Source organism: Streptomyces sp. NPDC020958 (assembly GCF_055562175.1).
Genome location: NZ_JBVHFU010000001.1, coordinates 749,422 through 804,304 on the forward strand (window position 1 = coordinate 749,422; position 54,883 = coordinate 804,304).

Here is a 54,883-nt window from a genome sequence, read left to right on the forward strand (position 1 = left end):
GCGGCGAACTGACCGGCCCCCGCCGGGCCGGCGGCTCACCGCGCCCACTGCGCCCCCGGTTCCCGAGTCCCTTAGCTCACATCGTGAACTAAGGGTTGGGGAAATATCGCTTTCTGGCCCCCTGAAGGAGTATGTTGCAGGTCGGGCAGGGTTCGTGAAGGGAGCGTAGCCACATGGCGGGGCGGAACGGGCGCACGGTGCGCGACCTCAGGCGGGCCAACCGCACGACCGTACTGCAGCGGCTCTACTTCGACGGACCCCTGAGCCGCTTCGAGCTCGGTCCGGCCACCGGCCTGAGCTCCGGCTCGGTGAGCAACGTGGTCGCCGACCTGGTCGCGGACGGCCTGGTGGAGGAGGCCGGCAGCGTCGACTCCGACGGCGGCCGCCCGCGCACCCTCCTGCGCGTCGCCCCGCACAGCGGCCACATGATCGGCGTGGACGTCGGCGAGACCCGGGTCCGCGTCGAGCTGTTCGACCTCACCCTCACCGAACTCGCCCGCGCCGAGCGCCCGTTGGAGCAGCAGGGCTACGACGTCGAGGTGATCGTCGGTCACATCCGGGACGGCATCGCCGAGGTCCTCGCCACCGAAGGCGCCCATCCCGAACTGCTGCTCGGTGTCGGCGTGGGCGTCCCGGGCATCGTGGAGCACACCGGCGACCGGGGCGCCGTCGTGCACGGCCAGACCATCGGCTGGGACGCCGTCCCGCTGGAGGAGCTGCTCCGCTCCGGCAGTCAACTCCCTGAATCGGTGCGGTACTTCATCGACAACGGTGCCAAGACCCTGGGCCAGGCGGAGATGTGGTTCGGGGCCGGGCGGGGCGCGGACAACGCGGTGGTGGTGCTGTTCGGCTCCGGTGTCGGCGCCTGTCTGGTCACCGCGGAGGTGGAGCACGGGCGGGCCGTGGAGTGGGGGCACCTGACGGTACGGGTGCGGGGCCGCCGCTGCCGTTGCGGCGCGCTCGGCTGCCTGGAGGCCTACGCCGGCGCGGAGTCGCTGCTGGCCCGCTGGCGCGAGGAGGGCGGCCGGCCCGCCGAGGCCCTCGACGAGGAGAGCGCGCTCACCGCCATGCTCGCCGCCGCCTATCCGCCCGCGGGCACCGAGCCCGACCCGGTCGCGCTCGCCGTCCTGGAGGAGACCGCCGAGTACCTGGGCGCCGGCCTCTCCGACCTGATCAACCTCTTCCAGCCCGAGCGCATCCTGATCGGCGGCTGGGCGGGCCTCCAGCTCGGCGCCCGCTTCCTGCCCGCCGTACGCCGTTACGCGACCAGGTACGCGCTGCGCCACCCGGCCGAGCAGGTCACCATCGACCTGGGCCGGCTCGGTCCGGACGCGGTCACCGTCGGCGCGGCGATCCTGCCCCTGGCCGATTTCTTCGGCCGCGGCGGCCGGCGCGCGCAACGGGCGGCCGAGGACCGGCTCCCGGCCTGGCGCGCGGCCCTGGAGGAGCGCACCCCCCGCTGAACCGAACTCCCTCGTTTCACCGGGGCCCTGCGAGGTACCCGCCGGGCCCCGGAACGACGTCGTGAGGGAGGTACGCCATGGGGGAGAAGCAGGGCAGGCCCGTCCCGCGGGACATGCAGGACCAGCAGGCCGGCACCGGCCAGGACCCGTGGGACGCGGCCGAGGGGCGCCGAACGGACGAGCGCAGCGAGGACACCGCCGTCCCCGAACCCGACGAGGCGGGGGCGGGCCCGCAGGGCGCACCGCGCTCGGGAACGGTGCATCCCGAGGCCCCGGTCCCCGACGAACCATCGGACTGACCGGGAGGCCAGAGCGGCACCTGACCGCACCCTGCGCACGCTCTGAGCGGGCTGAGCGGGACGGGCCCCCGCCCCACCGACCCCCGGCCCACCGCCACCGGCCCGACCGAGCGCCCCGCGCGCACGACCCGGCGGTCAGCCGACCTTGCGCCCCCGCATCGGTTCCGTCGCCGCCCCCGCGCCCTCGCGCATGCCCTCCAGGAACTCGTCGAGGACCTCGGTCGACGTACGGCTCGGCCGCCAGCCCAGTACCTCGTGGGCCCGGGTGCAGTCCATCAGGGGCAGCCGCAGCACCGCGTCGAAGAGGTGCGGGGAGGCGGGCAGCAGGTGCAGCCCCCAGGCCGCGGCGATCGCCGAGCGGGCCGCGGTGCGCGGCATCCGGACCGGACGCGCACCGAACCGCTCGGCCAGCACGCCCGCGTCCAGCGGCGGATCCGCGGCCAGGTTGAAGGCGCCCCGGACCTCGGTCGCCACGGCCAGCCGGTACGCCTCGGCCGCGTCGTCGGTGTGCAGCGCCTGCACCCGCAGGCCGGGCACGTCCGGCAGGAAGTGCAGCAGCTCGGGCCGGGCCAGCGGGCCGGGCAGCAGGCGGCCGCCGAAGATCCGGCGCTGTTCGCTCGCCGACTCCCGCTTGAACAGGAAGGCCGGCCGCATCCGCACCACCCGGATCTCCGGGTGGTCGCGTTCGAAGATGTCCAGGGTTCGTTCCAGGTAGGCCTTCTCCCGGCAGTAGGCGGCGTCCGGCCAGCCGTGCGTCGGCCAGGACTCGTCCACCGGCCGGTCCTTGGGGCCGGGCGCGTACGCACCGACCGAGGAGGCGTGCACCAGCACCGGCACGCCGGCCGCCGCGACCGCCTCGAACACCCGGATGCCGCCGAGCACGTTGGTGCGCCAGGTACGGGCCGGATCGCGCGTCGGCTGGAACGCCCAGGCGAGATGGACCACCGCGTCCGCGCCCGCGAACAGGTCGGCCAGTTGGGTCCGCCCGGCGCCGATGTCGGCCGTCGCCCACCGCGTCTTCGGCGGTGCCCAGTCCGGCGTCCGCCGGGCCAACCCCGTGATCGATCCGATGCCGGGATCCTCGGCCAGCGCCTTCACCACGCTCGTGCCGACGTTGCCGGTGGCCCCCGTGACAACGATCTCACGCCCCGCTGAGCTGGTCACTTTCGGCTCCTCTCGCCGACGGTGACTGGCCGGGTACCCGGGCGCCCGGCGGGCACACCACGCCCGCCGGGCGCCCGCCGCCTCAGGCGAACGCGTTCACGCCGGTCAGCTCCGCCGAGAGGTCCCACAGCCGGGCGGCCTGGTCCGGGTCGACGGCCCAGGGCTGCACCCCGGTCGACCCGCCCGCCACGGCGGGTTCGGCGATGTCGCAGTCCTCCAGGTACACCCCGCCCATGCCCTCCAGCTGCGGGGAGGTGGCCGCCCAGGTCTGGGTGGCCGCACCCTGCTCGGGCGTCTTGAACCCCTGCGGGTTCAGCACCGTGCCCTGCTCGTCGATCCAGCCGCGCTCGATCATCTCCTCGCGGGGGATGTGCCGCTGGAGCGGGGTCATGATGCCGCCGGGGTGCAGGGCGAAGGCCCGCACGCCGAAGTCCTGGCCGAGCCGGTCGAGGTGCACGGCGAACAGCACGTTCGCCGTCTTGGCCTGGCCGTACGCCTCCCACTTGTCGTAGCCGTGCTCCCACTGGACGTCGTCCCAGCGGATCCCGGAGAAGTGGTGGGCGCGCGAGGACACCGACACGACCCGGGCGCCGCCGGGCCCGAGGGCCGGCCAGAGCCGGTTGACGAGCGCGAAGTGCCCGAGGTGGTTGGTGGCGAACTGGGCCTCCCAGCCGGGCCCGACCCGGGTCTCGGGGCAGGCCATGATCCCGGCGTTGTCGATCATGAAGTCCACGGGCCGGCCGGAGGTCAGGAAGCGCTCGGCGAAGCCGCGCACGCTGTCCAGGTCACCGAGGTCCAGCTCGTCCACCTCGACCCGCTCCAGGCCGGCCAGTGCCTCGCGGGCGGCCGCGGCGCGCCTCGCGGGCACGACGACGTGGGCGCCCGCCTTGGTGAGGGCCTTGGTGGTCTCCAGGCCGAGCCCGGAGTAGCCGCCGGTGACGATCGCGAGCCGGCCGTGGAGGTCCAGGCCTGCGAGGACGTCGTCGGCGGTGCTCTGCGCGTCGAAGCCGGAACCGATCTTGTGCTGCGGAGTCGTAGTGCTCATGACCCCGACGCTACGAATTGGAGTGCGCTCGAAGTCAAGCGTCCGGGCCGGGGGCTGCTCCGAACGCCCGGTGAACCCGCGTCGGACAGGAAAAAGCCCCGGCCGCGACGGGGGATTCGCGGCCGGGGCGGCCAGGTGGTGGGCGCGGATGGCGGTCGCCTCTCGGCGAGACGCTCCACAGGGCTTCAGCCGGACGATCGTCCCTGTGGGCAGAAGGTGAGGCCCGGGGACACTGTCCCATCCGCACCCACGGCTGGTTCAACGGACAACCACCCCCGGGCTGTTCCGGGGCCCCGCGTGATCCGCGTCACCGATCGGAGAACGGGCTGTCCGCCAGGGAGGCGAGCAGGTCGGCGGGGTCGGCGTAGATCTCCTCCGCCCCGGCCGCCACCAGGTCCGAGCGGGGGATCCCGCCGCACAGCAGTCCCACGCACCGCACCCCCGCCTTGGTGCCCGCCTGCATGTCCCAGACGGTGTCCCCGACGAACACCGCCCGGTCGGCCGGGACCCCGGCCAGCTCCAGGGCGCGCTCCACGGGCTCCGGCGCGGGCTTGCCGCGCGCCACGTCCTCGGCGCTCGCGGTCGCGTCGATCGCGTCGTCGGCGTCGATCGCGCGGCGCAGCGCGGCCAGCTCGGGGCCGCTCGCCGAGGTGGCCAGCACGGTCTTCCAGCCGTCCCCGTGCAGCTGCCGCAGCAGCTCACCGGCGCCCGGCAGCGGCTTCAGCCGGTCGAAGAACTGCCCGTACAACGCCTTGTGGGCGGCGTCGAGGTCGTCGTCCTGACTGGTGTCGCGGTCGTCGCCCAGCAGCCGGGCGACGAGATCCCCGGAGCCGAGCCCGACACTGTGGTGCACGGCATGCATGGTCACGTCGTGGCCGGCCTGTCTGAAGGCCTCCCACCAGGTCGTCACATGGAGATGGTTGGTGTCGACGAGTGTCCCGTCGACGTCGAACACAGCCGCCCGGTCCATCGCGCGGTGCTCCTTCCTGTCGTACTGCCCCAGGGATTCCTGTACTGCCCCACGGACGCGGGTACCGCGTCAGGCGCCGGCCACGCGTGCCGGCAGGCGTCCCTCCCGGGTCCAGGCCAGCAGGTCGCCCACCGGCCAGGTGGTCACCACCCGGTCGGCGGGCACCCCGCACTCCTCGGCCCGGGCGCAACCGAGGATCTGCCAGTCCAGCTGGCCCGGGGCGTGGGCGTCGGTGTCGACGGAGAACAGCACCCCCGCCTCGACCGCGCGGCGCAGCAACCGCCGGGGCGGGTCGAGGCGTTCGGGGCGGCTGTTGATCTCCACGGCCGTACCGGACTCGGCGCAGGCGGCGAACACCTCGTCCGCGTCGAACTCAGACTCGGGCCGCCCTCGCCCGGTGACCAGCCGGCCCGTGCAGTGCCCGAGGACGTCGGCGTGCGGATCCCGCACGGCCCGCACCATGCGCCGGGTCATCGAGCGGGCGTCCATCCGCAGCTTGGAGTGGACCGAGACGACGACCAGGTCAAGCCGCTCCAGCAGCTCCGGCTCCTGGTCCAGCGAGCCGTCCTCCAGGATGTCGCACTCGATGCCGGTGAGCAGCCGGAACGGCGCCCAGTCCGCGTTCAGCTCCGCCACCACCGCCAGCTGCTCGCGCAGCCGCTCGGGGGACAGCCCGCGAGCCACCGTGAGCCGGGGTGAGTGGTCGGTGAGCACCGCCCACTCGTGGCCGAGCGCGGCGGCGGTGCGTCCCATCTCCTCGATCGGGCTGCCCCCGTCGGACCAGTCCGAGTGCAGATGGCAGTCGCCGCGCAGCAGCGCCCGCAACCCGGAACCGGGACCCGTCGGCGGCTCTCCCGCCTCTTCCTCAAGCTTGCGTAAATATCCGGGCAAATCTCCCGCCAGGGCCTCGCGCGCCACCTGGGCCGTCTTCGGGCCCACGCCCTTGAGCGTCTCCAGGGTCCCGCCCCGTGCCCGTTCGGCGACCTCCCCGGCGGGCAGCGTGGCCAGCACCCGGGCGGCGGTGCGGAAGGCGCGGACCCGGTACGTCGGGGCCAGCGCCCGTTCCAGCAGGAAGGCGATCCGTTCCAGCGCCTCGACGGGGTCCATGGCCACCTCCACCGCCAGCGTGACTCAGGCAGGTCACTTCCGCCCGGGGAGATCTACCCTCGATTGCATGACGGAGATAGCGAGCCCCTACATCTCCCAGCCGCGGATCCTGGTCCTCGGGGTCATGACCGGCAGGCCGGGGACCTTGCCCTTCCGCATCGTGGAGATCGACGGCGAGGTGGTCGCCGAGGCGAGGGACATCACCGAGGTGCTGTCGATCGCCGCGGCCCACGGCATCACGGTCCACGACCTGGACGACCCGGCCGTGGTCCGCTGGGTGGGCGGGGACAAGTTCACCTGGACACCCCGCCCGGCGCGCCCCTGAGGCACGGGCTCAGCCGAGCGTCCACTTCTGGTTGGCGCCGCCCGTGCAGGTCCAGATCTGCAGCCGGGTGCCGTTGGCCGAGGTGTTGCCGGTGACGTCCAGGCACTTGTTCGCCTGCGGATTCACGATGTCGTGGGCCGAGCTGACGGCCCATCTCTGGGCGGCGGTGCCGTTGCAGTCGTAGAGCTGGACCGGGGTGCCGTCCGCGGTGCCGCCGCTGGTCACGTCCAGGCACTTGCCGAGCGCGCGGATCGTGCCGTCCGAGCCCACGGTCCACTGCTGGGCGGCGGTGCCGTTGCAGTCGTAGAGCTGGACGGGGGTTCCGTCGGCGGAGTTCGCCCCGGCGACGTCCACGCACTTGCCGGCCAGGCCCCTGATCGCCACGCCGGTCGCCGTGTCACTGGTGGTCACCGACACCGAGTCCACCACCAGCTGGGCCGGGAAGGACGTGGAGCCGTCCGGGTCGCCCGGCCAGTAGCCGCCCACGGCGAGGTTCAGGATCAGGAAGAACGGCTTGTCGAAGACCCAGGTGTTGCCGCCCACGTCGGCCGGTGTGCGTGTCTCGTAGACGGTGCCGTCGACCGACCACTTGATCGAGTCGGGTGCCCAGTCGACCGCGAAGGTGTGGAAGCCGTCCGCGAAGGCCTGCCCGTTCGGGAGCGAGTAGGCCGCGCCTATGCCGTTCGAGCCCGAGTAGCCGGGGCCGTGGATGGTGCCGTGCACGGTCGAGGGCTCGAAACCGACGTTCTCCATCACGTCGATCTCGCCCGAGTTGGGCCAGCCGACCGAGCCGATGTCGTCGCCGAGCATCCAGAACGCGGGCCACATGCCCTGCCCGCGCGGGACCTTCATCCGGGCCTCGACGTGCCCGTAGCGGGCGGAGAACTTCCCGGAGGTGTTCAGCCGGGCCGAGGTGTACTGACAGGTGCCGTACCAGCACTGGTAGTTGGCGGGATTCTCCTTCCTGGCCGTGATGACCAGGTGGCCCTGGCCGTCGAGGGCGGCGTTGCGGGTGCCCGAGGTGTAGTACTCCCGTTCGTGGTTGTTGACGTTGTCGCCGGTCTCCGTCGTCCACTTCGAGGAGTCGACCGCCGAACCGGCGGGCCCGTCGAAGGTGTCGGAGAAGGTCACGGCGGCCGCGCCGGCGTCGGCGGAGGCGGACGCGGCCCGTGCGGGCCCGACGGCGACCGTCGCGACCAGTGCCGCGGACAGCGCGGCGAACAGACATCTGCGGAGCAGGCGTGGGGAGGCCACAGGTCGTCCTTCCGGGGTGGGGGGTGGAGGCGTCGCCTCTTGATTTAAGGAGTGAGATAAGTGGGCGTCAATACCTTGGTACAGACCGGTACCGGCGGCCGTGGCCGCCGGTACCGGTCGAGAGGGGATACCGTCACGCCTTGCGCTTGCGGGCGTGCACCGCGCGGCCGAGCAGCCGGCCGAGCAGCAGCCAACCCAGCAGTGCTCCGGTGGTGTTGAGGATGACGTCGTCCACGTCGAACGCCCGCCCGGTGACCAGCGCGCCCTGCGCCAGCTCCACCAGCAGCATCACGATCGCGGTGAGCAGCAGCACCCGCAGCACGCCCCGGGCGCCGGGCGCGAGCACCGGTACCAGGATCCCGAACGGGACACCCAGCAGGACGTTCCCGCCGATCTGCTTGACGGCGTCACGGAACGCGGGCTGGTCCAGGTAGAGCCTGAGGGTCGCCCCGGGGTGCAGATTGGTGTGGGCGATCGACACGGACGCCGGGGACGGATCCAGGGTCAGGTCGGCCAGGACGACCGCGAAGGCCACCATCGCGGCGAAGGCGACGGCCATCGCCAGCAGTCGCAGCGGGAGCGGGAGCGGACGACGTTCGGTGCCGGCCTTGCCGGCGGAACCCTTCTCGGCCGCGGCACCGGAGCCGCGCAGCCTGCCGATGAGGCCCTTCCTGCCGGATTGCGCCGGCTCGGCCGCGCGGCCCGGCGCGGCGGTGCCGCCGGCCGCGCCGGAGAAGCGCAGCCTGCCCCTGAGGCCCTTCCCCCCGGCATCCGCGGGCCCGGCGGACCCGGCCCCCTTCGGGGTGGCGGCCGGCTGGTCGCCTCGGCCGCCGACGACGCGTGCGGCCCTGCTGAACAGCCTCGTCCTCGTACCGGTGTCCCCGTTCCTCTTCGTCTCCTCGGTGGTGTTGCCCTTGGTGATGCGCAGGCGCGAGGCGGCGCTGGCCATTCAGTCCTCCACTCTCCCCAACCTTTCGGCGTGGTAGCCCAGTTACCCCCGAAACGCCGAGCGATGCCGGGACCGGCGCGGCGGCCGGAGCGGATTGCTGGTTTTCGGGTCCGCTCTCCGGGCACTCCGAGTGCGTTCCCGCGTGCCGCCGCTCCCTGCGACGGCCGCGGTGCTTGGATGCACGAGCGGCCGGTCGGAGGGCCGGCCCTCGCGGGCCTGCCGCCGTTCGGCACCGGCATCGGCAAGGCGGTCTCCGAGGAGGCGGTCGGCGGACCGCTCACGGTGCTGTTCGTGTGCGCGTCGGCGGTGACGGCGGGCGCGGTGCTGCGGGTCGCCGCCCGGGTCTTCCTCGGCCTCGGTTCCCGGCCGCCCAGGAGCGCGGCGTACGAGACCACCGGGACCGGCGAGGAGCCCGAGACGGACGGGGGACTGGACCGGATCCCGGCCACCATGGTCCTCGTCCCCGCCGTCCTCCTGGCCGGTGGCCTCGCCGTCGGTGTCGCCCCCGGCTTCCCCGGGGTGGTCTCCCGTGCCGTCGCCGCGGCCGGAACGGGCGGGACCCCGGCCGCCGTCCACTGGACGCCGGCCGGGGTCCCGCTGGGCTGTCTCTCCGCCCTCCTCGCCGTGGGCCTCGCCGCCGTCGCGATCGCCCGCCCCGGCCTGCTCACCGCCCCGGACCGGCTGCTGCCGCTGCGCCGGCCGCAGTCCGGGCACATCGGGGACTACGTGGCCTGGCTCCTCGTCGGCGCGGCCGCCCTCGGCGCGCCGGCCCTGCCGGGGGTGCTGGGCGGTTGAACCGACGGCACCGCAGACACGGTCACACCGTCCCGTAGGACACATGCACCTCCGTGAACCCGAGGGAGTGCAGCAGACCCTCCAGCATGCCGGTGGTGTTGGTCTCGGCCCGCTTGGTCAGCCCGCTGTCCTCGGCCGCCGCCGAGATGTGCTTCACCGCGAGCTTCTGCACCGCCTGTTCGCTGTTGGGGTTGTCCGAGAACAGGTCGCCGAGCCGGTCCAGCAGTCCGCGCTGCTTGGAGACGGCGTAGGAGTGGTCGGCGTCCAGGGCGGCCTTGCCGAGCTGCGCGTGCGGCAGCCGGATGGTGGCCTCGGTGCGGTCGCCGTTGACCGTCACGTCCTTCTGGCCGATCCTCCCGAGGTCGACGTAGGCGTCGACGGTGCCCGCACCGACGTACAGGGTGCGGGTGCCACGGATCGCGCTGGGCAGGTACTTCGCGTCCTTCTCCAGGTCCACGACGACCTGGAAGTTCCCGGAGGCTGCGTCGTAACGGCTCATGTCCTGGATGGACTTGAGGAGCGCCGGGCCCGTGTTGTCGCGGGTCTCCGTGCCGAACAGGTCCTTGATGCCCGGCAGTACCGCCAGTTTGATCCCGGCGAACAGCACCACGAGCACCAGCACGAACGCGGTGAGCACTTTCGCCCAGCCGGGCATGCGCCGGGGCCTGGCGCCGACGGGAGTCTCCTGCGTGGAGCTCGCCTTGCTCTCCTTGGTGGAACTCGCCATGTGACGGTCCTCCTTTCCAAGGACACGCTTGCCCGCCAAATGCCGTGCCAGACCGTGTTGTCGGCCGTTTGAGACAGCTGAGGCCGTACTGGTACACGCGTGATCGTGAAGTGACCGGCGGGCCTCACCGCATCCCGGCGCGCGCCGCGAGTTCGGCGATCCGGCGGGCGGAGGCGGAACCCGGGTCCGCCGTGACGAGGACGACCTCCTGGTCGTCCTCGGGTACCAGCAGGACGTCGCAGTTCAGGCGCAGCGGCCCCAGCTCCGGATGGTCCAGGGTCTTGGTGCGGTGGCCCGGCGCGTGCACCGGATGGGTCACCCAGATCTCCCGGAACTCCTCGCTGCCCGTGCGCAACTCATGCAGCAGAAGGGCGAGTTGCGGGTCGTCGGGGTACCGCTCGGCGGCCCGCCGCAGCCGGGCCACCACCACGTGGCCGAACTCCTCCGCGGTGGAGCTCACGGGCATCCGCCCCTGGCCGAGGAAGCGGCGCCGTGCGAGGTTGGTGGTGCCGTGTCCCAGATCCCCGCCGAGCAGCAGCTGGGCGAGGGGGTTCCAGGCCACCAGCCCGTAGGCCGCGTCGGTGACGATCGCCGCCGTGCCGGGCAGCCGCTCCAGCAGCCGGCCGACGTGCGGGCGCACCCGCCGTGCCGCCGTGGTGCCGGGCGGCGGCGCGGCCGCCCCGGCCAGCCGGAAGAGGTGGCTGCGCTCGGCGGGGGTCAGCCGCAGGGCCCCGGCCAGGGCGTCCAGGACGCGCGGCGAGGGGCGGGGCCCGCGGGCCTGTTCGAGGCGGGTGTAGTAGTCGACCGACATGTGGGCCAGACCGGCCACCTCCTCGCGCCGCAGCCCGGGGGTACGGCGCAGGACGGTCCCCGTCGGCAGCCCCACCGTCTGCGGGCGCAGCCCCGCCCGGCGCTCCCGCAGGAAGCGGGCCAGTTCCTGCCTCGCCATACCGCAGCCTCCCGGGTCCGCCTGGTACAGGTGGTCCCTGGCACGGCGGACACGGCCGGGGAACCGTGGCTGCCATGAACGATCGCACAGCACTCGTCACCGGTGCCAACAAGGGCATCGGCTTCCATGTGGCCCGGCTCCTCGTCGCCGAGGGTTTCGACGTCCTCGTCGGTTCCCGGGACGCCGGGCGCGGTGAGCGGGCCGTCACCGAGATCGGCGCCGGGGCCCGGCTGCTCGTCCTCGACGTCACCGATCCCGGCAGCGTGGAGCGCGCCGCCGCCGCTGTCGGGCACCTCGACGTCCTGGTCAACAACGCGGGCGTCCAGCCGGTGGTCGGGCCGCCCGGTGAGACCGGCGTCGCGGACTTCCGGCGCACCTACGAGACCAACGTCTTCGGCGTCGTCGCGGCCACCAACGCCTTTCTGCCCGCCCTGCGCCGCTCCGCCCACCCGCGCGTCGTGAACGTCTCCAGCGGCACGGCGTCCCTCACCTGGAGTACCCACCCCAATCCGCAGTTCGCCCACGGCAGCCCCAGGTCCGCCGCCTACCGCTCGTCCAAGACCGCCCTGAACGCGCTGACCGTGCTGTACGCGCAGGAACTGGCCGCGGACGGGATCCTGGTCAACGCCCTGGCCCCGGGAGCGCGGGCCACCGACCTGGTCCCCGGTCTCGCGGCCCGCGGCGGCGACGCGGCGGAGGGCGCCCGTGGGGCCGTACACCTGGCGCTGCTGCCCGACGACGGTCCCACCGGCGGGTTCTTCTCCTGGGACGGCTCACCCGTGCCGTGGTGACAGCGGCTCGGTCCGTAGCATGAGGCCGTAGCCCGTACCGGTCATGCGAGGAGCGGATCGTGCGAGACATAGCGGTCTTCAGCGGCAGCGCCCATCCCGAGCTGGCCGAGGAGGTCTGCGCGCACCTCGGGGTGCCGCTCAGTCCGACGAGGGTGAGCAGGTTCGCCAACGACTGTCTGGAGGTGCAGCTTCAGGCCAACTGCCGGGAGCGGGACGTCTTCCTGGTCCAGCCCCTGGTCCGGCCGGTGCAGGAGCACCTGGTGGAGCTGCTGCTGATGTGCGACGCCGCCCGGGGCGCCTCGGCCGGCCGGATCACCGTCGTCATGCCGCACTACTCCTACGCCCGCTCCGACAAGAAGGACGCCCCGCGCATCTCCCTCGGTGGCCGGCTGGTCGCCGACCTGATGGTGGCCGCGGGCGCGAGCCGGGTGCTCGCCATGACCCTGCACGCCCCTCAGGTCCACGGCTTCTTCCCGGTGCCGGTCGACCATCTGCACGCGTTGCGGGAACTGGCGGCGCACTTCAGGCGGTACGACCTCAGCCGCACCACCGTCGTCTCGCCCGACCTCGGCAACGCCAAGGAGGCCGCGGCCTTCGCCCGGTTGATCGGCGCCCAGGTGGCGGCCGGCGCCAAGCAGCGGTACGCCGACGACCGGGTCGTCATCAGCTCGGTCATCGGCGAGGTCGCGGACCGGGACGTCATCGTCCTCGACGACGAGATCGCCAAGGGCAGCACGGTCGTCGAACTCCTGGAGCGGCTCAGGGAGCTGGGTCCGCCGCGGTCGATCCGGATCGCCTGCACGCACGGGTTGTTCGCGGCGGGTGCCCTGAAGCGGCTGAGCGAGCAGCCCGACGTGCTGGAGATCGTCTGCACCAACACGGTGCCGGTGCCCGTCGAGGAGCACACCGGCAAGCTGCGGATCCTGTCCATCGCCCCGGCGCTGGCGGAGGCCGTACGCCGGATCCACAACGGTGAATCCGTGAGCGCCCTGTTCGAGGAGCCACGGAACCTCTAGGCCCTGCGCGCCCCGCAGGGGTGTTCACAGGGTGCCGGACGTGGCCCCGGGCCGTCCCAGGGCCGCGTCCAGTGTCGCCAGCGGAGGCAGCAGCTGCGACAGGCCCGTCACCTTCAGGACCCGCAGGGTCAGCGGGTGGGTGCACACCAGCCGCAGCCGGCCGCCGTGTTCGAGCACCCGGCTGCGTGCCCGGTACAGCAGCCGCAGTCCGGAGCAGTCGAAGAACTCGACGTACCGCAGGTCGATCACCACCCGGGAGCAGTCCCGGGCGGTCACCCGGTCCAGGTGCGGGGCGATCTCCGTCGCCGCGGCTATGTCGATCTCCCCGCGCAACTCCAGCACCGTGTGGCCGTGGTCCTCGTGCACGCGCAGGTGCCGGGTGAGCGGCACGGGAGCCCCCGGGGATTCCTGGCGCATGACGGCATCACCTCCCACCCCGGCCGGTCAATTCGGTTCCCCGCCCTGCAAGTTACCCTCGATGGAGGGAATTTCAGCATGTTCGATTGACATATGTCTGCTGCTTCGCCACGCCATTTTCTGTGGCGTGTGCGACAGTACGGGAACCGGCACGTGGGAGCGGTACCGCCCCCGGGGTCGCGGCGCCCGCGCTGCTCAGGACAGTGCCTGCCACGCCTTGCTCAGCGCCTGCCGGAACTGCTCCTCCTGGTGCGCGGTGAGCTCCCGGACCATCCGCTCCTCCAGCTCCCGCACCTGACCGGCGACCCCGGCGAGCAGCTCGCGCCCGGCGTCGGTGAGCAGGATCAGCAGCTCCCGCCGGTTGCGCGGGTTGCGCTCCCGGCGGACGAGCCCCCGGCCCTCCAGCGACCGTACGAGGTCGGCCATGGACTGGGCGGTCACGAACGAGTCGCGCGCCAGCTGGGCGGCCGAGAGGCCGTCATGGCGCTCCAGCACGGTCAGGGCCGTGTACTGCAGCGCCGTGACGCCCACGGGCCGCACCAGCTCGTCGAGGTGCGAGCGCACCACCAGCTCCACCTGTTTGACCATGTACAGCAGCGAGGGGCGAGTCTTTGTATCGACCATGCGTGCACCCTAGACCGTTGACAGGAATCCTGTCCGTAATCAGACTGCGGACCAACAGGAAACCTGTTTGTTGAAGGCTTGGCTATCTACGCTGGGAGTGGGCAATGGCGACCACCTTCGAGGCCGGACCCGGTCGGCTGTTCATCGGCGGACAGTGGCGGGAGGCCGCCGACGGGGCCCGGACGGACGTCACCGACCCGGCCACCGGCCAGGTGGTCACCACCGTCGCGGAGGCGGGCGCCGCCGACGTGGACGCCGCCGTCCGGGCCGCGCGGGAGGCCTTCGACGCGGGGGAGTGGCCGAGGCTCAGCGGCCGGGAGCGCGGCCGGGTGCTGCACCGGATCGCCGAGCTGATCCGGGAGAACGCCGCGGAGATCGCGGCCCTGGAGAGCCTGGACGTCGGCAAGCCGATCACCCTGGCCACGGCCGTCGACGTCACCAACGCGGCCAACGACTACGAGCACTTCGCCGCGCTCGCCCACACCCTGGACGGCGCCGTCCGCGACGTCCCGCTCAACGCCCTCGCCTACACCCGGCGCGAACCGGTCGGCGTGGTGGCCGCCATCACCCCCTTCAACTTCCCGCTGATCCTCGCCGGTTCCAAGATCGGCCCGGCCCTCGCCGCCGGCAACACGGTCGTCCACAAGCCCGCCGACGAGACCCCGCTCAGTGCCCTGTACATGGCCCGCCTGTTCAAGGAGGCAGGCGTCCCCGACGGGGTGGTCAACGTCGTCACCGGCGCCGGACCGGTCGCGGGCGAGGCCCTGCTGGGCCACCCGGGCGTCGACAAGGTCGCCTTCACCGGCTCCACCGCCATCGGCCGGCACGTGGCGGCCACGGCGGGCCACGCCCTCAAGCCGGTCACCGTGGAACTCGGCGGCAACGCCGCCCACCTGGTCTTCGAGGACGCCGATCTGGAGAAGGCCGTCGCCGCGGTGATCAAGGCCTTCGTCTTCAACACCGGCCAGTTCTGCATGGGCGGCCCTCGGCTCCTGGTCGCCCGTTCCGTCTACGCCACGCTGCTCGGGATCCTCGCCGAGGCCGTCCCCGGCGTCCCGGTCGGCGACCCGCGCGAGGCGGCCACCGTGGTCGGCCCGATGGCGGCGGAGAAGCACCTGCGCAAGGTCGAGGAGTACGTCGGGATCGCCCGCAAGGAGGGCGGCCGGATCGTCTGCGGCGGCGAACGCCTCGACCTGAACGGCGGCTTCTACTACCGGCCGACCGTCATCGCCGACCTGCCGAACGACTCCCGGGTGGTCCAGGACGAGATCTTCGGCCCCGTGCTCACCGTGCAGCCCTTCGACACCGAGGACGAGGCCGTCGCCCTCGCCAACTCCACTCCCTACGGCCTGGCCTCCGGCATCCAGACCGGCAACCTCGCCCGCGCCCACCGCGTCGCGGCCCGCCTCCAGGCCGGGATCGTCTGGGTCAACGACTGGGCGCTGCTCGACCCCGCCGTGCCCTTCGGCGGCGTCAAGGCGTCCGGCTTCGGCCGCGAGTACGGCCCCGAGGCCCTCGACGCCTACACCAAGGTCAAGTCCGTCGTCGTCTCGCTCGACTGAGCCCGGCACACCAGGAGATCACGCGATGTCCATCACCACCCGAGCAGCCGTGGTCGAGTCCGGCGGCGCGCCCTTCACCCTCACCGACGTCGAACTCGACGCGCCGGGCCCCCGCGAGGCGCTGGTGCGCATGGTGGCCACCGGTCTGTGCCACACCGACCTCTCGGTGGCGGGCGGCGGGCTGCCCTTCCCGCTCCCGGGCGTCCTCGGCCACGAGGGCGCCGGGGTCGTCGAGGCCGTGGGTCCCGCCGTCACCGGGGTCGCCCCGGGCGACCACGTCGTGCTGTCCTTCACCTCCTGCGGCGCCTGCCGCAACTGTCACGGCGGCCATCCCGCCTACTGCGCCGCCTGGCTGCCGCTCAACCTGATCGGCGGCCGGCGCCCCGACGGCAGCCACACCGTCAGCCGGGCGGGCGAGCCGCTCGGCGGCCACTTCTTCGGCCAGTCCTCCTTGGCCGAGCGGGCGCTGGTCGACGAGCGCAGCCTGGTCAAGGTGGCCGCGGACCTGCCGCTGGAGACGATCGCCCCGCTCGGCTGCGGGGTGCAGACCGGGGTCGGCGCCGTGTGGAACGTGCTGGAACCGGCCACCGGGAGCACCGTCGTCGTCCTGGGGGCCGGGGCGGTCGGCCTCTCGGCGGTCATGGCGGCCGCGCTCACCCCCGCCACCACGATCGTCGCCGTCGACCGGGTGCCCGAACGCCTCGAACTCGCCGCGGAACTGGGCGCCACCCACACCGTCGACGCGACCCGGCAGGACATCGTGGAGGCCGTCCGGCGGATCTCGCGCGGAGCGGGCGCCGACGGCGTCGTGGAGACCACCGGCAACGTCGGCGTACTGCGCCAGGGTGTGGACGCGCTCGCCGCCCGCGGCACCCTGGCCGTCGTCGGCGCCCCGCCGTTCGGCACCGAGGTCCCCCTGGACGTCAACGGGTTGCTGGCCGGCAAGCGGATCGTCGGCCTCACCCTCGGCGACAGCGAGACGCAGGCGTTCATCCCGGCGCTGGTCCGGCTGGTGGGGGAGGGGCGGCTGCCGCTCCACCGGCTGATCACCACCTACCCGTTCGCCGACATCGACCGGGCCGTACGGGACATGAGCACGGGCAAGGCGATCAAACCCGTGCTCACGTTCTGACCCGTCCGGTTCAGTCGGTCACGAGGACCAGCTTGCCCGTGGTACGGCCGGTGCCGCCCAGTTCGTGCGCCTTGGCGGCATCGGCCAGCGGGAAGGTGCCCGCGACGGTGGCCCGCAGCTTCCCCGACTCCACCAGCTCCGCGACCGCGTGCATACCGGCCCGGTCGGCGTCCACCAGCATCCGCACCGCGCGCACACCCAGCCGCCCGGCCTCCTCGAACAACTCCGGCGAGCCGACCGGAATGATCGACACCAGCGTGCCGCCGCGGCGCAGGACCCGCAGCGAGGCCGTCGCGGTGTCGCCGCCGAGCGTGTCCAGTACCACGTCCACGTCCCGGACCGCCTCCGTGACGTCCACGGACCGGTAGTCGACCGGTTCGTCCACCCCGATCTCCCGCAGGAAGTCGTGCTTGCCCGCGCTGGCCGTGCCGATCACGTACGCGCCGCGCGCCTTGGCGATCTGCACCGCCACGTGCCCGACGCCGCCGGCCGCCGCGTGGACCAGCACCCGCTGTCCGGGCCGCACGTCGGCATACTCCACCAGCGCCTGCCAGGCCGTCAGCGACACCAGGGGCAGCGCGCCCGCCTGCACGTGGTCGATCGCCTCCGGCTTCGGCACCAGGGCCCGGGCGGGCACGATCGCGTACTCGGCGTGCGTGCCGTGCCCGAAGGGGTAGGGCGCCATGCCGAAGACCTCGTCACCCGGCTCGAAGGCGGCGACGCCGACCCCGGTCTCCTCGACCGTGCCGGAGACGTCCCAGCCGAGGACGAAGGGCGGCTCGCCCAGGAAGGCGCCGAACTCCCGGTGCTTCCAGTCGGTGGGGTTGAGGCCGGCTGCCCGTACCCGGACCAGCACCTCGTTGGGGCGCGGCTTCGGCCGGGGCACCTCGACCACCTTCAGTACCTCGGGACCGCCGAGGACGTCCTGACTGACCGCACGCATCGTGTTCACATCGTTCATGGTCACCCAGCCTGCCGGGAGGCGCCCGCTCGGGAAATGGCACTAAGGTCAACCTTCGATGGGATCGTGCCAAGATCGTCTGCCGTCAGCGCCGGGCCTCAGCGGCTCATGTGCAGCGCGACCAGCAGCTGCCACACCTGGTCGGCCACCTCGGCCGGGGCGGCGTCCAGCAAGCCGTGCAGCCAGTCGGCCAGCACCCCGGCGAAAGTGGCGGCCACCGCCGAGGCCACCAGGGGGGCGTCCGCCGCTCCCGCCAGCTCCCGCTCGGCCAGGCTGCGCGCCCGTAGATCCCGGTGCAGCACCCGGCCCAGCGGGCCGCCGCCGCCCGGCGCGAGCAGTTCCCGGTACAGGGCCGCGTGCGGAACCAGACCGTCGAAGAAGTCCCGCAGGGCCGGCGGCGCGTGCACCGGGTCGGGCCGCCCGCGCCAGGCGTGCAGGGCGTCCACGGCCTCCCGTACGACATCCGCGCAGGCGTCGACAGCCAGCGCCTCCAGGCCGTCGTAGTGCACGTAGAACGTGGCCCGGCCCACTCCGGCGCGGCGGACCAGTGCGGCCACCCCCACCTCCGCCAGCGGCCGTTCGGCGCATTCCGCCAGGAGGGCCGCCCGCAGCCGCGCCCTGGTGCGGGCGGCGCGCGGGTCCCCGGGCGCCGGACGGGGCGCCGGCCCGGTCACCGGGCGGCGAGCACGGCGGCCAGGGCGAGTGCCCCGGGCAGTGCCTGGGCGAACAGGATCCGCCGACTGGCCGTGGCGGCGCCGTACACCCCCGCTACCACCACGCAGGACAGGAAGAACACCTGTGCCGCGAAGCCCGTCGGGTCGGCCGCGACCAGTCCCCACACCAGGCCGGCCGCGAGAAAGCCGTTGTAGAGCCCCTGGTTGGCCGCCATCGGCGCGGTCCGCCGGGCCAGTTCGGCGTCGAAGCCGTGGAAGCGCATCCCCGGGGTTCTCCGCCACAGGAACATCTCCATCACCAGGATGTACGCGTGCAGCGCGGCCACCAGCCCGACCAGCACGTTCGCCAGGACTTCCATGATCGGCGGATCCTCCTCCACTCTTGGACAGGTGTCCAGTATAGCTGGACAGGTGTCCAGCGGTGTTCGAGGTCACCGCCGGGCGGTCGGCGATGTACATGTCGACAAGTCCCTTGCCGGGATGGGCATTTGTTGATTTCGCGTCAACTGGCGGAGCGTGACGGAACCCTCACTTCATCTACTTGCCGAGGTTGATCCTTTGGGGTTCAAACCCGATAAGCTCCACTCCGTCACAGCGAGTTGACGCACCCCGCGGGGTTCCGTCCCGCCGTGCGTGCTCGTGAGTGCGGCCTTCGCACACTGCCCCTGTTCGCTGTTGTTCGATTGTGTTGCTTCGAAGGATGCAGATGGAACTCGCCACTCCGCCGCCGGCGGCGCGGGCCCCTGTCGCCTGGTACAGCTGGTGGTTGATGCCACTGGCCTTAGGGGGAGGGACGGTCGCCGCCACGTTCATGAGCTCCGAGCGAATAACCGCGGCCGTCGCAGGCGCCGCGGCCACCGCGGCCAGCTTCGTGTGTGTACGACTGCTGATCCGCTCGCAGCGCCAGCTGCGCAGCGCCGAGGGCTCGTTCCGCAGCTCGCAGGCCGAGCACTCCCAGCAGTGGCAGCAGCATGTCTCGGGTCTGGAACGGAAGTTCGCGGCCGAGCGCGCCACGCTGGAGAGCCGGCTGAACGAGCAGGCGTCCGCCTTCGAGGCCCAGCTCGGTGAGCGGACCGCCCAGTACGACGCCCAACTGGCCGACCAGGCCAGGGTCTACGAGGAACGGCTCACCGAACAGGTGAAGGCCGCCGAGGCGCAGCTCGCCGACCAGGCCGAGGCCTGGCAGGAGCAGGTCACCCACCAGCGCGGCGCGATCTCCCGGCTCGCCGACCAGCAGCTGCCCGAGGCGCTGAAGCGGCTGCGCGAGGGCGACGCCATCGACGACCTGCTGCCCGCGACCGACCAGTGCGCCAACGTCGACAAGGACCTCCAGGCCGACCTGCGCCGGATCCTGCGCACCTCCCTGATCAGCGTGGAGGAGGAGTTCAACCGCTCGACCTCCGCCGAACAGGCCGTGATCAGCATCGGCAACCGCATCCACGTCCTCACCAGCAAGCTGCGCGGCCGCCTGCACGAGATGCAGGGCGAACACGGCCGGCTGCCCGCCGTGGCCCGCGGACTCATGGAGCTCGACCAGGAACTCGGCCCCGCCGACTCGCTCGCCGCGAGCATCGGTGTGCTCGGCGGCTCGGACCGCCCGGGCCGGCAGTGGCAGGAGCCCCAGCGACTGCTCAGCGTGGTCCGCGGCGGCATCGGCCGGATCAAGGACTTCCACCGCGTGGAGGTCCGGCACCTGCCCGAACTCGGCGTCGACGGCGGTCTGGTGGACCACCTCACGCTGATCTTCTCCCACCTCCTGGACAACGCGGCCCGCTACTCGCCGCCCACCGAGCCGGTCGTCGTGTCCGGCAAGGAGGTGCCCAACGGCGTCGGCATCGAGATCCAGGACTCCGGCAAGGGCCTGAGCGAGGAGAAGAAGCGCGAGGCCGAGCACTCCCTGGCCGGCACCGCGGCCGGACCCGGTCTCGGCGGCATCTCCGAGGACGCCAACATCGGCCTGCGGGTCGTCGGCATCCTGGCCCGCCGCTACGGCATCCGGGTCACCTTCGCGGACTCGCCCTGGCTCGGCACCTCGGTGGTCGTCGTGGTCCCGCACAAGTACTTCAGCCCGCTGCCCGCGGCCTCCGCCGCCCCGGCCCCCGCGACGGCCGCCCCCGCCGCCGCGTCCCCGGTGCAGGCGCACGGCCCGGTCGCCGTCGAAACCGTCACCCAGCCGGAGTCCGGCGAGATCCAGGACACCACCCCGGGCGGCCTGCCCCGGCGGCGCAGCCGGCGCCGCGAGGAGGAGCAGCCGCAGGAGCGCACCGCCCGCACCCAGGGCGCCGCGTTCCCCGCGGTCCCGCCCGAGGAGTCCTTCGCGGGCCTGGCCGCCTTCGCCACCGCGGGCCGCGCGCCCGCGGCCGACGAAGCGGTCCCCAGCGAGGCCGAGTTGACCGGAGACGAAGACGACGTGGCACTCGTGACCCCGGACGGCGCCGATGACGCCGCCGACGGACGCGGGTCCGCCGAGCACCGCACTGAAGAGAGCGACTAGTCCACATGACGCAACAGGGAACCGACGTGAGCTGGGCGCTCCGTGATCTGGTGGAGAGCATCCCGGAGATCCGTTTCGCCCTCGTGGCCTCCAGCGACGGCAAGGCGATCACCTCCTTCGGCGCCGAGGACCCCGACGACGTGGACCGCTTCGCGGCGGTGGTGGCCGGGCTGCAGGCGCTCGCCCAGCCGGTCGCCGAGCAGTTCCCCAAGTACGCGGGGCAACTGCGGCTGGCGATGATCGAGGTCGACGGCGGTCACCTCTTCGTCGTACGGGCCGGTGTGGAGACGTATCTCGGGGTCCTCGCCCGCGAAGGGCTCGACCAGGGGCTGCTCGGGCATCAGATGAGGGACCTCTCCCGGCGGATGGGCGAGCTGCTCGGCACCTCTCCGCGCCTGGAGGAGCACTCTGGATGAGTGCTCCCCGCCGGCCAACGGACCCGTCCGGTCTAGAGCGTTATTACGTCCTCACCGGGGGACGCAGTGGACCGGGCGGGGCGGCGTCGAGTCTCGACGTGGCCACCCTCGTCGTCTCTCGCACCGCCCCCGTCCCGGGGATGCAGCACGAGTACGAGGAGATAGTCCGGCGCTGCCGTGATCCGCTGTCGGTGGCCGAACTCACCGCCCATCTCGGATTGCCCTTCAACATTCTCGCGGTGCTGTTGGCGGATCTGCTGGACGCAGGCCGTATTGAAGCCCGTGATCCCATTCCGGCGCACCACGCCGGACGCGGGCCTGACCTCGCGCTCCTTCAGGAGGTACTCAGTGGACTTGAAAGGCTTTGACCATCCCGGCGACCCCGGTGCCGGGGGGACCCGCTCGGTCAAGGTGATGATCGCCGGGGGGTTCGGCACCGGGAAGACCACCATGGTCCGCTCCGTCAGTGACATCAAGCCGCTCACCACCGAGGAGACCCTCACCCAGGCCACCGTCGGCGTCGACAACCTCATCGGCGTCGCGGACAAGGCGGAGACCACGGTCAGCCTCGACTTCGGCAAGATCAGCCTCAACGAGAGCCTGATGCTGTACCTGTTCGGCACCCCCGGACAGGAACGGTTCTGGTTCCTGTGGAACGGCCTGTTCAAGGGCGCGCTCGGAGCCGTGGTCCTGGTGGACACCCGGCGGCTGGCCTCCAGCTTCCGGGCGATCGAGGAGATGGAGCGGCAGAACGTGCCGTTCGTCATCGCCCTGAACGTCTTCCCGGACTGCAAGGAACACCCCATCGAGGAGATCCGGGACGCCCTGGACATCTCCCCGCACACCCCGATCGTGGCCTGCGACGCCCGGGACCGGGCCTCCAGCCGTGACGTACTGATCACCCTGATACGTCATCTGAAGGAACGCTCCGCCGTCGCACTGGAGCCCCGATGAACGACCAGAACCACGACCGTCCCGACGCCCCCCGCGGCTGCCCGGTCGCGCACGGTTCGGCCGAACTGACCCGGCTGTACGGGCCGGAGGCGGCGACCGACCCGCTGGGCATCTACGAGCGGTTGCGCAAGGAGCACGGCTCCGTCGCACCGGTGCTGCTGGAGGGCGACATCGGTGCCTGGCTGGTGCTGGGCTACCGGGACAGCCGGCGGGTCCTCGACAACCCCCGCCAGTTCGCCCGGGACGCGCGGATCTGGCGGGACTGGCGGGAGGGCCGGATCGCGGAGAACCATCCGCTGGTCCCGATGGTCGCCTGGCGCCCCGACTGCGTCTCCCAGGACGGAGAGGCGCACCGCCGCCTGCGCGGTGCCGTCAACGACGGACTGCAGGCCGCCGTCGGCCGCGGGATCAGGCGGCACGCCACGCACTTCGCCAACAAGCAGATCGACGCGTTCGCGCAGGACGGCCGCGCCGATCTGGTGACGGACTACGCCGGCTACCTGCCGATGCTGATCCTCACCCGCGTTCTCGGCCTCTCCGAGGCGGAGGGGCGCCGGCTGGTCGAGTCCAGCGCCATGGTGTTCCAGGGCGGCGAGGACGCGATCCTGCACGACGGCATCATCAGGGAGATCCTCGGCGACCTCGTCGAGCGCAAGCGGGCCGAGCCCGGCTCCGACTTCACCACCGGTCTGCTGGAGCACCCCGCGGCCCTCGACCACGACGAGGTCGTCAGCCATCTGCGCCTGGTGCTGGTGGCCGGGCACAGTACGACCAGCAACCTGCTGTCCCGGGTGCTGCAGCTGATCCTCACGGACGCCTCCCGGCTCTCCGGCCTGACCAGCGGCCAGCTGACCGTCTCCGCGCTGGTGGAGGAGGTCATGTGGAACTCCCCGCCGCTGTCCGTGCTGCCCGGCCGCTTCGCCGTCAGCGACGTCGAACTGGGCGGCCACCGCATCACCGAGGGCGACCTGCTCCTCCTCGGCCTCGCACCGGGCAACCTCGACCCCGAGGTCCGGCCCGACCCGGACGTCTCGGTCCAGGGCAACGGGTCGCACCTGGCGTTCAGCGCCGGTCCCCACGAGTGCCCGGGGCAGAGCATCGGGCTCTCCATCATCGAGATCGCGGTGGACGTGCTGCTGCACCGGCTGCCGGGGGTGCGGCTCGCCGTGCCGCCGGAGGAGCTCACCGAGACCGCGTCCACCTGGATGTCCCTGCTCGACAGCCTGCCGGTCGAGTTCCCGGTATAGGCCCGCCGGTACCGGCCCGCCGGTATGAGCCCGGTCGCCACGCTGCCCGGTCGGTCACCCGACCGGGCAGCGGCGTCTTCCCGACCCGGGACGAGGTGTCAGCCGTCGAGCCAGTCGCCCTGGACGCCCGAGGGACGGTATCCCGTGGCGTTCCAGAGGAAGTGCGGGTGGGCGCAGGCGAACATGTAGGCCAGCAGCGCGGTGTCCTCCCGCCCGGTCGCGGGGTCGTGCAGGGCGTGGAACCTCTCGGACCCGACCACGCCGGCGTCCTGCTGGATCTCACGGGCGCGGTCCGGGTTCGTCGCGGCGCTCGATGCCTCCACGGCGGCGACGTAGGTGCGGCGCAGGATCTCCCAGGTGCTGTCGGTGTCGCCGTACCAAGGGCCGTGCAGCGCCTCGAAGGCGTGCAGTTCGGCATCGAAGAGCGCCCACGTCCCGGGGTACTGGGCGCGGCAGCGCGCGGACAGCTCGGCGGTCCTGGGGCTCAGGGCCGGCACGGTGGGCCGCGGGGAGACGGTGAGCGTGGTGCCGTGGGTCAGCAGACCGCTGCACGAGTCGGGCTGCAGGTCGCACAGCGGGCATCCGTCCGCCGGCGGGAGGCCCTGGGTGATGCCGTCGAACCACAGGGCGTGGCGGCCCGTGAGCCCCATCCAGACGATGGTGGTGGTCATCAGCCAGGTGTTCCACATCGGGCGGTGCGCCTCGGGCATGCAGCCGTACTTGACGATGGCTATCGCGCAGGCGGCGTAGAGGGCCTTGGTGTGGGTGGGCATCTCGGCGAGCCAGAAGTTGCTGATCTCGCCGGTGAGGGCGTCGGCCCGGACGTCTGCCATGTCGTCGATGACGCGGCACAGCAGCAGGGAGGCGAGGTTCTCCTCCTGCCAGAGTTCGGCGTCGGGCGCGACGTGCCAGAACAGGCAGTCCAGCATCTGCAGGACCGAATAGGTGCTCTGGCCGAGCGGGTTGGTCTGGGGGAGCACCACGTTGCCCGCGTGGTGCTGTCGCAGCCAGTACTCGTCGACGGACCGCTTGTGGGCCGCGAAGAGTCCGGAGACCAGGGCCCGGGCGCTGTTGGTGCTGAAGTTCTCGGCGAGGCGGTCCTCGACGTGCTGGGTGAGGCGCGTGGTGTCGATGGTGTCGATCACGCGTTTGTACTCGTGGAAGACGAGGATGTCGTCCTCGAAGCGGTGGCGGTGGCCCAGGTCCTGTTCCAGGTCGTTCATCTGCCGCGTCCAGGACCAGCCACCGGTCAGGACACTGTCGAGTTCCCGACGGTAGGGCCAGTTCTTGACGGCGAGGGGGCGACCGGCGCTCTGCCGCCAGCGGTAGTCGGCCGGCGTGCGTGCCGGGGGCGTGGGCAGCCGGCGGCACAGGAGGCAGGCGCAGGCGGCGGTCTGCTCCTCCTCGCGCGGCGGGGTGAGCGCGCGGGTCCGCCAGGCCCCCTCCAGCATCAGGCAGGTCAGCCGGCAGAGTTCCGCATCGGTGGCGACCTGGGGGAAGGCCGCTTCGATCAGGCGCAGGCTGGTGTCGAGGTGCCGCAGCCTGGCGTAGCCCTCCTCGTCGGGCGGGAGGAAGGCGCGCTGCGCCAGGTGGAGGGCCCCGTCCACCCGCAGGGTGGTGCCGGGGTGCGGGGAGCCGAGCGCGTCCAGCCGCCGTCGGGCGGCGTTCTGGCACCTCCGGTACTGCTCCGTGCTCCCGTTGACGCCTCGCGCCAAGAGACCGGCCAGGATCTCCCCTGCCTGAGGGGGCTGGATCCCGGTGCTCGGCCGCGCCGGGGCCGAGCTGTCGGCGGACGCCTCGGGAACTGCACCTGCACCCTGGGAATGCACACCTGTCTCCTTCGAACTGTGGTCATGGCAACGGAATCGACCGACCGTGGTCGTCGGCCGGTCGATTCCGGGAAGCGAACGGGCGCGCCGGGCGCGCCGGGTGCACGGCCCGCCGCGTGGCAGGCCGAGGAAGTGGAGCGGGCCGCCCGGCCCTTCGGGGCCGCACCGCCTCGTGCCGGCCGGTCGCCGGACGCGGCGAACCGCTTCTCGTCGCAGCGCTGCCGCTACCGGACGGGCACCCGCGTCGCCGTCTCAGCCCAGGCGTGCGGACGCGTCAGGACGGCCGCCCGCGGCGGCTCCTCCGACGTGCTGCGCGTGTGCTCCGGCCGCTCGCTGACGGGGGTGGCGAAGGGCAGGTCGAAGGTGACGTCCTGGGGCATGTGTTTCCTTCCGGGCGACAGAGCGCAGAGTCCCCCCGTCCCTGCGGACGGGTGGCCTGCCGGCCACCCGTGCACTCGAACTGGCCTTCGTGGCTCGAAAGTTGAGCCGTGAAGCGCTACGAGGCTGCCCAGAGCGTAAATGATCTACGCGCGGCCCGGCCGTGATGTGTGTTACTGCTCACGCCTCCTGAGCCGAGTACACTCGCGCGCCCCCGACGTACGTGTGCGCGACGCGCGCGTCCGCGATGCCCTCCGGGGGGCCGGCGAACGGATCGCGATCCAGGACCACCAGGTCCGCCAGTGCCCCGGCCGCCACCCGGCCGGTGTCGTCGAGGTGGTTCACGTACGCCGATCCGGCCGTGTACGCCGTGAGCGCCGCCATGAGGCTCAGCCGCTGCTCCGGCAGGAACACCGGCGCGTCGCCGCCCGGTTCGACCCGGTTCACAGCCACATGGATGCCCTGGAGCGGGTCGGGGCTGCTCACCGGCCAGTCGCTGCCGGCCGCGAGGCGCGCCCCAGAGCGCAGCAGCGACCCGAAGGGGTACTGCCGCCCGGCCCGTTCGGCGCCCAGGAAGGGAATGGTCAGCTCGTCCAGCTGCGGTTCGTGCGCGGCCCACAGCGGCTGGATGTTGGCGGTGGCGCCGAGCTGGGCGAAGCGCGGTACGTCGGCGGGGTGCACGACCTGGAGGTGTGCCAGGTGGGGTCGCGTGTCGCGGGGGCCGTTGGCGGTCCGGGCCGCCTCGACGGCGTCCAGCGCGTCGCGTACCGCCCGGTCGCCCAGCGCATGGAAGTGGCACTGGAAGCCGAGCGCGTCCAACGGGGGGACGTGCGGCCATGACCGCACAGCCCGCACGCAGTGCCGAACAGCGCAAGCAGGACGGGCGATCCGATGCGTGGCGGCGGGTGGCCGGCGGCTGACTGAACGCCGTCATCGGGGACAGACGCACGGGGAGACCTTCCAGGGAGGAAGCATGGCACTGGTGACCGCGGCCGTCGTGGTGCTCGACTGCGCCGAACCCGAGAAACTCGCCCATTTCTACCGGCAGTTGCTGGAGGGCGAGGAGAGCGACGCGAACGCCAACCTCGTCGAGATCCGCGCCGCCGACGGTGTCCGGATCGCCTTCCGGCGTGACGTAAACGCCACCCCGCCCAGCTGGCCCCGCCCCGAGAACTCCCTCCAGGCCCATCTCGTGCTCCTGGTCGAGGACCTCGACGAGGCGGAGCGCCGGGTGGTCGGTCTCGGCGGACGGCCGATCGAGACGAAGGACGCTGCAGGGCCGTACGAGGAACGGGGCTACGCCGACCCGGCCGGACACTCCTTCACCCTGCGCCTGGTACCCACCGCGGCCCCCAAGCAGGGCTGAACCCGCGTCACGGCCGCCTTTTCCGGCCGTCGGCCGCACTCCGCCGGAGTGCCCGACGGCCGTCGCTCCGGCGTGACCTCCTCGCCGCGCACTGCTCCGGGCCGTGCCGTCCTCGGGGTTCTCAGGGGCGTCCGGGCGCCGGGATCTCCTCGGCCGCCGGTACCGGGCCGGGCGGTGTCCCGTCCCCGAAGGGCCGGCCGCCGAGTTCCTCCCGGTGATGGGGCGTCAGCCACCCGGCAGTGTCCGGGCCGAGGGGCACGATCCCGGTCGGGTTGATCCCGGTGTGGACCTGGTAGTAGTGCCGTTTGATGTGGTCGAAGTCGACGGTGTCACCGAATCCCGGTGTCTGGTAGAGGTCCCTGACGTACCCCCACAGCACCGGCTGCTCCGCCAGCTTCCAGCGGTTGCACTTGAAGTGGCCGTGGTAGACGGCGTCGAACCGCACCAGCGTGGTGAACAGCCGGATGTCGGCCTCCGTGATGGTGTCCCCGACCAGGTAGCGCTGCCCGGCCAGCCGACCGGCGAGCGCTTCGAGCCGCCGGAACACCCCGGTGCAGGCCGCCTCGTACTCCTCCTGGGTGTGCGCGAACCCGGCACGGTACACGCCGTTGTTGAGGTCCTCGTACACCTCCGCCATCACGGTGTCGATCTCGTCCCGGTGCCGCTGCGGGTAGAGGTCGGGTGCCCCGGGCCGGTGCAGCGCCGTCCACTCGGTGGCCAGGTCCAGGGTCAGCTGCTGGTAGTCGTTGGTGACCAGTCGCCCGCTCGGCACGTCGACGACGGCCGGCACGCTCACCCCGCCCGGGTATCCGGTCTCGCGGCGGTCGTAGGCCTCGCTGAGGTACCGGATGCCCAGCACCGGGTCACGGCCGTCCGGGTCGAGGGTGAAGCGCCAGCTGCGGTCGTCCTGGATCGGGTCGGCGACCGCGAGCGACAGGGCGTCCTCCAGACCGAGCAGCCGCCGCGCGACCAGTGCCCGGCTCGCCCAGGGGCAGGCGCGGCTCACCACCAGCCGGTAGCGCCCGGCCGCCACCGGCCAGCCGTCCCGCCCGTCCGCGGTGATCCGGTCCGAGAAGTGGCTGCGGGACCGGGAGAACGCCTTGTGCCCGAGTGCGCTGTTGCCGTCGTCGCTCATGTCTCCTCCTTGCCCCCGATGGTGCCCGATTACCGCCGCCCGCACGGTGTGATCAGCGCACGGCGGGGCAGTCGGCGGTCGTGAGTGGGACTTCATCGAAAGAAGAATCGAAAGACGATGCGAACCAGTCGACCTCCGACAGCAGGACCCGTCTGACGGTGTTCGTGGCGCTCGCGGCCAACCTGGTGATCGCGGCCGCCAAGGCCGTCGGCGGGGTCGTCGCCGGGTCGCCCGCACTGCTCTCCGAGGCCGCGCACTCGGTCGCCGACAGCTTCAACGAGGTGTTCCTGCTGGCCGCCCTGCGCCGCAGCCGCCGCCCCCCGGACGCCCGGCACCCCTTCGGCTACGGCAAGGAGCGGTTCTTCTGGTCCCTGCTCGCGGCCGTCGGAATCTTCGTGATGGGCGGCTGCTTCTCCGTCTTCCAGGGCGTCGAGGCGCTGCGCGACGGCGCGGACGAGACACTGAGCGGCTATGTGGCGGGCCTGATCATGCTCGGCGTGGCCCTGCTCGCGGAGGGCGCGTCCCTGGCGAGGGCGGTGCTCCAGGCCCGCCGGGAGAACCGCGGACTGCGCGACCCGGCGCTGCGCACGGTGGTCGCCGAGGACGGCACCGCGGTGGTCGGCGTCCTCCTCGCGATCGTCGGCATGGCCCTGCACATGGTCACCGGACAGGTCGTCTGGGAGGCGTCGGCCTCGCTGGCCATCGGCGTCCTGCTGGTGTACGTGGCCTACCGGCTCGGCGCCGAGGCCCGTACCCAGCTGATCGGGGAGGCCGCGGACCCGGAGCTGAGCGACAGGATCCGGGAGCAGCTGGCCGGGGAGCCGGAGATCGACACCGTGGAAGCCCTGTTCACCATGAAGCTGGGACTGGACTCGACACTCGTCGCGGCCCGGGTCGACCTGGTGCCGGGGCTGGACAGCGAACGGGTGGAGGAGGTCCTGGTGCGCATCAAGGGGTCCCTCGCGGGGGCGTTCGCCGAGACCGACCACATCTTCCTGGACGTCACCGACCGCTCCGCGCAGGAGGCACGGGAAAGCCCCGCCGCGACGGGGGAACGCGGCGGGGCCTGACATTCGGCTGCCCGGGCCCGAAACGGTTCATGCCTCCCGGAAACAGATTTTTCTAAATTCCGACGGTGCCCGGCCTGAAAGGAATCCCGGAACCGTCGGCTCCCCCTCCCGGCCCGCCGGCGGCTACCGCGGCTCCAGGACGAAGACCGGGATCTGCCGGTCCGTCTTCTTCTGGTAGTCCGCGTACGGCGGGTACGCGGCGACGGCGCGCTCCCACCACTCGGCCTTCTCCGCGCCGGTGACCTCACGGGCGGTCATGTCCTGCTTGACCGGCCCGTCCTGGAGCTCGACGTGCGGCTGGGACTTCACGTTGAAGTACCAGACGGGGTGCTTGGGAGCGCCGCCCTGCGAGGCGACCACCGCGTACTTCCCGTCGTGCTCCACCCGCATCAGGGGGGTCTTGCGGATCTTGCCGCTCTTCGCGCCCAGGGTGGTCAGCAGGATGACGGGCAGCCCGGTGTCCATCAGGGTGTTGCCCTCCGTCCCGCCCGAGCTCTCGTACAACTCGACCTGCTCCCGCACCCACGCGGTCGGGCTGGGCTCGTACTCGCCCTCAAGAGGCATGAGGTCCGTCCCCTCGTCTCTTCCGTCACTGACAGCATGATTCAACACCGGGAGTGCCCCGGTTTCATCCGCACGACACCGACCCGGGCGTGGCCGGCCTCAGCCGGACGCCAGCGCCACCCGCGCGGCGAGGCCCAGCATCACGCAGCTCGACAGGAGCGCCGTGACCAGCCGCCCCCGGTGCCCGGTCAGCGCCCGCCCGAGCAGGGCTCCGCCGCCCGCCAGCAACAGCTGCCAGCTCGCGGACGCGGCGAAGGCCGCGAGGACGAACACGGCCTGATCCAGCGCCGGTACGGCGGCGGCCGAACGGGTGCCGACCACCAGCGCCGCGAAGTAGATCACCGTGGTGGGGTTGAGCAGAGTGATCCCGAGGAGGCCGAGAAACGCCCGTCCGGGGCCGGGTACCGGCCGCTCGGTCCGGGTCGCCAGGTGCCGCCTTCGGTACTGGCTCACCGCGAGGGCCGCCCCGCGCGCCGCGAGGGCCACCAGGACCAGCGCCGAGAGCAGGCGCAGCGGCGTCAGCACCGGCAGCAGCGCGGCCGCGAGCGCAGCCCCGCCGACCGCGGCGAGCAGCGCGTACAGACCGTCCGCGCCGGCGACGCCGAGCGCGGCGCAGACGCCGGTCCGCAGGGACGTGCGGGCCGTGAGGGACACTAGATATGTGCCGACCGCGCCGACCGGGACGGCGATCCCGTACCCGGCGAGCAGGCCGGCGACGAGCGCGGCCGTCACGGGCGTGCGGGCTCGGGCCTCCAGGGGCGCTCCGGCTGCTGCCGACCCGGCACCGTACGGACGGTGGCGGTCAGCGGCATACGGGCGTCAGGAGTGGTCATGCGCAGATCCTGTGGTCCTCGCCGCCGTACCGGCAAGCGAATTTCGGCGCGGAACCGTCCCCCGACCGTACCTGGTTCGGCCAGATCGGCCGATTCACCGATCTGGCCGAACTTGCGGTCGACCCATAGGTGCCTGAAGCATCTAATGAAGATCGGCACGACGTACGACTTTCGTCTGCGAGGTCTTCCATGAACGAACTGACGGACCTGGGGGCGGCCACGCCCCCCGCGCCGGCCGCAGCCGTGGCCTGGCCGCAGGACCGCACGTGCCCCTACCACCCGCCGTCCGCCTACGACCCCCTGCGCGAGGAGCGGCCGCTCTCCCGCGCGACCCTGTTCGACGGCCGCCCCGTCTGGATGGTCACCGGACACGCCACGGCCCGCGCGCTGCTCTCCGACGCCCGGCTCTCCAGCGACCGCCGACGGCCCGCGTTCCCCATGCCGACGGAACGGGCCGCCGGGATCCGTGACCGCAGGATCGCCCTGCTGGGCACGGACGACCCCGAACACCAGACCAAGCGCCGGATGATGATCCCGGCCTTCACCGTCAAACGTGCCACCCGGATGCGCCCGTCCATCCAGCGGATCGTCGACGGACTGCTCGACACGATGATCGCCGCGGGGCCGCCCGCCGACCTGGTGAGCTCCTTCGCCCTGCCCGTGCCGTCCATGGTCATCTGCGACCTGCTCGGCGTGCCCTACGCCGACCACGAGTTCTTCGAGGCGCAGTCCAGGCGGCTGCTGCGCGGCCCGACGGCCGAGGACTCGATGGCGGCCCGCACCGAGCTGGAGGACTACCTGGGCACCCTGGTCGACGGCAGGGAGAAGGACACCCTCCCCGGCGACGGCCTCCTCGACGAACTCGTCCACGAGCGGCTCGCGAGCGGCGAGCTGGAGCGGGCCGAGCTCCTCTCGCTGGCCATGATCCTGCTGGTCGCCGGGCACGAGACCACCGCCAACATGATCTCGCTCGGTACCTTCACCCTGCTCCGGAACCCCGAGCGGCTGGCCGAACTGCGCGCCGACCCCACGCTGATGCCCGCCGCCGTCGAGGAACTGATGCGGATGCTGTCCATCACCGACGGCCTGCTCCGGGTCGCCCTGGAGGACATCGAGGTGGCCGGCACCACCATCCGCGAGGGCGACGGCGTGCTCTTCGCGACCTCGGTCATCAACCGCGACGAGTCCGTCTACGACGACCCCGACACCCTCGACTGGCACCGCCCGGCCCGGCACCACGTGGGCTTCGGCTTCGGCATCCACCAGTGCCTGGGCCAGAACCTCGCCCGCGCCGAGCTGGAGATCGCGCTCACCTCCCTGTGGGAGCGGCTGCCGGACCTGCGGCTCGCCGCACCCCCGGAGACGATCCCCTTCAAACCCGGCGACACGATCCAGGGGATGCTGGAACTCCCCGTGACCTGGTAGGAGGCTCCTGCCATGCACATCGAGATCGACAGAGACGTCTGTATCGGCGCCGGGCAGTGCGCCCTGACGGCCCCCAGCGTGTTCACCCAGGACGACGACGGCTTCAGCGCCCTGCTGCCCGGCATGGCCGACGGCGGCGGCGACCCACTCGTCAAGGAGGCGGCCCGCGCCTGCCCGGTCAACGCCATCACGGTCGAGGAGCCGACGGGCTAGGCACCGTCGGCGCGTCCAGTACCGCCAGTTCGAGGCCCCGGAGCCGGGCCGGGCCGGCGATCACCTCGTACGCCGTCACCCGGTCGCCCTCGACGGTCACCCGCAGGACGTGCGGCAGGTGGCCGCGCGGCCCGCGCGCAGCAGCTCAGCGGCCGCCGCTCGTGCCTCGGCGGCGGGCGCCGTGCTCCCGGTGATGCCGGCGGTCACCATCGCCCCCTCCGCCAGCAGGAACAGCGGCCCGGTGAGCGCGGCGTCCAGCCCCGCGTCGGCCACGAGTCCCGTGAGGTAGTCCCGGAACGCCTGTTTGTGGTCCCGGACCCGGGCCGCCACCCGTTCGGAGGTGGCACCCAGTTCGCCGTACGCGTTGATCCAGGCGCACCCCCGGAAGTCCGCCTCGCCGAACCAGGTCTCCAGCCAGTCGAACACGGCGAGCGGCCGCTCCCGCGCGTCGCCCTGCCGTTCGACGTGCGCGGAGAGCCGCTGCCGCCAGCGCACGTCGCGCCGCTCCAGATAGGCGACCACGAGCTCCTCCTTCGCGGGAAAGAGCTGGTAGAGCCGTTTGAGCGAGACCCCGGAGGCGCCGCGTACGTCGTCCATGCCGACGGACTGCACCCCGCGCCCGTAGAACAGCCGCTCGGCCGCGTCCAGAGCCTGCTCGCGGGCGACCGCGCTGTCCATGGCCATTGACGGACCACACCCTTCCTTGACGCGAGAACCAGCGTTCTCCTACGGTAGCAGCGACCCGGAGAACGAGCGTTCTCCGTCTGAGGAGGAAACCGTGGCCGACCGTCCGCCCCTGCCGCCGTTCACCCACGAGACCGCGACTCGGAAGGTGCAGGCCGCCGAGGACGCCTGGAACACCCGTGACCCCCAGCGGGTGGCGCTCGCCTACTCCGAGGACTCGGTCTGGCGCAACCGCGGCACCCTCGTCACCGGCCGCGCCGAGATCATCGGGTTCCTCACCGCCAAATGGGCCCGGGAACTCGACTACGCGCTCCGCAAGGACCTGTGGTCCTTCGACGGCGACCGCATCGCGGTCCGCTTCCAGTACGAGTGCCACGACGCGGCCGGCCAGTGGTGGCGGTCGTACGGGAACGAGCTCTGGGAGTTCGACGAGCACGGGCTGATGACCCGGCGCGAGGCGAGCATCAACGACGTCCGGATCGAGGAGCACGAGCGCCGGATCCACGGACCCCGTCCGGAGTCCGAGCGGGGCCGGACGTCTCCGTTGCGGTAGCCCCCGCATACAGTGCCCGGATGACCGATGAGCCCCGTGCGCCCTTCCTCTACCTCGTCGTGTGCGCGGCGGGGGTCGCCGCCGGCGTCGGCCGGCTGATCACGGCGGCCCTGGACCGCGGCTGGGAGGTCGGGGTGATCGCCACGCCGGTCGCCATGAACGGCTTCTTCGACACCGCCGAGGCCGAGGCGCGCACCGGCCGTCCGATCCGCTCGGCCTGGCGGCGGCCCGCCGACCCCCGCCCGTTCCCGCCGCCGGACGCCGTGGCCGTCGCCCCCGCCACCTTCAACACCGTCAACAAGTGGGCCGCCGGGCTCGCCGACACCCTCGCCGTCGGCACCCTGTGCGAGGCCCTCGGCCTGGACGTCCCGATCGCCGTGCTGCCGTGTGTGGCCGACGCGCTGGCCGCGCACCCCGCCTACCAGGAGAGTGTGGCGCGGCTGCGCGGGCTCGGGGTCCGCTTCGCCGACCCGTACGCCACAACGGCCGAAACCGACGGCGGACGCCCCGAGTTCGCCTGGGAGCGGGCGCTGGAGCTGCTGGAGCGCGGCTGACGGCGACCGGTTCCCGTCGGCGTGACAGGAGACCGGCCGGCCGGCCGACGTACGCTCGCTGTAGAACGTGATCTCGACGGTGGGAGTCAACGATGGAGTACGTGAAGCTCGGCCGCACCGGTCTGGACGTGTCCCGGATCTGCCTCGGCTGCATGACCTACGGCCTGCCCGACCGCGGCAACCACGAGTGGACCCTCGACGAGGAGGCGTCCCGCCCGCTCATCCGGCAGGCGCTGGAGGCGGGCATCAACTTCTTCGACACCGCCAACGTCTACTCCGACGGCACCAGTGAGGAGATCGTCGGCAGGGCGCTGCGCGACTTCGCCCGGCGTGACGAGATCGTGCTCGCCACCAAGGTGCACGGCCGGATGCGCCCCGGCCCCAACGGCGGCGGCCTGTCCCGCAAGGCGATCCTCACCGAGATCGACCACAGCCTCACCCGCCTCGGCACCGACTACGTGGACCTGTACCAGATCCACCGTTACGACCACGCCACGCCGATCGAGGAGACGATGGAGGCGCTGCACGACGTCGTCAAGGCGGGCAAGGCGCGTTACATCGGGGCGAGTTCGATGTACGCCTGGGAGTTCTCCAAGGCTCAGTACACGGCAGAGCGGAACGGCTGGACCCGGTTCGTCTCCATGCAGGACCACTACAACCTCCTCTACCGCGAGGAGGAGCGGGAGATGCTGCCGCTCTGCGCCGACCAGGGCGTGGGCGTGCTGCCGTGGAGCCCGCTGGCCCGCGGCCGCCTCACCCGGGACTGGGGCACGGTCACCGGCCGCAGCTCCACCGACGGCTTCGGCAGCACCCTCTACCAGGAGGGCGACCGCGCGATCGTCGAGGCGGTCACCCGCATCGCCGACGACCGCGGTGTCTCCCGCGCCCAGGTGGCCCTGTCCTGGCTCCTCCACCAGGACACGGTGACGGCCCCGATCGTCGGAGCGTCCAAGCCGAACCACCTCGACGACGCGGTGGCGGCGGTCGAACTCCGCCTCAGCGACAAGGAACTGGCGGAACTGGAGCGCCCCTACGGACCCCACCCGATCGCCGGCCACTGAGGGGCCGCCCCCGCGACCGCGTCACAACCGTGACGTCCCGCAGGGCCCCGCCCCCTCGCTCTCCAGCAGGGAGACCCGCTCCCCGCTCATGGTCAACGTCCGGTAGTACCCCCCGATCCGCTCCGCCGACCGTCCCACGTAGTGCCCGATGAACGACCGCCGGAACCGCTCGCCGGAGCGGTTCGGCTGGGAACCGTGCACCAGGCTCCCGTTGAAGAACAGGACGTCCCCCGGAGCCATGTCGACCGGCACCGCCGCGAGCCCCTCCGGCGGTGCCACGTACTCCCGGGCGAACGACAGTCGTTCGTCCGACTCCTCAGGGCAGAACAGGTCCATCCGGTGCGTGCCCGGCACCACCTCCAGGCCCCCGTTCTCCCGGTCGATCGCCTCACACGCGACCCAGGCGGCCACGCAGGTCCCCGGCTCCACCCGCAGATAGAAGTTGTCCTGGTGCAGGGCCTGCCCCCGGGCGCCCGGCGGCTTGAAGTAGAACATGCTCTGCGCGGCCAGCACCTCCTCCCCGAGCAGCCCCTCCAGGACCACTCGCAGCCGCGCGTCCAGCAGGAACCGCCGGGCGACCGGGCTGATCTCGTGCGGCTGCATCACCCGCGGATACCGGTGCAGCGGGTCCGCCGTCGGTCCCGGCTCGAAGTGCCCCGGCACGGGCCGCCCGGCCGCGTGCAGCGCCGCGAACTCCGCGCACAGCGCGTCGATTTCGTCCGCCCCGAACAGACCCCTCACGACGGCGAAGCCGTCCTCCTCGAACTGCCTCAGGATGGTGCTGTCGTTGCCCGTGACTGTCATGACCGTCCTCCTCGTTCGGCTGCCCCCGGGCTGTCACGCTAGGCGGACGAGCCGGGGGAGAGGATGCCCATGAACGCTGAGGACTTGCCCGGAACCGCTGTCCCGGCCCCGCCACCGGGCACGGTCGTCACCGGCCACTACCACCAGCAGACCGGTTACCGGATCAACCGGCCGCAGGGTGCGACCAGTTGGCTGCTCATCTGGACCACGGACGGCGCGGGCCTGATCCGGCAGGGAGCCGTCCGGACCCGGGCCCGCCCCGGCGGCCTGGTCGTCCTCGCGCCCGGCGGCCCGCACAGTTACACGGTCGCCCCCGACGTCGGCCGCTGGGGCTTCTGGTGGACCCACTGCCGGGCCCGCCCCGCCTGGGTCCAGTGGCTGGGCCCGTGCGCCCTCGGTGACGGCGTGTACGCCGTCACCGCCCCGGACGGCAGCCGCACCCGCGTCGAAGCGGCCTTCCAGCGCATGCTCACCGACTCCCGCTGGACCGGCACCGGCGCACCCCCCGAAGGCGGCGGGGCGGTCGCGCGTCCAGCGGGGGAGGACCGCGCCTTCGAGACGGGCGCGGCGGGGGTCGCCGTCGCCCACGGGAGTGCGGCGCGTGAGCTCGCTCTGTGTGCGCTCGAGGAGGTCGTCCTGCTCGCGGTGGCCGGGGCGCGCCGGGCGCCGAGCGGTCCGGACGACCGGGACGGGCGGGTGCGGTGCGCCGAGGAGCTGATCGCCGCCGACCCGGGTGCGCCGCACACCGTCGGCACCCTCGCCGCGCGGGTCGCGCTGTCACCGTCCCGGTTCGCGCACCTCTTCACCCAGCAGACCGGCACAACCCCGATGCGCGCGGTGCGCGAGGCGCGGCTGCGGCACGCCGCCCGCCTGCTGGAGAGCACCGACCTGACCGTCGAGCGGATCGCCGCCGCGTCCGGATTTCCCAGCCCGTTCCACTTCAACCGGGTTTTCCGCGAAAGCCACGGTGTCCCGCCCGGTGCCTACCGTTCCGGCGAACGTCCCTGAATCCATTGGTCATTGGTTCGTGAACGCCGGCGGACGGACGGATGAGGCAGGTCGGGACGTGTTCCAATGGTTGGAGTCATGGCCGCGGCGGTCGGCCGTGAATCCTCGGGGCAATTTCGGTGCCGATACGGCGGGAGGGCCCCGACTCGCTCATTGACGATTCGTCAATTCGGCGCGCCGTCAGGGCATTGCGCAAAACCCGGAGATCCCTTGTTCTGCCCTGCTGGCCTGTGCAAAGGTGTGCCGTGTCGGCATGCGGACCATTGTTTTCACCCTGCATGCGCGAGGCCGCTCCCGTTCGCCCCCCACGCTTCACAAGAGCTGCCGACGGCGGACATGCGAGCGCCGAACCCCCAACAGGCCCGTCCGGTCATGCTGTCGGCCGGGCCGTGTGCCGGTCGCATACCCGACGGTATGCACCGCATCCCGCGTTGCGTCTGGAAGGAATGCAGCCGTGAATGACGCAGGCCTGGGGAATTCCCCTTCCCCCGCCCGGCCGTTCGACGTCACCGACGAGCAGCTCAGCTCCGAGCTGAAGCAGTGGACCGGTACCGCGCCCGCCCTGCACCCCGTCGGGGAACTGCTCGACCGGCACTGGGAAGCGGCCTTCGCCTACGCCCGTCTGTGCACCGACGGGACGCGCGGCGCGGGGATGCTCACCACCGCCGCGTTCACCCGGCTCTTCGGCGAGTCCCTGCGCCAGGCCGGCCCCACCGCCGCCTGGCGACCCCAGCTGCTCGTGACGGTCCGCCGCATCGCCGCCGAATGGGACAACGACGGCCGCGGTGAACTCCTGCACCCCGAACTGCGCGCGGGCACCGGCGAGCGGGCCGCCGCCCGGCTGCTCCCGCCCGCGAACCGGCGGCTGCTCTCCCGTGCCTTCCAGCGCCTGACCCAGTCCTCGCGGGCCGTCCTGTGGCACACCGAGGTCGAGTCGGAACCGCTGTCGACGCCCGCCGCACTGCTGGGCCTCGACGAGCAGGACGCGCGGGTCGAACTGCGCCGGGCCCGTGAGCGACTGCGCGAGGAGTGCCTCCAGGTGCACCGCGAACTCGCCCACGAGGACGAGTGCCAGCGATACGTCCGGATGATCGACGTGACCTTCCGGCGCGGCGGGACGGACGTCGACCGGGACCTCCAGCAGCACCTGAACGGCTGCCGGCACTGCCGGTACACCGCCGACCAGCTCCATCGGTTCAACGGCGGCCTCGGCCTCGCCCTGGCGGAGGCCGTGCTCGGCTGGGGCGCCCGCGGTTACGTGGAGTCCCGGGCCGGCCTCGCCGGGGAGCCCGCCGAACCGGCGCCCGTACCCGAGGACGCCTTCGCGGGCGGCGAGGCCTTCGCCCCCGCGGCGGCCGCCGGCAAGGACCTGGTGGTGCACCCCGGCGCCACCCGGCGCGCCCAGCAGCGCGCCGCCCGCCGGGCGCGCCGCCGCAACCTCACGGTGGCCGTCGGCACCGTGAGCGGCCTGGTCGTCCTGCCTCTGGTGCTGTGGGCGGTGCTCGGCACCGGTGACGACTCCGGTACGGCCGCGCCCAGGCCCTCCGCCAGGCCCGGCAACGGCAGCTCCACCTCCGGCTCCTCCTGGGCCGGTGCCGGCCAGGCCACCCAGGGCACCCTGCGCGGCCGGCTGCACAACGTCGCCTCGGGCCTGTGCATCGCCGTGGTCGGCAAGAAGGCCGTCAAGGGCGCCGAGACCGAACTCGCCGCATGCTCGTCGGTCGCCAGCCAGCAGTGGACGTACGAGACCGACGGGCGGCTGCGCAACGGCGCCGACCCCGGCCTGTGCCTCGACTCGCACCTCGGCTACTCCGTGCGGCTCGCCCCGTGCTCGGCCGCCACCGGGTCCGGAGCCCGGAGCGTCCGCTACGACTTCACCCTGCAGGGCGCCCTGGTGCCGCGCTGGAACCAGGACCTGGCGCTCGCCCCGGCGGCCACCGACGGCGGCGGTTCCCTGGTCGTCAAGACCCGGGCGAACGCCGGCGCGCAGCGCTGGGTGATGGACACCTCGCAGCCCGACCTGCAGATGCAGATCGTCAACTGGGACGCCGAAACGAGCCCGACGCCGACGCCCGGCCCGACCGCGTCCCGGACCCCGACGGCCGAGGCCGCCGGGCCCGCCGCGCCGACCCCCGCCCCCTCGGCGTCATGGCCGACCGCACGGCCGGCACCGTCGGACACCACCGCCGGTGACAACCCGTGCGCGCAGTACCCGGGTCACTGCTACGGAGGCGGCCAGTACGGAGGCGGTCAGTACGGCGGCGGCTGGGGCTACGGAGGCGGTTACGGCGGTCGCCAGCACCGCTGAGGCGGCGGCCTCAGTGGTGGTGCGGCGGCGCGGGCGGCATCGTCGTCAGGTCCGGCGCACCCTCCGGCCACACCAGCAGCACCGGGCAGGGCGCGTGGTCGACGACGAATCGGGCCGCCCTGCCGAGGCTGTGCGGCCCGAGCCGGGACCGGTCGCCGTCCCGGGCGACGATCAGCAGACCGGCCCCCTCGGCGGCGGCCACCACCTCCCGCTCGACCCGTCCGGTCCGCTCCAGCCGGGTGCACGGCAGCCCCAGCCGTGCCTCGGCCGCGTCGAGCAGCTCCACCGCGGACTTGCCGCCGAGCTCCACCAGCCGCCGCTCCGGGTCAGGTCCCGAGCCCGCCCGGCCCAGCAGCCCCGAGAACGCGCCGTGCGCGAGCCCGGCCACCCCCGGCTCGGTCACATGCAGCAGCACCACCTCGGACGCCGCCCGCGCATGCTCGCGCGCCGCGTCCACACAGACCGGCCAGGTCCCCTCGACCAGCCAGACGATCACCCGCATCTCCATGGCCCTCCTGTCTAGGCACCGACCAGCTGGAGCGCCCCCCACAGTGCCACCACGGCCCCGCACAGCGCGGCCGGCACGGCGAGCAGCCCCAGCCGGGTGAACTCGCCGAGGTCCACGCCGTGGTCGTGCTGGTGCACGATCCTGCGCCACAACAGCGTCGCGAGCGACCCGGCGTAGGTGAGGTTCGGCCCGATGTTCACCCCGAGCAGTACGGCGAGCACCGCTCCGGGGCCGCCGGGCACGGCCAGCGGCAGCAGCACGAGCACCGCCGGCAGGTTGTTGATCAGGTTCGCCAGCACGGCGGCGAGCGCGGCGACGCCGAGCAGCGCGGGCAGTGAGCTCCCGCCCGGCAGGACGCGTCCGAGCGCGTCGGCGAGTCCGTTGTCGACGACCGCCCGCACCACGATCCCGAGCGCCAGCACGAACGCCAGGAACGCGGGCGACGCCGCCTTCACCACCGTCAGCGGGGTCGCCCGCCGCCGCACCAGCGCACGGCCGGCCAGCACCAGCGCACCCGCGCACGCGGCCCACGCCGGGTCGATGCCCAGCGCCGAGGCGAGCACGAACCCGGCGAGCGTGCAGCCGACCGTCACCAGCGCGAACACCGGCAGCCGGGGCGGCTCGCCGGTGTCCTTCGAACCCGGGGCCGCCGAGGACAGATCCCTGGCGAAGAACCTACGGAACACCAGGTACTCCGCGCCGATCGCCACCAGCCAGGGCAGCACCATCAGCGCCGCGAAGCGGGTGAAGCTCAGCCCGCTGGCCGCGAACGCCAGCAGGTTCGTCAGGTTGGACACGGGCAGCAGCAGCGAGGCGGTGTTCGACAGGTGTGTGCAGGCGTAGACGTGCGGTTTCGCCCGTACCCCGGACCGGGCCGCCGTCGCGAACACCACCGGTGTCAGCAGCACCACCGTCGCGTCCAGACTGAGGACGGCCGTGATCACCGACGCCAGCGTGAACACCGCCGTCAGGAGCCGCACCGGCCGCCCCGCCGACCAGCGGGCCATCCACGCCCCGCAGGCCTGGAACAGCCCCTCCACGTCGCAGAAGTGGGCGAGCACCAGGACGGCGGCGAGGAAACCGACGACCGGGCCCAGCTGCTCGGCCTCCGCCCGGGCATGGTCGAGGGAGATCGCCCCGGTGGCGATCACGATGCCCGCGGCGGGCACGGCGAGCACCGCCTCCGGCAGGCCGCGCGGCCGGATCACGGCCCACGCGAGCACGGCGGCGAGGAGGACGACGGACAGGGTTTCGGCGAGCGGGGTGTTCAGGGCGCGTTCCTCAGGACGTGATCAAGTGCGGCCCGCTCATGAAAGCAGACCGAGGTTACGAGGACCGGTTACCCGCCGCGCCCAGGAATTCGCCCCAGCCGCCCGTCGGCTCCTGCCCCGGGTTCAGCGTGCGCAGCTTGCGCAGCACCGCCGGGTCCTGCGCCTCCAGCCAGGCCACCAGCTGCTTGAAGGAGACGAACCGCACGTCGTCGTGGTCGGCCATCCGGCCGATGGCCTCCTCGACGGCGTCCATGTAGATGCCGCCGTTCCAGCGCTCGAAGTGGTTGCCGATGAAGAACGGCGCCCGGTTGGTGGAGTACGCCCGCTCGAACCCGGCGACGTAGCTGTCCCGGGCCTGGATGCGCCAGGCGTCGTACCGGGCCTTGTCGCCCAGCGGGTTGCCGGCGGACTGGTTGTACATCATGTTGTAGTCCATCGACAGGACCTGGAAGGAGTGTCCGGGGAAGGGTATGGACTGCAGGGGGAAGTCCCAGATGCGGTTGCCCTGCACCTTGCCGGGCCAGACCTGCAGGCCGCCGGGGGAGCTGGCGTCGTACTTCCAGCCGAGCGCGGCCGCGGTGGGCAGCAGATTGGCCTGACCCTCCAGGCACGGGGTACGGCCGCCGACCAGCTCCTTGCGGTAGTCGAAGGGCAGCGGCTCCAGGTCGGTGAAGCCGGTGTTCGTCTTCCACCTGGTGACGAAGTCCACGGCCTGGTCGATCTCGCTGCGCCACTCGGCGGGAGACCAGTTGCGCACGCCGTCCGGGCCGCAGAAGTGCCCGTTGAAGTGGGTGCCGATCTCGTGGCCCTCCAGCCAGGCGGCCCGCACCTGCTGGAGCGTGGCGTGGATGTGCCGGTCGGCGAGGTAGCCGATCGCGGAGGCGCCGACTGCGTGCCGCGGCGGGCGGTAGAGATCCTTCCGGGCCTCCGGCAGCGTGTAGATGCCGGAGAGGAAGAACGTCATCTTCGCGCCGTGGTCGGCGGCCACCTTGCGGAAGCGGGAGAACAGCTGGTTGCTGAGTTCGCCCGCGCCGTCCCAGGAGAACACCACGAACTGCGGCGGCTTGGCGCCGGCCGCGAGGCGGTCGGCCTTCGGCTGGTGGGGCTGGGCGCCGGTGTCGGCGGTGGAGCCGTCGCCGATCAGCTTCAGCGGCCTGGCCGGGGCGCTGCCGTTCGCACCGCCGTCCTTCACGCCCTCGGCCGAACCGCTGCCGCCCAGCGACCAGGTGCCGTTCGAGCACGCGGAGAGGGCTCCCAGGGCCCCCGCCGTCGCGCCCGCCGTCAGCACCCGCCTGCGAGAGATGCCGCTCATGTCCGCCCCGATTCCGTCGTGCCGGCCCCTCGTGGAGCCGCCTTCTGCGTGGTCGTCGGGTTCGATGGGCGGTCCGGCGGAAAAGATCGGAGGCGGCCGCGCGTGTTGCACGTCTGTGACAGTCGGGGGCCGGACATGGCGAACCCCGCCGCCCCCGGGGGGGAGGGGCGGCGGGGTCCGGTCAGGGGGTGGTCAGGCGCCGGTGCCGGCGCTGAACACGTTCAGGCGCACCGAGGAGGCGTTCCCGGACACCGGGACCGGGCCGCCCTTCCACGCCACCTTCAGGGAGTCCTTCTCGTCCGGCGGGGTGACGACCAGCGAGGCGGGGGTCGCCGTCCTGGCGCCGCTGATGTCCGGGCTGGAGAAGGTCAGCCCCGCCCAGGCGCTCCCGCCCGGCCTGAGCGTGACCGTCGTCGCGGTGACGCCGGGCTCGCGCTGCGGGTCGGGGCCGAGCTGGGCGCCGGACGCGTCCACGAAGGCGGCGCCGGGATAGCCGCGCACGGTGCAGGTCCGGGACGACGTGTTGGTGAGCACGATCGGGAAGTTCTCCTGACCGGCCCCGGGGTCGTTGCCGCCCACCGAGGCGGTCAGCTCGGACGTGTGGCAGCGGGTACCTGACGCGGTGGTGGTGCCGCCCTGCGACGCCCCGGTCGCCGGCCCGCCGGTCGCCGCGCCGGTGTTCCGCGAGGTCGGCGAGGCCTTGGTGCCGGCCGGTACGGAAGCGGTGCCCGAGCCGGCCGAACCGGCCGCGCTGCCGGTCGCGGGCGCGGCGGTGCCCGACACCGACTCCGGGGACCTGCCCTGGCCGCCGCTGCCGCAGGCGGTCAGCAGGCCCAGGGCGGCGGCCGTGCTCGCGAGCAGGGCCGCCCCGCGCCGCAAGGACTGGGACGTGTACGCCATCTGTCTCACCACTCCTGGATGTCATGAGCACGCGTACGGGACGTGCCCCGGGGCGCTCCGTGCGCCGTCCACCCCATCCGATGGGACCGGCGACGGAAAAGTTCGGGGGCACGCCGCGGATTCATCGGGTCAGGTGACCCGCAGCGAGCGGAGTATGCCGTCCGTGGTACTGCTGTCGGCGGCGCCCTTCTGCCGCACCTGCACGTACACCTGGGGCCGGGCGCCCCCGCCGGCCGGACCGAGGGCCGCCTCCTGGATCGAGCCGCCCGCGCCGGAGCAGTCGCTCCAGGTCCGCACCCGGCCCTTCCACGAGGTACCGGTGAAGGCACGGCTGCCCTCGTAGCGGCAGCCCGAATGGGTCAGCGCGGTCACCTTGGCGGCGACGTCCCCGTGCTCGCTCAGGCCGATGAAGACGCCGTTCACCGCGGTCGTCAGGTCCTGCCACGCGGACACGTCGTCGGCCACCTCCAGGCCCGGCTCGTGACCCGACGCCAGCCCCAGGGCCCCCGGGTTCCAGCCGGCGTCCCGCAGCTCGGCCGCCCACCCCGAGGGCACCTCGGCGACCACGCGCCCGGTCGAGTCGGCGACCCGCGTCTGGTCGCCCGCCGTCCCGCCGCGCTGCACCAGGGTGACCGCGACCGCCGTGCCGCCCGCCGCGAGGACCGCGGCCAGCGTGAGCGTGACCGCGTTGAGCCGCCGGCGGACCCCGTCCAGCCGCCTCGGCCGGCGGGCCGCCGAACGGTCCGCCAGCCGGTCCAGCTCGTCCGCGAAGGCGTGCGCGGTGGGCCAGCGCCGCTGCCGGTCCGGCTCCAGGGCCCGCATCAGCGCCCGCTGCACGTCCTCTCCGAGGTCCGGCCGCAGCCGGTCGGGCCGCACCACCCGGCCGGGCGCGCCCGGCACCGTCGCGGTCACCAGCTCGTAGCCCACCGCCCCCAGGGAGTAGATGTCGGCGCGGGCGTCGATGCCGGCGCCCGGCTGGGCCTGCTCCGGCGGCTGGTAGCCCGCCGAGCCGGCGGCCAGGGTGAGCCCCGACGCCTGCGCCAGGCTCTTCGCGAGCCCCAGGTCGGCCAGCAGCACCCGCCGGGTGCCGTCCGGCGCGGTGCGCAGCAGCACGTTCGTCGATTTGATGTCCCGGTGCACGATCCCCGCCTCGTGCAGGTCGGCCGCGCCGCGCGCCGCCAGCGCGGTCAGCCGCAGCGCGTCGGGCACCGGCAGCGGGCCGCCGGCGAGCAGCTCGGCGAGGGTGCCCGCGTCGGCGTACTCCATCACGAAGTACGGCCGTCCGTCGGGGAGTTCACCGATGTCGTAGACCTGCACCACCCGCTTGGAGTCGGCCCGGCGCAGCAGCCGCGCCTCGGACAGGAAACGGTCGTGGATGTCGAGACGGTGGGACCAGTTGTCCGCGAGGACCTTCACCGCGACCGGGGCGTCCAGCTGGTCGTCGTGGGCGAGCCAGACCGTCCCGAAGGCGCCGGTGCCCAGGCGCCGTTCGAGGCGATAGCGGCCGATCCGCTCCAGGGGTTGCATACGACTATCATGCCTGGCCTGAGATCGACTTCGAGGGGGACCTCCCGTGCCGGACGCCGCGCTGACCGAAGACCTCGCCCGGCGGGCCGCCGCCGGCGACCAGCGGGCCCTGAACCAGTTGCTGACCGAGGTCCGGCCCGACGTCGTACGGCGCTGCGGACGCTTCCTGCCGTGCCGTGAGGACGCCGAGGAAGCGGCCCAGGACGTGCTGCTGCAGATCTCCCGGAAGATCTCCACCTTCGAGGGTCGCAGCAGGTTCAGCACCTGGCTCTACACGGTCGTCGCCAACTGCTCCCGGCAGAAGTACCGGGACCTGAAGCGGCGGGCGGCGGAGGAACCGGCGGCCATCGAACCCGCCCAGTACGTCGACCCGCGCACCACCAGCGTGATCGCGGGATCCCGCATCGACCTGCTGGAGGCGCTGGACCGGCTGGAGCGGGAGCACCCGCAACTGGTCGCGCCGCTCGTCTACCGGGACATCTGCCAGCTGGACTACGCCGAGGTCGCGGAGCGGGTGGGCATTCCGCTGGGGACGCTGAAGTCGCGGCTGCACGAGGCACGCAAGCAGGTCCGGCCGTGGCTGAGCGCACCGTGACCTGACAGCAGTGAGGGGCCGCATCCGTGCGGCCCCTTTCCCTTTTCAACGTATAGCGCACCGGGGGGCTTGCGGCAAGGCCCCCCTCGTCCCGCAGAATCGCAGGCCGATACCAGGAACTGCGGTTTTCAGGGGGATACGCGACATGCGTGCGCTGTTGATGGGATACGGGTCGCGCGGGGACGTCGAGCCGTTGGCGGGACTGGGGGCGGCGCTGCGCTCCCTCGGCGCCGAGGTACGGGTGTGCGCGCCGCCGGACGAGGAGTTCGCGCAGCTGCTGGCCCGCGCGGGCGTGACGCACGTACCGTTCGGGCCGTCCGTGCGCGCCCTGGTGACCAGGCCGAACCCGTCGCCCGAGGACGCCTTCAAGCTCGCGCCCGAGCTGGTCGCCGCGCACTTCGACACGGTCGCCCCGGCGGCCGAGGGGTGTGACGCGCTGGTGGCGAGCGGGCTGATGCCGGCCGGTGCCCGGTCGGTGACGGAGAAGCTGGGCATCCGGTACGTGTTCGCCTGCCCGCACCCGTTCGGCATGCCGTCCTCGCACTTCCGGCCGGTCGGACGGCCGGGGCGTCCGGCCCCGCCGGACGCCGACCTGCGGACCCTGTGGAAGGTGGACGGCGAGAAGGTGAACGCGCTGTACGGCGAGGCGCTCAACACCCACCGGGCGGCGATCGGCCTGCCGCCCGTCGAGAACGTCCGCGACCACATCCTCACCGGCCGGGCGTGGCTGGCGGCCGACCCGGTGCTCGGTCCCTGGCAGGACCTCACGGACCTCGACCTCGTCCAGACCGGGGCGTGGGTGTTGCCCGACGAACGTCCGCTGCCCGAGGACCTGTCGGCGTTCCTGGCGGCCGGTGAGGCGCCGGTGTACGTCGGTTTCGGCAGCATGGCGCTGCGCGGCGCGCCGGACGCCGCGAAGGTGGCCGTCGAGGCGGTACGGGCCCAGGGGCGGCGGGTGCTCGTCGCGCACGGCTGGGCGGGGCTCGCCGCGGCCGACGACGGGGCCGACTGCTTCGTGATCGGCGAGGTCAACCACCAGGCGCTGTTCCGCCGGGTGGCGGCCGTCGTGCACCACGGCGGCGCGGGCACGACGACGACCGCGGCCCTGGCCGGGACGCCCCAGGTGGTCGTCCCGCAGATCGTCGACCAGCCGCACTGGGCCGCCCGGGTGGCCGAACTGGGCATCGGCGCGGCCCACGACGGCCCGACCCCGACCGTCGAGTCCCTCTCGACCGCCCTCGCGAAAGCCCTCGCCCCCGGGACGCGCACCCGCGCCGCCGAGGTGGCCCGCACGATGCGCACCGACGGGGCGACGGTGGCGGCGAGGCTGCTGCTGGACGGCGCCTGAACCCGTACGTGCCTGAACAGGGGGCCGCCGGGCCCCGAGCCCGGCGCGGCCCCCCTCCACCCCTTCACCCCCACGTGTTCGCCCCCGCCCACGCGTGACTCCCGCCGTGTCCCGGCGCCCCGTAAGGGGCGCGGGGAACTGCGCGAGCAACCCCCACGCACCCGCAGTCACGACCGGCCGCAACCATCCGTCGGCGGCCCCACCGGTCGTAACGCCTCCCACGGAGCTGATGCAGTGACCCCCCTGACCACCCGTGCCTTCGCCCTGCCCGAACGTCTCTCCGCCAAGGCCGACCCGGCACTGATCGCCGATGACGAGCGGCACTTCGCGGCCGTCGCCGACTCTCTCGCGCAGTCGATCGCGGAGCTGTCCGACCGCCTCGACGCCGAGCTCAGGGCGCCGGGCGGCACCGGGCGGGCCGCGATGGACCGGGACAACGAGGTCCACCGGCTGTCCGGACGGCTGCGCACCCTGCGCCGCTTCGGCCTCGACCTGTGCCTCGGGCACTTCGTCCGCGCCGACGACCCCGAGCCCGTCTACGTCGGCCGGCTCGGTCTCACCGACGGCGACGGCCGCCGGCTGCTGGTCGACTGGCGGTCCCCCGCGGCCGAACCGTTCTTCGCGGCCACCCACGCCGACCCGATGGGGCTGCGCAGCCGGCGCAGGTACCGGTGGACGGACGGCCGGATCAGCGACTACTGGGACGAGGTGTTCACCGCCGACGGACTCGAAGGGCATGCCGCGCTCGACGACCAGTCGGCCTTCGTGGCCAGCCTCGGCGCCGACCGGTCACCACGGATGCGCGACGTGCTCGCCACCATCCAGGCCGACCAGGACGCGATCATCCGCGCCGGCTCCCGGGGCGCCCTCGTCGTCGACGGTGGCCCGGGCACCGGCAAGACCGTCGTCGCCCTGCACCGCACCGCCCACCTCCTGTACGCCGACCCCCGCCTCGGACACCGGCGCGGCGGGGTGTTGTTCGTCGGCCCGCACCGGCCCTACCTCAACTACGTCTCCGACGTGCTGCCCAGCCTCGGCGAGGAGGGCGTGGCGACCTGCGTCCTGGCCGACCTCGTCGACGAGGGAGCCGGCGCGGTACCCGAGTCCGACCCCGAGGTGGCCCGGCTGAAGGCGTCCGCCGACATGGTGCGGGCGATCGAGACGGCCGTCCGCTTCTACGAGGAGCCGCCCGCCGAGGGGACGACGGTCAGCACCGACTGGGGCGACCTGCGGCTCACCGCCGACGACTGGGCCGACGCCTTTCGCGCCCCCGGGCCGGGCACCCCGCACAACGAGGCCCGCGACCAGATCTGGGACGAGCTGGCCGCCATCCTGCTGGACAGGTATGCCGGTGACGACGTCACGCCCGAGCAGTTCCGCGCGTCGATCCGGCAGGACGGCGAGCTGGTCGACACCCTGCACGGGGCGTGGCCCCTGCTGGAGCCGGCCGACCTGGTCGGGGACCTCTGGTCGGTGCCCGCCTACCTGCGGATGTGCGCCCCCTGGCTCGGCCCGGACGACGTGCGGAAGCTGCGGCGCGCCGACCCGCAGGCCTGGACGATGTCCGACCTGCCCCTCCTGGACGCGGCCCGGCAGCGGCTCGGCGACCCGCAGGCGGCCCGGCGCCGGCAGCGGCAGGAGGCCGTCCTCGCCGCACAGCGCGAGCGGATGGCGCAGGTCGTCGACAACCTGATCGGCGCCGCCGCCGACTCGGGTGCCGACGGTGACGACGGCGAGGGCCTGGTGCGGATGCTGCGCGGCGCGGACGCCAAGGTCAGCCTCGTCGACGAGTCCGAACTGCCCACCGCGGCCCCGGACCTGCTCGCCGGACCCTTCGCGCACATCGTCGTGGACGAGGCCCAGGAACTCACCGACGCCGAATGGCAGATGTTGCTGGTGCGTTGCCCGTCCCGCAGCTTCACCATCGTCGGGGACCGCGCCCAGGCCCGGCACGGCTTCACGGAGTCGTGGCGCGAACGCCTCGAACGGGTCGGGTTCGACCGGATCACCCTGACCTCCCTGAGCATCAACTACCGCACGCCCGAAGAGGTCATGACGGAGGCCGAGCCGGTCATCCGGGCCGTGCTGCCCGACGCCAACGTGCCGACCTCGATCCGCACCGGCGGCCTGCCCGTCGTCCACGGCGCCGTGTCGGACCTGGACACGATCGTCGCCACCTGGCTCGCCGCCCATGCCGAGGGCATCGCGTGTGTGATCGGCGCTCCCGACTTCACCGCCCGCGACCGGGTCCGCTCGCTGTCCCCGGCGCTGTCGAAGGGACTGGAGTTCGACCTGGTCGTGCTCGTGGACCCGGAGGAGTTCGGTGAGGGCGTCGAGGGCGCCGTGGACCGCTATGTGGCGATGACCAGGGCGACCCGGCAACTGGTGATCCTCACGAGCGGCGCCTAGGCGGCCCTAACCGCCGTCCTGGTCGAGCAGCGCCAGCTCGGCCCAGATCGTCTTGCCCTCGGCCGTGTGCCTGCTGCCCCAGCGCTGCGTCAGCTGCGCCACCAGCAGCAGGCCCCGGCCGCCCTCGTCCCAGGTCTTGGCCCGGCGCAGGTGCGGTGCCGTGGGGTTGGTGTCGGAGACCTCGCAGATCAGGGTGGTCAGGTCGTGGATCAGCCGCAGCCGGACGGGGTGGGCGCCGTAGCGGAGGGCGTTGGTGACCAGTTCGCTGACCACCAGTTCCACCGTGAAGGCGGCGGTGCTCAGGTTCCACATGTCCAGCTGCTCCCCGACCTCCTTGCGGATCCGCGCGAGCAGGGCGGGGTCGGCGGGGACGTCCCAGGTCGCCACCCGGGACGGCGGCAGGCTCTGGGTGCGCGCCAGCAGCAGGGCCACGTCGTCGGCCGCGCCGCCCGACGGCAGCAGGGCATGCAGGATCCGGTCGCAGGTCTCGTCCAGGGAGTCGCCGTGCGCCGCCAGCGCCTCGTGGAGCAGACGGCGACCGGTGTCCGGATCCTGGTGCCGGGAGGTGATCAGCCCGTCCGTGAACATCGCCAGCACGGTGCCCTCGGGCAACTCGATCTCGGTCGACTCGAACGGCAGTCCGCCCAGGCCCAGCGGGGGGCCCGCGGGCAGGTCCACCTCGTGGAGGCGGCCCCCCGGACGCAGGACGACGGGGAGCGGGTGACCGGCCCGGGCCAGCGTGCAGCGCCGGGACACCGGGTCGTAGACGGCGTACAGGCAGGTCGCGCCGACCTCCCCGGGGCTGCCTTCACCTCCCTGCTCCTCGGAGAGCCGCAGCACCAGGTCGTCGAGGTGGGTGAGCAGCTCGTCCGGGGCCAGGTCGATGTCGGCCAGCGTGCGTACGGCGGTCCGCAGCCGGCCCATGGTCGCCGAGGCCTGTACACCGTGGCCGACGACGTCCCCGACCACCATGGCCACCCGCAGCCCGGACAGCGGGATCACGTCGAACCAGTCACCGCCCACCCCGGCCCGGGCCGCGGGCAGATAGCGCGAGGCGGCCCGCAGGGCGGCGGTGTGCGGCAGCGTCCGGGGCAGCAGGCTGCGCTGCAGGGCCAGGGCGGTCTCGCGCTCGCGGGAGAAGCGGCGGGCGTTGTCGATGCAGACGGCGGCCCGCGCGGTGATCTCCTCGGCCAGCAGCACGTCGTCCGCGCTGAACGGGTCGGGCCGCCGGTGCCGGGTGAGCACCGCGACCCCGAGGGTCACCCCGCGCGCCTGGATCGGCACCGCCATCGAGGCGTGCACGCCGAACTCGCGCACCCGCTCGCCGCGCACCTTGTGCCAGGTCAGCCATTTCGTCATGTCGCCCGAGGGCACCGAGGCCACGATCGTGCGGCCCGCGATCAGCGAGTCGGCCTGCGGCGAGAAGGCCGGGTACGACTCGGCGTGCCCGGGTTTCAGCACCGCCTCGGGGGTGCCGGGCAGCACGGACCGGTGTGCGGCGCGGCGCAGCGTGACCGGCGCCGACAGCCGCACCGGCAGCTCGGCGCCGGTCTCCGGCGGGTCCAGCAGGTCGACGGTGACGAAGTCGGCGAGCACGGGGACGCAGACGTCGGCCAGTTCCTGCGCCGTACGGGTGACGTCCAGGGTACTGCCGATGCGTACGCTCGCCTCGTTGACCAGCTGGAGACGCTCCCTGGCCAGGTAGTGCTCGGTGAAGTCGTGCGCGGCCAGGCAGACCCCGCGCACCCGTCCCACCGCGTCGGTGATCGGCGCCATCCGGGCCAGCCAGGCGTGCGCCAGGTGCTCGCCACCGGTGCGCAGGTACGTCTGGACGTCCAGCGGGCGTCCCGAGGTCAGCACCCGGAGCATGTTCCGCTCCAGTTCCTCGCTCTGCGGCTGGCCGCCGATCTCCACGATCCGCAGCCCCTGGATGTGTTCCTCGGGCAGCCCGATGACCTCGGCCATCGCCTGGTTCACGCGGCGCAGCCGCAGGTGCTCGTCGTAGACGGCGACGGCGCACGGCGACTGCATCAGGACCGCGGTGCCCAGCGGATCGTCCGGACCGCGCGGACCGCTGCCGTCCAGCGGGGAGACCACCAGCCAGTGGCCGGGACGCCCGTCGTTCGCCGTGCGGTGGTGGGCGAGCAGCCAGACGGGCAGGGTACGGCCGTCCCGGTGGCGGAGCCCGAGGACGCCGTCCCAGCGGACGCCGGTGAGTGGGGGCGGTGTGGTGTCAGCGGCGAGCAGCCGCGCGGCGGGCCGGCCCACGACCTCGTCGGCCGGGTGGCCGAGGAGCCGCCGCGCGCCCTCGTTCCACTCGACCAGGGTGCCGTCCTCGTCGATGACAGCCCGGGCCGTCGCCGCATCGTCGAACGGATAGACCCGGCTCATCTCGCCACTCCCAAGCGCACACTCACAGTCAACAGGTGCACCACTGGTGTTCAGCGTAGTGCGTCGGGACCGTCCGCGACCGGCAGGCGGCGGCGCCCGGCCGGGCGGGCGGCACCCTGTCCGGAGTGCCGGACGAGGACCGGCCGACGGGACCGCAGGCACCACCGGACCCGTCCGGACCCTTGACGGCCGCACGTGTCACACCGTCAGAATCTGTTTGTTCACGATCAGTTGTGAGTAGTTCTGAGCCCTGATGAGGGAGAGCCGCACCATGACGGTCACGCGCAGATCGGTTCTGGCCGCAGCCACGGCAGCGCCCACGGCCGGCGTCCTGCTGGGCGCACCGGGCGCCTGGGCGGCCCCGGAGAGAGGGACGTCCTCGCAGGTCACCGGCCGGCGCACGGTCGCCCTGCGGGACGGCTGGCGCTTCGCGCTGGTCAACCCGGGCGGCATCACCGACCCGACCGGCGCCTACGCCGACGCGGCCGACCCCGGCTACGACGACTCGGCCTGGCGCCAGGTCGCCGTACCGCACGACTGGAGCATCGAGCAGACCCCGACCACCGACCACGGCACCACCAGCGGCACCGGCTTCTTCCCGGGCGGCCTCGGCTGGTACCGGCTCGCCTTCACCCTGCCGCCGGGCTGTGCCGGAAAGCGGATCTCGGTGGAGTTCGACGGCGTCTACATGGACTCGTACGTGTACTGCAACGGCACCCAGGTGGGCCGTCACCCCTACGGATACACCGGCTTCGCCCTCGACCTCACCGGGCTGCTGCACACCGACGGCAGCACCGAGAACGTCCTCGCGGTCAAGGTGCAGAACCAGTTGCCCAGCAGCCGCTGGTACTCGGGCAGCGGCATCTACCGCGAGGCCCGCCTGGTGATGACCGACCCCGTGCACGTGGCGCGCTGGGGGACGTACGTGACCACGCCGGACATCACCGCCGACCGCGCGGTCGTGCGGGTGCGGACGGCCGTGGTGGACGAGTCCGGCGACGGCACCGACGTCGAGGTGGTCTCCCGGATCGCCGACGCGGACGGCCGTACCGTCGCCCGTACCTCCACCACGGTCACCGTCGCCGGCTCGGGCGAGACCGCCGAGACGCACGAACTGACGCTGGCGGAACCCAGGTTGTGGGGGTTCGAGAGCCCGTACCGCTACACCCTGCACACCGAACTGCGGGTCGCCGGCTGCACCGTCGACACCTACCGCACGCGCTTCGGCGTCCGCGGTTTCCGCTTCGACCCCGACGAGGGCTTCTCGCTCAACGGCGTGCACACCAAGATCAAGGGCGTCGACCTCCACCACGACCAGGGCGCGCTCGGCGCGGCGATCAGCGCCGACGCGGTGCGCAGGCAGATGACCATCATGAGGTCGATGGGCGTCAACGCCTTCCGCACCTCGCACAACCCGCCCTCGCCGCAGATGATCGAGGTCTGCGAGGACCTGGGCATCGTGATGATGGTGGAGGCCTTCGACTGCTGGAGGACCGGCAAGACCACGTACGACTACGGCAGGTTCTTCGACGAGTGGTGCGAGAGCGACGCCACCGAGATGGTCCTGGCCGCCCGCAACTCACCCGCCGTCGTCCTGTGGTCGATCGGCAACGAGATCCCGGACTCCACCTCCATCGCCGGCCTCGCCATGGCCGACCGGATCATCGCCGCCGTCAGGGCCGCCGACGACACCCGCCCAGTGGTCATCGGCTCGAACAAGTACCACGGGGTGCCGTCCAAGGGCTCGGCCGCCGACCTGATGCTGGCCAAGCTCGACGGCCTCGGCCTCAACTACAACACCGCCAAGTCCGTGGACGCCCTGCACGCGGCCTACCCGCGGCTGTTCCTCTTCGAGTCCGAGTCCTCCTCGGAGACCTCGACCCGCGGCGCCTACCAGGAGCCGGAGCACCTCAACACGGGTGAGAACCACACCCCCGGCCGCCGTGAGACCTCCTCCTACGACAACAACCTGGCCTCCTGGACGATGAGCGGCGAGTACGGCCACAAGAAGGACCGGGACCGGAAGTGGTTCGCGGGCCAGTTCCTGTGGTCGGGCATCGACTACATCGGCGAGCCGACGCCGTACGACGTGTTCCCGGTGAAGTCGTCCTTCTTCGGTGCCGTCGACACCGCGGGCTTCCCGAAGGACATGTACCACCTCTTCCGCAGCCAGTGGGTGAGCGAGCCGATGGTGCACCTCGTCCCGATGACCTGGAACCACGAGCCCGGGGACACGGTCGAGGTGTGGGCGTACGCCAACGTGCCCTCCGTCGAGCTGTTCCTGAACGGGGAGTCCCTGGGCGTGCGGGAGTTCGACACCAAGACGACCACCGACGGCCGTACCTACCTGGAGACCACCGAGGCCACCGGGGACGACAAGACGTTCACCACCGGCCCCTTTCCCGGCAGTTACACCAGCCCGAACGGCAGCGCGGGCAAGCTGCACCTGACCTGGAAGGTGCCGTACCAGCCGGGGGAGCTGCGGGCGGTCGCGCGGCGCGACGGCAGGGTGGTCGCCACCGACGTGCTGCGCACCGCCGGTGCCCCGCACGCGGTACGCCTCGCCGCCGACCGCGGGTCCCTCGCCGCCGACGGGCGGTCCCTCGTCTTCGTGACCGCCGAGATCGTCGACGCGCACGGCGTGCCGGTCCCCGACGCCGAGCACCTCATCTCCTTCGGCGTGACCGGCGGGTCGATCGCCGGTCTCGACAACGGCCGTGAGGAGAGCGCCGAGCGCTACCAGGCCGTCACCCGTACGGCCTTCCACGGCAAGGCGCTCGCCATCGTCCGCTCCGGCACCGAGGCGGGCCGCCTGAGGGTGACCGCACGGGTGGACGGCCTGCGCGCGGGCACCGCGACCCTGCGCACCACCCCGGCCCGCGCGGTGGCCGGCACCCCCGCGCCCCGGTTCGGCCCCGATCTTCCGGCGCCGCCGGATCACCCCCGCGCGGACGCCAGTTACTCCGGACGCGCGGACACCCTGCCGGCCGCCATGCTCGACGGCGACCCCACCACCGGCTGGTCCAACGCCTTCGCCAAGTCCGCCACCGCCCTGCTGCCCGCGTTCAGCGGTGCCCGGACCGCGGACTGGGTGTCGGTCGACTTCGGGCGGCCCCGCGCCTTCGACCGCGCCGAGGTCTCCTTCACCGTGGACGCCACCCACACGCTGCCCGCGTCGGTGGAGGTGGAGTTCTGGGACGGAACGGCCTACCGGCCGGTGACCGGTACGACGGTGGAGTGGGCGACCGCCTCGGACGCCCCGACCGTCGTCACCTTCACCGCGGTACGGGGCTCCCGGCTCCGGCTGACCCTGACCAGCGCCCACCCCGGGCAGCCCTCGGGCGCGGTGCGGATCAGCCGACTCGACCTCTGACGGGGCGGGCCGCAGGCCCTCCCCGTGGCCGCCGGCCGAGGGCGGGAGGAACAGGGCCGGCGGCCTGTTTCGCGCAGGAGAGCCGCCGTTCTGCGCGGGGCCTTTCGAGGAGGGCCGGTCATCAGTGGA

General features: G+C 72.8%; 52 protein-coding genes and 2 pseudogenes (1 of these 54 cut by a window edge). 27 read left to right on the plus strand and 27 right to left on the minus strand.

Features of this window, described 5'->3' with window-relative positions; genetic code table 11:
- From ACZ3KP_RS03455 to ACZ3KP_RS03465, 3 genes are all read left to right on the plus strand, one after another.
- Positions 1–12: the 3' end of a cytochrome P450 gene (locus tag ACZ3KP_RS03455; protein ID WP_467495936.1), read on the plus strand. The gene continues 3,165 nt to the left of window position 1, outside the view; 12 of the gene's 3,177 nt are visible here — the last part of the coding sequence; its start codon lies beyond the left edge, outside the window; its stop codon occupies positions 10–12.
- A 161-nt stretch (positions 13–173) separates the two neighbouring features.
- The gene (locus tag ACZ3KP_RS03460; RefSeq protein WP_467495938.1) at positions 174–1,463 is read left to right on the plus strand and encodes an ROK family protein; all 1,290 of its coding nucleotides are present in this window, start codon (positions 174–176) and stop codon (positions 1,461–1,463) included.
- A 77-nt stretch (positions 1,464–1,540) separates the two neighbouring features.
- A complete protein-coding gene (locus ACZ3KP_RS03465; protein ID WP_467495939.1) occupies positions 1,541–1,762 on the plus strand; it encodes a hypothetical protein in 222 nt (73 codons plus the stop codon).
- A gap of 135 nt (positions 1,763–1,897) precedes the next feature.
- On the opposite strand, the gene ACZ3KP_RS03470 is transcribed toward ACZ3KP_RS03465, so the two are convergent.
- From ACZ3KP_RS03470 to ACZ3KP_RS03485, 4 genes are all read right to left on the minus strand, one after another.
- Entirely contained in the window at positions 1,898–2,926 is a 1,029-nt protein-coding gene (locus ACZ3KP_RS03470) for an SDR family oxidoreductase (protein WP_467495941.1), read from the minus strand.
- Positions 2,927–3,008: 82 nt separating this feature from the next.
- A complete protein-coding gene (locus ACZ3KP_RS03475; protein WP_467495943.1) occupies positions 3,009–3,971 on the minus strand; it encodes an SDR family NAD(P)-dependent oxidoreductase in 963 nt (320 codons plus the stop codon).
- A gap of 307 nt (positions 3,972–4,278) precedes the next feature.
- On the minus strand, positions 4,279–4,941 hold the full coding sequence (locus tag ACZ3KP_RS03480; RefSeq protein ID WP_467495945.1) for an HAD family hydrolase: 663 nt from the start codon (positions 4,939–4,941) through the stop codon (positions 4,279–4,281).
- Between the two features lie 69 nt (positions 4,942–5,010).
- Positions 5,011–6,048, minus strand: coding sequence for a PHP domain-containing protein (locus tag ACZ3KP_RS03485; protein ID WP_467495947.1), 1,038 nt, complete (start codon positions 6,046–6,048; stop codon positions 5,011–5,013).
- Positions 6,049–6,115: 67 nt separating this feature from the next.
- Between ACZ3KP_RS03485 and ACZ3KP_RS03490 the strand changes: the two genes are divergently transcribed.
- A complete protein-coding gene (locus ACZ3KP_RS03490; RefSeq protein WP_467495949.1) occupies positions 6,116–6,373 on the plus strand; it encodes a hypothetical protein in 258 nt (85 codons plus the stop codon).
- Between the two features lie 9 nt (positions 6,374–6,382).
- On the opposite strand, the gene ACZ3KP_RS03495 is transcribed toward ACZ3KP_RS03490, so the two are convergent.
- On the minus strand, positions 6,383–7,627 hold the full coding sequence (locus tag ACZ3KP_RS03495) for a ricin-type beta-trefoil lectin domain protein (protein WP_467495951.1): 1,245 nt from the start codon (positions 7,625–7,627) through the stop codon (positions 6,383–6,385).
- A 133-nt stretch (positions 7,628–7,760) separates the two neighbouring features.
- Positions 7,761–8,279 carry a VanZ family protein gene (locus ACZ3KP_RS03500; RefSeq protein ID WP_358979410.1) on the minus strand — a complete coding sequence of 173 codons (519 nt, stop codon included), beginning with the start codon at positions 8,277–8,279 and terminating at the stop codon, positions 7,761–7,763.
- Positions 8,280–8,768: 489 nt separating this feature from the next.
- Between ACZ3KP_RS03500 and ACZ3KP_RS03505 the strand changes: the two are divergent.
- A pseudogene (locus tag ACZ3KP_RS03505) lies at positions 8,769–9,371 on the plus strand (complex I subunit 5 family protein); the annotation flags it as partial.
- A 22-nt stretch (positions 9,372–9,393) separates the two neighbouring features.
- Here the strand turns inward: ACZ3KP_RS03505 and ACZ3KP_RS03510 are convergent.
- Together ACZ3KP_RS03510 and ACZ3KP_RS03515 are read right to left on the minus strand one after the other, a co-directional pair.
- A complete protein-coding gene (locus ACZ3KP_RS03510; protein ID WP_467495953.1) occupies positions 9,394–10,098 on the minus strand; it encodes a DUF4230 domain-containing protein in 705 nt (234 codons plus the stop codon).
- A 124-nt stretch (positions 10,099–10,222) separates the two neighbouring features.
- Positions 10,223–11,047 carry a helix-turn-helix transcriptional regulator gene (locus ACZ3KP_RS03515; protein ID WP_467495955.1) on the minus strand — a complete coding sequence of 275 codons (825 nt, stop codon included), beginning with the start codon at positions 11,045–11,047 and terminating at the stop codon, positions 10,223–10,225.
- Positions 11,048–11,121: 74 nt separating this feature from the next.
- Here ACZ3KP_RS03515 and ACZ3KP_RS03520 point away from each other — a divergent pair, with 74 nt between their 5' ends.
- Together ACZ3KP_RS03520 and ACZ3KP_RS03525 are read left to right on the plus strand one after the other, a co-directional pair.
- Complete coding sequence (locus tag ACZ3KP_RS03520; protein WP_467495957.1) at positions 11,122–11,838, plus strand: SDR family oxidoreductase; 717 nt, start codon at positions 11,122–11,124, stop codon at positions 11,836–11,838.
- Between the two features lie 59 nt (positions 11,839–11,897).
- A complete protein-coding gene (locus ACZ3KP_RS03525) occupies positions 11,898–12,854 on the plus strand; it encodes a ribose-phosphate diphosphokinase (RefSeq protein WP_467495959.1) in 957 nt (318 codons plus the stop codon).
- A 24-nt stretch (positions 12,855–12,878) separates the two neighbouring features.
- On the opposite strand, the gene ACZ3KP_RS03530 is transcribed toward ACZ3KP_RS03525, so the two are convergent.
- Entirely contained in the window at positions 12,879–13,271 is a 393-nt protein-coding gene (locus ACZ3KP_RS03530) for an anti-sigma factor antagonist (RefSeq protein WP_467495961.1), read from the minus strand.
- Between the two features lie 195 nt (positions 13,272–13,466).
- Positions 13,467–13,895, minus strand: coding sequence for a MarR family winged helix-turn-helix transcriptional regulator (locus tag ACZ3KP_RS03535; RefSeq protein WP_358979364.1), 429 nt, complete (start codon positions 13,893–13,895; stop codon positions 13,467–13,469).
- Positions 13,896–13,999: 104 nt separating this feature from the next.
- Between ACZ3KP_RS03535 and ACZ3KP_RS03540 the strand changes: the two genes are divergently transcribed.
- The gene (locus ACZ3KP_RS03540; RefSeq protein WP_467495963.1) at positions 14,000–15,457 is read left to right on the plus strand and encodes an aldehyde dehydrogenase family protein; all 1,458 of its coding nucleotides are present in this window, start codon (positions 14,000–14,002) and stop codon (positions 15,455–15,457) included.
- Positions 15,458–15,482: 25 nt separating this feature from the next.
- Entirely contained in the window at positions 15,483–16,589 is a 1,107-nt protein-coding gene (locus ACZ3KP_RS03545; protein WP_467495965.1) for an NAD(P)-dependent alcohol dehydrogenase, read from the plus strand.
- 10 nt (positions 16,590–16,599) lie between these two features.
- On the opposite strand, the gene ACZ3KP_RS03550 is transcribed toward ACZ3KP_RS03545, so the two are convergent.
- From ACZ3KP_RS03550 to ACZ3KP_RS03560, 3 genes are all read right to left on the minus strand, one after another.
- On the minus strand, positions 16,600–17,550 hold the full coding sequence (locus ACZ3KP_RS03550; RefSeq protein ID WP_467495967.1) for an NADP-dependent oxidoreductase: 951 nt from the start codon (positions 17,548–17,550) through the stop codon (positions 16,600–16,602).
- 98 nt (positions 17,551–17,648) lie between these two features.
- The gene (locus ACZ3KP_RS03555; RefSeq protein ID WP_132892412.1) at positions 17,649–18,224 is read right to left on the minus strand and encodes a TetR/AcrR family transcriptional regulator; all 576 of its coding nucleotides are present in this window, start codon (positions 18,222–18,224) and stop codon (positions 17,649–17,651) included.
- A complete protein-coding gene (locus tag ACZ3KP_RS03560) occupies positions 18,221–18,583 on the minus strand; it encodes a DUF1304 domain-containing protein (protein WP_132892410.1) in 363 nt (120 codons plus the stop codon). The genes ACZ3KP_RS03555 and ACZ3KP_RS03560 overlap by 4 nt, the downstream gene beginning before the upstream one ends.
- Positions 18,584–18,930: 347 nt before the next feature.
- Here ACZ3KP_RS03560 and ACZ3KP_RS03565 point away from each other — a divergent pair, with 347 nt between their 5' ends.
- The 5 genes from ACZ3KP_RS03565 to ACZ3KP_RS03585 are packed head-to-tail and all read left to right on the plus strand — an operon-like array spanning position 18,931 to position 23,335.
- Complete coding sequence (locus tag ACZ3KP_RS03565; RefSeq protein ID WP_467495970.1) at positions 18,931–20,718, plus strand: ATP-binding protein; 1,788 nt, start codon at positions 18,931–18,933, stop codon at positions 20,716–20,718.
- A 5-nt stretch (positions 20,719–20,723) separates the two neighbouring features.
- Positions 20,724–21,134 (plus strand): roadblock/LC7 domain-containing protein, encoded by a 411-nt coding sequence (locus ACZ3KP_RS03570; RefSeq protein WP_046733906.1) that lies wholly within the window; start codon positions 20,724–20,726, stop codon positions 21,132–21,134.
- The gene (locus ACZ3KP_RS03575) at positions 21,131–21,502 is read left to right on the plus strand and encodes a DUF742 domain-containing protein (protein WP_132892406.1); all 372 of its coding nucleotides are present in this window, start codon (positions 21,131–21,133) and stop codon (positions 21,500–21,502) included. Before ACZ3KP_RS03570 ends, ACZ3KP_RS03575 begins: the two co-directional genes overlap by 4 nt.
- Entirely contained in the window at positions 21,483–22,088 is a 606-nt protein-coding gene (locus tag ACZ3KP_RS03580) for a GTP-binding protein (protein ID WP_132892405.1), read from the plus strand. The genes ACZ3KP_RS03575 and ACZ3KP_RS03580 overlap by 20 nt, the downstream gene beginning before the upstream one ends.
- Complete coding sequence (locus ACZ3KP_RS03585) at positions 22,085–23,335, plus strand: cytochrome P450 (RefSeq protein ID WP_467495974.1); 1,251 nt, start codon at positions 22,085–22,087, stop codon at positions 23,333–23,335. Before ACZ3KP_RS03580 ends, ACZ3KP_RS03585 begins: the two co-directional genes overlap by 4 nt.
- Positions 23,336–23,433: 98 nt before the next feature.
- Here the strand turns inward: ACZ3KP_RS03585 and ACZ3KP_RS03590 are convergent, their stop codons facing one another.
- The 3 genes and pseudogenes from ACZ3KP_RS03590 to ACZ3KP_RS03600 form a co-directional block, all read right to left on the minus strand.
- Positions 23,434–25,164, minus strand: a complete 1,731-nt coding sequence (locus ACZ3KP_RS03590; protein WP_467495976.1) for a hypothetical protein — start codon at positions 25,162–25,164, stop codon at positions 23,434–23,436.
- A 224-nt stretch (positions 25,165–25,388) separates the two neighbouring features.
- Positions 25,389–25,544 carry a hypothetical protein gene (locus tag ACZ3KP_RS03595; RefSeq protein ID WP_467495978.1) on the minus strand — a complete coding sequence of 52 codons (156 nt, stop codon included), beginning with the start codon at positions 25,542–25,544 and terminating at the stop codon, positions 25,389–25,391.
- Between the two features lie 178 nt (positions 25,545–25,722).
- Positions 25,723–26,373 (minus strand): annotated as a pseudogene (locus ACZ3KP_RS03600) (amidohydrolase); the annotation flags it as partial.
- 142 nt (positions 26,374–26,515) lie between these two features.
- Between ACZ3KP_RS03600 and ACZ3KP_RS03605 the strand changes: the two are divergent.
- Positions 26,516–26,908, plus strand: coding sequence for a VOC family protein (locus tag ACZ3KP_RS03605; protein WP_467495980.1), 393 nt, complete (start codon positions 26,516–26,518; stop codon positions 26,906–26,908).
- Between the two features lie 121 nt (positions 26,909–27,029).
- On the opposite strand, the gene ACZ3KP_RS03610 is transcribed toward ACZ3KP_RS03605, so the two are convergent.
- Positions 27,030–28,043, minus strand: a complete 1,014-nt coding sequence (locus ACZ3KP_RS03610) for a glutathione S-transferase family protein (protein WP_467495982.1) — start codon at positions 28,041–28,043, stop codon at positions 27,030–27,032.
- Positions 28,044–28,123: 80 nt separating this feature from the next.
- Between ACZ3KP_RS03610 and ACZ3KP_RS03615 the strand changes: the two genes are divergently transcribed.
- A complete protein-coding gene (locus tag ACZ3KP_RS03615; RefSeq protein WP_467495984.1) occupies positions 28,124–29,113 on the plus strand; it encodes a cation diffusion facilitator family transporter in 990 nt (329 codons plus the stop codon).
- A 123-nt stretch (positions 29,114–29,236) separates the two neighbouring features.
- On the opposite strand, the gene ACZ3KP_RS03620 is transcribed toward ACZ3KP_RS03615, so the two are convergent.
- Entirely contained in the window at positions 29,237–29,677 is a 441-nt protein-coding gene (locus tag ACZ3KP_RS03620; RefSeq protein ID WP_358979342.1) for a nitroreductase family deazaflavin-dependent oxidoreductase, read from the minus strand.
- 99 nt (positions 29,678–29,776) lie between these two features.
- Positions 29,777–30,409, minus strand: coding sequence for a LysE family transporter (locus ACZ3KP_RS03625; protein WP_467495986.1), 633 nt, complete (start codon positions 30,407–30,409; stop codon positions 29,777–29,779).
- Positions 30,410–30,699: 290 nt separating this feature from the next.
- Between ACZ3KP_RS03625 and ACZ3KP_RS03630 the strand changes: the two genes are divergently transcribed.
- Positions 30,700–31,935 (plus strand): cytochrome P450, encoded by a 1,236-nt coding sequence (locus ACZ3KP_RS03630; protein ID WP_467495988.1) that lies wholly within the window; start codon positions 30,700–30,702, stop codon positions 31,933–31,935.
- A gap of 12 nt (positions 31,936–31,947) precedes the next feature.
- Positions 31,948–32,148 (plus strand): ferredoxin, encoded by a 201-nt coding sequence (locus tag ACZ3KP_RS03635; RefSeq protein ID WP_467495990.1) that lies wholly within the window; start codon positions 31,948–31,950, stop codon positions 32,146–32,148.
- 96 nt (positions 32,149–32,244) lie between these two features.
- Here ACZ3KP_RS03635 and ACZ3KP_RS03640 read toward each other — a convergent pair whose 3' ends face one another.
- The gene (locus ACZ3KP_RS03640; RefSeq protein WP_467496763.1) at positions 32,245–32,826 is read right to left on the minus strand and encodes a TetR/AcrR family transcriptional regulator; all 582 of its coding nucleotides are present in this window, start codon (positions 32,824–32,826) and stop codon (positions 32,245–32,247) included.
- A 100-nt stretch (positions 32,827–32,926) separates the two neighbouring features.
- Between ACZ3KP_RS03640 and ACZ3KP_RS03645 the strand changes: the two genes are divergently transcribed.
- The 3 genes from ACZ3KP_RS03645 to ACZ3KP_RS03655 all read left to right on the plus strand — a co-directional run bounded on the left by ACZ3KP_RS03645 (position 32,927) and on the right by ACZ3KP_RS03655 (position 35,000).
- Positions 32,927–33,385: a nuclear transport factor 2 family protein gene (locus ACZ3KP_RS03645; RefSeq protein ID WP_467495991.1), complete on the plus strand. Its 459-nt coding sequence runs from the start codon at positions 32,927–32,929 to the stop codon at positions 33,383–33,385.
- A 20-nt stretch (positions 33,386–33,405) separates the two neighbouring features.
- A complete protein-coding gene (locus ACZ3KP_RS03650; protein ID WP_132894313.1) occupies positions 33,406–33,939 on the plus strand; it encodes a flavoprotein in 534 nt (177 codons plus the stop codon).
- Between the two features lie 92 nt (positions 33,940–34,031).
- Positions 34,032–35,000 (plus strand): aldo/keto reductase, encoded by a 969-nt coding sequence (locus tag ACZ3KP_RS03655; RefSeq protein ID WP_467495993.1) that lies wholly within the window; start codon positions 34,032–34,034, stop codon positions 34,998–35,000.
- 21 nt (positions 35,001–35,021) lie between these two features.
- Here ACZ3KP_RS03655 and ACZ3KP_RS03660 read toward each other — a convergent pair whose 3' ends face one another.
- Positions 35,022–35,804, minus strand: coding sequence for a phytanoyl-CoA dioxygenase family protein (locus ACZ3KP_RS03660; protein ID WP_467495995.1), 783 nt, complete (start codon positions 35,802–35,804; stop codon positions 35,022–35,024).
- A 69-nt stretch (positions 35,805–35,873) separates the two neighbouring features.
- On the opposite strand from ACZ3KP_RS03660, the gene ACZ3KP_RS03665 reads away from it, so the two are divergent.
- Both ACZ3KP_RS03665 and ACZ3KP_RS03670 read left to right on the plus strand, forming a co-directional pair.
- Positions 35,874–36,812 (plus strand): helix-turn-helix domain-containing protein, encoded by a 939-nt coding sequence (locus tag ACZ3KP_RS03665; RefSeq protein ID WP_467495996.1) that lies wholly within the window; start codon positions 35,874–35,876, stop codon positions 36,810–36,812.
- A gap of 454 nt (positions 36,813–37,266) precedes the next feature.
- The gene (locus ACZ3KP_RS03670; protein WP_467495998.1) at positions 37,267–39,120 is read left to right on the plus strand and encodes an RICIN domain-containing protein; all 1,854 of its coding nucleotides are present in this window, start codon (positions 37,267–37,269) and stop codon (positions 39,118–39,120) included.
- Between the two features lie 10 nt (positions 39,121–39,130).
- Here the strand turns inward: ACZ3KP_RS03670 and ACZ3KP_RS03675 are convergent, their stop codons facing one another.
- The 5 genes from ACZ3KP_RS03675 to ACZ3KP_RS03695 form a co-directional block, all read right to left on the minus strand.
- Positions 39,131–39,622: a universal stress protein gene (locus ACZ3KP_RS03675; RefSeq protein WP_467496765.1), complete on the minus strand. Its 492-nt coding sequence runs from the start codon at positions 39,620–39,622 to the stop codon at positions 39,131–39,133.
- 17 nt (positions 39,623–39,639) lie between these two features.
- Entirely contained in the window at positions 39,640–40,899 is a 1,260-nt protein-coding gene (locus tag ACZ3KP_RS03680; protein WP_467496767.1) for an arsenic transporter, read from the minus strand.
- A 55-nt stretch (positions 40,900–40,954) separates the two neighbouring features.
- On the minus strand, positions 40,955–42,211 hold the full coding sequence (locus ACZ3KP_RS03685; RefSeq protein WP_467496000.1) for a polysaccharide deacetylase family protein: 1,257 nt from the start codon (positions 42,209–42,211) through the stop codon (positions 40,955–40,957).
- A 192-nt stretch (positions 42,212–42,403) separates the two neighbouring features.
- Complete coding sequence (locus tag ACZ3KP_RS03690; protein ID WP_467496002.1) at positions 42,404–43,111, minus strand: DUF4232 domain-containing protein; 708 nt, start codon at positions 43,109–43,111, stop codon at positions 42,404–42,406.
- Positions 43,112–43,240: 129 nt separating this feature from the next.
- Entirely contained in the window at positions 43,241–44,638 is a 1,398-nt protein-coding gene (locus tag ACZ3KP_RS03695; protein WP_467496004.1) for a serine/threonine-protein kinase, read from the minus strand.
- 46 nt (positions 44,639–44,684) lie between these two features.
- On the opposite strand from ACZ3KP_RS03695, the gene ACZ3KP_RS03700 reads away from it, so the two are divergent.
- From ACZ3KP_RS03700 to helR, 3 genes are all read left to right on the plus strand, one after another.
- Positions 44,685–45,233, plus strand: coding sequence for an RNA polymerase sigma factor (locus ACZ3KP_RS03700; protein WP_132894297.1), 549 nt, complete (start codon positions 44,685–44,687; stop codon positions 45,231–45,233).
- A 145-nt stretch (positions 45,234–45,378) separates the two neighbouring features.
- Positions 45,379–46,581, plus strand: a complete 1,203-nt coding sequence (locus tag ACZ3KP_RS03705; RefSeq protein ID WP_467496006.1) for a glycosyltransferase — start codon at positions 45,379–45,381, stop codon at positions 46,579–46,581.
- Positions 46,582–46,815: 234 nt separating this feature from the next.
- Positions 46,816–48,990: an RNA polymerase recycling motor ATPase HelR gene (gene helR / locus ACZ3KP_RS03710; RefSeq protein ID WP_467496008.1), complete on the plus strand. Its 2,175-nt coding sequence runs from the start codon at positions 46,816–46,818 to the stop codon at positions 48,988–48,990.
- A 6-nt stretch (positions 48,991–48,996) separates the two neighbouring features.
- Here the strand turns inward: helR and ACZ3KP_RS03715 are convergent, their stop codons facing one another.
- Positions 48,997–51,381 carry a SpoIIE family protein phosphatase gene (locus ACZ3KP_RS03715; protein WP_467496010.1) on the minus strand — a complete coding sequence of 795 codons (2,385 nt, stop codon included), beginning with the start codon at positions 51,379–51,381 and terminating at the stop codon, positions 48,997–48,999.
- A 271-nt stretch (positions 51,382–51,652) separates the two neighbouring features.
- On the opposite strand from ACZ3KP_RS03715, the gene ACZ3KP_RS03720 reads away from it, so the two are divergent.
- On the plus strand, positions 51,653–54,754 hold the full coding sequence (locus ACZ3KP_RS03720) for a glycoside hydrolase family 2 TIM barrel-domain containing protein (protein ID WP_467496012.1): 3,102 nt from the start codon (positions 51,653–51,655) through the stop codon (positions 54,752–54,754).
- The last annotated feature ends 129 nt before the right edge of the window (positions 54,755–54,883 follow it).

What these genes read in the sequence shown, in the direction of transcription:
- ACZ3KP_RS03560 (WP_132892410.1), bottom strand. Translation starts at nt 18,583, where the DNA reads ATGGAAGTCCTGGCGAACGTGCTGGTCGGGCTGGTGGCCGCGCTGCAC.
- ACZ3KP_RS03510 (WP_467495953.1), bottom strand. Translation starts at nt 10,098, where the DNA reads ATGGCGAGTTCCACCAAGGAGAGCAAGGCGAGCTCCACGCAGGAGACT.
- ACZ3KP_RS03665 (WP_467495996.1), top strand. Translation starts at nt 35,874, where the DNA reads ATGAACGCTGAGGACTTGCCCGGAACCGCTGTCCCGGCCCCGCCACCG.
- ACZ3KP_RS03650 (WP_132894313.1), top strand. Translation starts at nt 33,406, where the DNA reads ATGACCGATGAGCCCCGTGCGCCCTTCCTCTACCTCGTCGTGTGCGCG.
- ACZ3KP_RS03540 (WP_467495963.1), top strand. Translation starts at nt 14,000, where the DNA reads ATGGCGACCACCTTCGAGGCCGGACCCGGTCGGCTGTTCATCGGCGGA.
- ACZ3KP_RS03675 (WP_467496765.1), bottom strand. Translation starts at nt 39,622, where the DNA reads ATGCGGGTGATCGTCTGGCTGGTCGAGGGGACCTGGCCGGTCTGTGTG.
- ACZ3KP_RS03550 (WP_467495967.1), bottom strand. Translation starts at nt 17,550, where the DNA reads ATGAACGATGTGAACACGATGCGTGCGGTCAGTCAGGACGTCCTCGGC.
- ACZ3KP_RS03565 (WP_467495970.1), top strand. Translation starts at nt 18,931, where the DNA reads ATGGAACTCGCCACTCCGCCGCCGGCGGCGCGGGCCCCTGTCGCCTGG.
- ACZ3KP_RS03705 (WP_467496006.1), top strand. Translation starts at nt 45,379, where the DNA reads ATGCGTGCGCTGTTGATGGGATACGGGTCGCGCGGGGACGTCGAGCCG.
- ACZ3KP_RS03465 (WP_467495939.1), top strand. Translation starts at nt 1,541, where the DNA reads ATGGGGGAGAAGCAGGGCAGGCCCGTCCCGCGGGACATGCAGGACCAG.
- ACZ3KP_RS03640 (WP_467496763.1), bottom strand. Translation starts at nt 32,826, where the DNA reads ATGGACAGCGCGGTCGCCCGCGAGCAGGCTCTGGACGCGGCCGAGCGG.
- ACZ3KP_RS03655 (WP_467495993.1), top strand. Translation starts at nt 34,032, where the DNA reads ATGGAGTACGTGAAGCTCGGCCGCACCGGTCTGGACGTGTCCCGGATC.
- ACZ3KP_RS03515 (WP_467495955.1), bottom strand. Translation starts at nt 11,047, where the DNA reads ATGGCGAGGCAGGAACTGGCCCGCTTCCTGCGGGAGCGCCGGGCGGGG.
- ACZ3KP_RS03585 (WP_467495974.1), top strand. Translation starts at nt 22,085, where the DNA reads ATGAACGACCAGAACCACGACCGTCCCGACGCCCCCCGCGGCTGCCCG.
- ACZ3KP_RS03575 (WP_132892406.1), top strand. Translation starts at nt 21,131, where the DNA reads ATGAGTGCTCCCCGCCGGCCAACGGACCCGTCCGGTCTAGAGCGTTAT.
- ACZ3KP_RS03715 (WP_467496010.1), bottom strand. Translation starts at nt 51,381, where the DNA reads ATGAGCCGGGTCTATCCGTTCGACGATGCGGCGACGGCCCGGGCTGTC.
- ACZ3KP_RS03475 (WP_467495943.1), bottom strand. Translation starts at nt 3,971, where the DNA reads ATGAGCACTACGACTCCGCAGCACAAGATCGGTTCCGGCTTCGACGCG.
- ACZ3KP_RS03460 (WP_467495938.1), top strand. Translation starts at nt 174, where the DNA reads ATGGCGGGGCGGAACGGGCGCACGGTGCGCGACCTCAGGCGGGCCAAC.
- ACZ3KP_RS03490 (WP_467495949.1), top strand. Translation starts at nt 6,116, where the DNA reads ATGACGGAGATAGCGAGCCCCTACATCTCCCAGCCGCGGATCCTGGTC.
- ACZ3KP_RS03635 (WP_467495990.1), top strand. Translation starts at nt 31,948, where the DNA reads ATGCACATCGAGATCGACAGAGACGTCTGTATCGGCGCCGGGCAGTGC.
- ACZ3KP_RS03605 (WP_467495980.1), top strand. Translation starts at nt 26,516, where the DNA reads ATGGCACTGGTGACCGCGGCCGTCGTGGTGCTCGACTGCGCCGAACCC.
- ACZ3KP_RS03690 (WP_467496002.1), bottom strand. Translation starts at nt 43,111, where the DNA reads ATGGCGTACACGTCCCAGTCCTTGCGGCGCGGGGCGGCCCTGCTCGCG.
- ACZ3KP_RS03520 (WP_467495957.1), top strand. Translation starts at nt 11,122, where the DNA reads ATGAACGATCGCACAGCACTCGTCACCGGTGCCAACAAGGGCATCGGC.
- ACZ3KP_RS03620 (WP_358979342.1), bottom strand. Translation starts at nt 29,677, where the DNA reads ATGCCTCTTGAGGGCGAGTACGAGCCCAGCCCGACCGCGTGGGTGCGG.
- ACZ3KP_RS03695 (WP_467496004.1), bottom strand. Translation starts at nt 44,638, where the DNA reads ATGCAACCCCTGGAGCGGATCGGCCGCTATCGCCTCGAACGGCGCCTG.
- ACZ3KP_RS03630 (WP_467495988.1), top strand. Translation starts at nt 30,700, where the DNA reads ATGAACGAACTGACGGACCTGGGGGCGGCCACGCCCCCCGCGCCGGCC.
- ACZ3KP_RS03530 (WP_467495961.1), bottom strand. Translation starts at nt 13,271, where the DNA reads ATGCGCCAGGAATCCCCGGGGGCTCCCGTGCCGCTCACCCGGCACCTG.
- ACZ3KP_RS03720 (WP_467496012.1), top strand. Translation starts at nt 51,653, where the DNA reads ATGACGGTCACGCGCAGATCGGTTCTGGCCGCAGCCACGGCAGCGCCC.
- ACZ3KP_RS03610 (WP_467495982.1), bottom strand. Translation starts at nt 28,043, where the DNA reads ATGAGCGACGACGGCAACAGCGCACTCGGGCACAAGGCGTTCTCCCGG.
- ACZ3KP_RS03595 (WP_467495978.1), bottom strand. Translation starts at nt 25,544, where the DNA reads ATGCCCCAGGACGTCACCTTCGACCTGCCCTTCGCCACCCCCGTCAGC.
- ACZ3KP_RS03660 (WP_467495995.1), bottom strand. Translation starts at nt 35,804, where the DNA reads ATGACAGTCACGGGCAACGACAGCACCATCCTGAGGCAGTTCGAGGAG.
- ACZ3KP_RS03480 (WP_467495945.1), bottom strand. Translation starts at nt 4,941, where the DNA reads ATGGACCGGGCGGCTGTGTTCGACGTCGACGGGACACTCGTCGACACC.
- ACZ3KP_RS03545 (WP_467495965.1), top strand. Translation starts at nt 15,483, where the DNA reads ATGTCCATCACCACCCGAGCAGCCGTGGTCGAGTCCGGCGGCGCGCCC.
- ACZ3KP_RS03535 (WP_358979364.1), bottom strand. Translation starts at nt 13,895, where the DNA reads ATGGTCGATACAAAGACTCGCCCCTCGCTGCTGTACATGGTCAAACAG.
- ACZ3KP_RS03685 (WP_467496000.1), bottom strand. Translation starts at nt 42,211, where the DNA reads ATGAGCGGCATCTCTCGCAGGCGGGTGCTGACGGCGGGCGCGACGGCG.
- ACZ3KP_RS03485 (WP_467495947.1), bottom strand. Translation starts at nt 6,048, where the DNA reads ATGGACCCCGTCGAGGCGCTGGAACGGATCGCCTTCCTGCTGGAACGG.
- ACZ3KP_RS03570 (WP_046733906.1), top strand. Translation starts at nt 20,724, where the DNA reads ATGACGCAACAGGGAACCGACGTGAGCTGGGCGCTCCGTGATCTGGTG.